Genomic DNA, 45,749 nt, shown 5'->3' with positions numbered 1-45,749 from the left:
GTGGTGAGGACCTCTTTCTCATCCGCGTTGGTGCTCAGGTTGCCTGGCACCGAAGATTCCGTGGCGTACTCGGGAACCACACCCCGCGAAGGGGTGGGCTCGAAGGGGACCCATCCCAGGCCCTCGAAGTACAACTCAGGCCACGCGTGGGCGTCCCGGGCGTCAACCTCATACTCGGGGAAGGATCCCTGGCCCACCAACGCCACCGACTCGCCTGTGAGACGGCCCGGCGCGTAGCCCACCGCAATCCTGCTGGGGATGCCTTCAGCCCGTGCCATGACGGCCATGGCGGAGGAAAAGTGGACACAATACCCGCTCTTTACTGCCAGGAAGTCAGCCAGCACCGACAGGCCGTTGCCGTCATAGCCATTCTGAACAGGAGCCTGGAGAGAGTAAGTGAAGTCGCCCGACCGCAGGTACTTCTGGATGGCCAGCGCCTTGGCATAGTTGCTCCCTGCCGATGCCGTGACAGTATCGGCGGTCTGCCGCACAATGTCCGGTAGGTTGCCCGGAATACGCAGGAAGTCCTCCGAAATTCCCCGCGGAACGGCACTGGCCCGGGAAAGGGACTGTGACGTGATTTTGGGAGCCGCGGAGAAAACCACATACCGCTGCGCGCGGGTGGTGGTCTCCGTGCTCATGATGCTCAAAGTGTTCGGATCCCACGTCCATTGTCCGTTGAGGCCGTTCACGGATGCCGGCGCAAACGGAGCAGGGAGGTAGGGGCTGGTAAACAGGCCGGCGTTGACGGACGTCACGGCGTTGACCACCTCGCCCTGCACTGCGTAGCCGGTCTCGATCCTGTCCGCACCGGACCTGCGCGCGGCTGCACGATCATCAGGGGCCCAGGTTTCGCCGTCGAAGTTGTCAACGGTGACAGACCTCAAATACAGGGGACCGCTGGCGCTGGTGGCATAGGTGATGCGCCCTGACCCGGTGGGACTGCGGAGGCTGTTGCCCAAGGTGATCATGGGGTTGAGCCCATTGGAGGTTCCCCAAGGGCTCAGGCGTGAGCCCTGCGGAAACGTGCCTGTCTCAAAACCGGGAATCACCAAAGGGACGGTCATGGTCAACGCCAGCGCCAGGCCTCCGGTAACCACCGAGCGCCTGAACTGGCCCGCGCCACGTCCCGAACCGGACTGCAGCCTCGCATCCGGGGCGAACCAGTGGCTGCACCCGAGGATCAGCAGGTACCCCACCGCCGCCCCGATGAATCCGGCGACTCCCACGCTTTGGGGTTTGATGGTTGCCGGCACCACCATCACGGCCAGGAGACCGATGCCGCTGGCGGCCGGCATGGACAGTGGAACGGCAAGGGCATCAATCAAGATCACCAGGAGGCCCAAGCAGGCGCACATGACGAAGACGATCCCCGCGTTAGGCGCAACAGGCGCGCTTTCGGACACCACCGTCTCCGCGGCCCTCTTGATATGCCGCCCGACGGCGGTGAAGGTTCCGGTGGTGGGGATGAACCCTGCCAGGCTTTCCTGACGGCAGAAGGTGAAGCTGAGGACGCCGGCCAGCGAGGCAAACGAGGCCAACGTGACCAGCAGCGGCTGGGCACGGAGAGCCCGGAGCGCGGCAAGCGTCAGCGCAACCACCACCACCGTGGTGATCAGCGGCATGAACCACGCCCAACCCCTGAGTACACCGTTCAGGGACAACGCAGCGCCAAGAACGGCCACCGAAACCGACCCCGCCATGGCCCAGGGATAGGGACCCGCCCCCGGGACCTGCGGCCGTGGCGGCCTACCGCTTGCAGGCGTGCCGGCGGCCCCGTTCGGTTGGGCCGACGCGTTGGGGGATCCGCGATGGGATGTGGCTGTCATCGGGGCACCGCCGCTCCACGTCGGACATCCATGGCTGCGTCGGCGGCGGCCACAATCCCGCCGTCATCGAAGGCTGACCAAGCTGCGGTCAACCGGGTTCTTGACGTGACGGCGAATGCCCTCCAACCTGCCAGGCGCAGAATTTCCAGAACTTCCTCGGTGTTCCGTGAAGCATCGGTCATCACCAAGGCGAAGGCGTTGGCGCCGTAGCCCGCTGCAGGGGCAAGCGCGCGTGCTTCTGCGAGTGTGAGGTTACCCACCAGGGCAAGGAGGGGACCTCGCAACCTGTGCGCTGAGAGTTTGTCCATCAGGCGATCGTTGAAAGGAACATCAGTGGTGTCTGCGCCTGCCGGGCCGGGGGCAGCTTTGTGTTCTGAACCCGATTCCGGGTCTGCGTGCTCGGTCCGGTGGTGCTCGGTCCGGTGGTGCTCGGTCCGGTGGTGCTCGGCCCTGGTGTGCCTGGGCCCGCTCAATTCGACAGCTGCCAAGGCTTCGGCGATGGTTTGAAGGCCGCCCGCGCCCGAGAACTCCTCCGCGTCCGGGTCCGCGGCCGAGCGCGAACGGTGGAACGCCGGGCCGCCGAACGAGTCAAGGAGCCGCAACGAATAATTGCGTTCCGCCAAGTGCGCGGAGATGGACATCGCTGCCGTAACAATCCATTCAAAGTTGGTACTGGTCACCAGATCCGAATCTTCGTCGTGGCCTCCGAACACGGACCCGTTCCCCGAGGCAAGGGCCGTAAACCTCTGGTCCAGGATCATGGTGGCTTCCGGCGTGGTCACCGACTCCTCCTGACGAACCATCAGCTGGCCATGGCGGGCGGTAGCGGCCCAATGTACGCGCCGCATGGGATCACCGTGCCTGTACTCACGGGTCATGATGTCATCGTCGCTGGGGTTGGCCCGGATGCGGGTTGCCGTCACGCCGTCATTGCCACGCGCCCCGGCGAGGCCCGTTACGGGAAGCTCGACGGCGGCAGGGGTCACGGTGAGGATGTCGCCGTCGTCAATTGCATGCCTTCGCAGCGATAAGCCGAAGGGGTCGCTGAACTCGGCCGTGACCGGCCCAATCCGGAACTGTCCCCGTTTGCCCGAGCGAAGGTGGTACTCGTAGCGGCTGGTGCCCCCGGTCGCTGATCGGGCCGGGAACCGGAAAGCGGGAGGCTCGCCGAAACGGGGAGGCAGCTGCTCCTCCATAATGACCTGGCCCGTGGCATAGGAAGAACGGGCCACGGCCAGCCGAACGGTTGTGGTGCTTGAGGTTTCCACCGTGGAGGGGTTGAACTCCCGGTACACCTGGAACTTGGGTTTGAGCACCCGGACCCCGGCAAGCGCCACCAAGGGCAGGAGAATCAACAAAACGGCCAGAGACAGGAGATCGCGCCTGCCCATGACATAGGCGCACCCCAGGGAAAGGGCCCCGGCTGCCAGGAGACCCCAGCCACGGTTGGTGAATAAGTGCTTGGGAAGCCGATCCATAAGCGCCATCGGGGTGTGTCTCCTAAACGCTGTGCCTGTCCCTGCGCCACGCGCCGGGCGGTTCCTGGGCCACGGGAAGGGAAGCGAAGATGCCGCGGAGAATGCTCTGCGGGGTATCGCCTGAACTCGCGGCCTTACGATCCAGGATGATGCGGTGGGCAAGCACCGACTCTGCCACGTCCACCACATCATCAGGGAGGACAAAATCGCGGCCATCCAGTGCGGCCGTGGCCTTGGCTGCACGCAACAATTGCAGCAGGGACCGGGGGCTCGCACCAAGGCGGAGGCGGGCGCTGTCCCGGGTGGCACGGCCAATTGCCACCGTGTACTCCTTGATGGCTGTGGAGACGTAGACCTGTTGGACGGTGGCGATCATGGCGGCAACATCGGCGGCCGTAACCACCGGAGTCACCTTTACCAGGGGCGAAGAGGCCTGATGAGTCTCCAGCATCTCAATCTCGGCATCCTTGTCCGGGTACCCCATGGAGATACGCGCCATGAAACGGTCACGCTGGGCCTCAGGCAGTGGGTAGGTGCCTTCCATTTCGATCGGATTCTGCGTGGCCACCACCATGAAAGGCAAACCCAACTGGTACGAGTGGCCATCAACAGTCACCTGGTGCTCCTCCATGCATTCAAGGAGCGCGGACTGGGTCTTGGCCGAAGCACGGTTGATTTCATCACCAATGACGATGTTCGCGAACACGGCACCGGGGCGGAACTCGAACTGCCGGGAAGACTGGTTGTAAATGGACACTCCGGTGACATCGGACGGCAGCAAGTCCGGAGTGAACTGGATTCGGGACACCGTGCAGTCCACACTGCGCGCCAACGTTTTGGCCAGCAAGGTCTTGCCCACACCCGGGACGTCCTCCAAGAGAAGGTGCCCCTGGGCGAGAAGGACCGTCAGGGCGAGCTTTGCGGCGTCCGCTTTCCCATCGATGACCTTATTGATGGAACCCAGGATGCGCTCGCTGGCATCATGGAACCGCTCCGCGTCCATCACATGCGGCCTATGCCCGTTGTGTCCTGCCCCGTCCCGCGGCAGAGGACTGTAGGCCTCGCCCTGGACAGGCGAAGGTTCAACGGTGACTTGTCGCTTGGACTCCATGAATCGCCCTTCAGCCGTGGCCCCGGCAACAGCAATCTTCGCTTAACGCTGTTGGTGTTGGCCGCTTGTCCGTTCCAGACTACCCAGTCATTGGCCGCCTCTGACATAGTGCTTCCGAATTTATGTGGCAAAGGGAATTTATCCGGCAGAGCTTCTTCATGGCCCAAGGGGGACCGCAGTCCGATTAAGGTGGAACCATGTGCAATTCCCTCGCCCCCGCACGCTATAGGGCACCGTCCCCCTCCACAGAAGAAAAAGATTCGCGCCGCGAATACCCGCCGGCGCCGGAGCCGCTCCCCGTGGCGGTCATGGACAACCACACCCACTTGGACTTCAGGCACGGCCTGATTGAAGTCTCAGTGAGGGATGCCATGGACTCGGCGGAAGCTGTGGGTGTGCAGGGGGCCGTGCAGGTTGGATGCGACCTCGAATCGTCGCGATTTACCGTCCAGGCCGTGGAAGCCGATTCCCGGCTGCTGGGGGCCGTAGCCATCCACCCCAACGACGCCCCCGAGTACGCGGCCCGTGGGGAGCTGGAATCGGCCCTTGCAGAGATCGAGGAGCTGGCCGGCCACCCGCGGATCCGGGCCATCGGTGAGACAGGACTGGACTTCTTCCGGACCCACGGTGAAGGTCTGGCACACCAGCGCTACTCGTTCCGCCGCCACATTGACATTGCCAAACGGCTGGGACTGACGCTGCAGATTCACGACCGCGACGCCCACGACGACGTTGTTCAGGTTCTACGGGAGGAGGGCGCCCCGGAACGCGTTGTTTTCCACTGCTTCTCCGGAGATGAAGATTTGGCCCGCATCTGTAACCGGAACGGATGGTACATGTCGTTCGCCGGGACCATGACGTTCAAGAACGCAGGCAATCTCCGCGCCGCCTTGTCCATCGCCGAGCCAAGCAGGATTCTGGTGGAAACCGATTCGCCGTTCCTCACGCCGCATCCCCACCGCGGGCGGCCGAATGCCAGCTACATGGTTCCCTACACGGTCAGGTCCATGGCGGACGTGACAGGAGATGACTTGTCCGAACTTTGTTCGCGGTTGGCCGAAAACACCCTGAAAGCCTATGGATCCTGGGCCTAAAGCGGCTCTTTTCACTCCTGCACGAGCCGTGACACTGGATACCCGGTATGCACGTTTCTTGGACCGTTTATAACGGATCGGTTACTGTGTTAAACAAGTAGCCGGGGTCGGGGAAGGCCTTCGGACAACTGCGCCGGTTCATTCCGGGGCAATAAGTTCAGTGTTTTTGGCGGCGCAGATGCCGGCAGCAAGAGTAGGACCAGGCGTAATGCCTGGCCCTTGCGTTTTTGCGGTCGGCCTTATTTTTGCGCTTTTCCCCGTGCCCGGATGGTCTGAGAGTAATGGGCGATCGTGATCAAGTTCTTCACAACGGATGGCAAGTTCAGTTTCCTCAAAGTAGGTACCCAGTTGCTGGTAGTCGCAGCCCTGGTGGTTGGTGTTGTGGCCTTTGTGGGCAACAACAAGACCGTCACCCTCAACGTGGACGGCAAAGTGAGCTCCATCCAGACCTTTGGCGGCACTGTGGACCAAGTGGTCAAAGCAGCCAAGGTGGAGTTGAAGGACGCAGACCGCGTTTCCCCGGCCCTTGACGCCAAGGTCGACAACGGCTCGGTAGTTAACGTCAACCTGGCCAAAGCCGTGTCCATTGAGTTGGACGGTGCCCGGAAGACTGTGAACACCACATCCCCTGACGTTGCAGGCCTGGTGAGCGAGCTCGGCGTAGCCAGCTCCTCGGAAATCTCCCAGCCCAAGGAAGCGTCCTTGGAAGTAACCGGTTCGTTCGTGTCCATTTCCACTCCCAAGACCATCAGCGTGGTAGCTGACGGCAAGGACACCAGCACCACCACGACGGCGGCCGACGTCGCCACTGTGCTTAAGGACACCGGAATTGTTGTGGGCGCCAATGACCGCATCTCCCAGCCGGGCAATGCTCCGATCGTCCAGGACATGGTGATCAAGGTCTCCCGCGTGGACACCAGCAAGACCGCTGAAGCCACCGAAGAGGTTCCCTTCGAAAGCATCAAGAGCGACAGTGAAGAGCTGTTCAAAGGCGAAGAAAAAGTGACCCAGGAAGGCGTGGCCGGATCCTTGGTCAAGACCTTCAAACTGGTTCTCGTGGACGGCCGTGAAGCCTCCCGCACCCTTGTCTCCAGCAACGTAGCCACCCAGCCGGTGGCAGAGAAGATCAGCATCGGCACCAAGGCACGCCCGGTGGCCACTCCCGCTCCGCAGGCAGCAGCAGCAGCCGCAGCACCGGCAGCCAGCGGGCCCACCGGCGCCCCGAACGAAGCCATGTGGGACAGGATCGCTCAGTGTGAATCGGGCGGAAACTGGTCCATCAACACCGGTAACGGGTACTACGGCGGCCTGCAGTTCTCCAGCCCCACATGGTTGGCAAATGGTGGCGGAGCTTACGCACCCAACGCCAGCCTGGCCACCAAGGCACAGCAAATTGAGATCGCCAACCGCCTCTACGCAAAGAACGGCCTCAGCGACTGGGGCTGCGCCCACGCGGCCTGACCCCGCACAGGCGATACGATACCTAGGTGACTGAACCGAATTCCGAACCCGCCGCCGTCGCGCCTTTGATGGGTGCCACAGATATCCGACGGCTCGCCGAGGAAATCGGTGTACGCCCCACGAAAACCCTGGGGCAGAACTTTGTGATCGACGGCAACACCATCCGCAGGATTGTGTCCGCCGCCAACATCGCCGATGGCGAGACCGTACTGGAAGTAGGCCCAGGGCTTGGCTCGCTCACGCTCGGCTTGCTGGACGCGGCCAAGGCGGTGGTCGCCGTCGAAATCGACCCCGTGCTGGCGGAAAAGCTGCCGGAGACCGTGCGTGCATGGCGGCCCGGAGCCGAAGCGAACTTCCATCTGGTGCTCTCCGACGCCATGAAGGTCACCGAACTTCCTCTGCCGCCCACCGCGTTGGTGGCCAACTTGCCTTACAACGTGGCCGTGCCCGTGGTGCTTCACCTGCTTCAGCATTTCCCCAGCCTTCAGCACGGCCTCGTCATGGTCCAGGACGAGGTTGCGGATCGCCTTGCCGCCACCCCGGGATCCAAGATCTACGGTGTCCCGTCGGTCAAGGCAGCCTGGTACGGGCACATGCGCAAAGCCGGCGTGATCGGAATGAACGTCTTCTGGCCCGCACCGAAAATCCACTCCGGCCTGGTCGCCTTCACCCGGCACGACCCCCCGGTAACGCACGCCACCCGTGAGCAGGTATTCGCCGTCATTGATGCTGCCTTCGCGCAGCGGCGGAAGACACTGCGCGCTGCCCTCGCCGGTTGGGCGGGAAGCGCATCCGAAGCCGAGCGGTGCCTCGTAGCCGCCGGCGTTGACCCCACAGCGCGCGGCGAGGTCCTGGACATCAATGCCTACGTCAAGATCGCCGAAGCCCGCCACCCCGTGGACGCATGACCCCGGGTAACCGCAAACCCAGCAGCCTCCCGTATGTGGGGGAACGCTTTCATGCCCGCACAGTCCGGGTCAAAGCCCCGGGCAAGGTCAACGTTTCCTTGAGCGTGGGCCCGTTGCGCCCCGACGGCTACCATTCGGTTGCCAGCGTGTACCTGGCGGTCTCCCTCTACGAGGAAGTGGCTGCCACCAGCACCGAAGCTGAAGGGATCACCGTCAGCATCAGCCCGGACAGCACGCTGGACCTGGACGGCGTGAACATCCCCTTGGACGAGCGGAACCTCGCATACAAGGCCGCGGCCATCATGGCGGAAATGTCCGAAAAACCTACGGGTGTCCACTTGGAGATCACCAAACGTGTCCCCGTGGCCGGTGGAATGGGTGGCGGTTCAGCAGATGCCGCAGCAACCCTGTTGGCCTGCGACGCTCTTTGGAACAGCGGCCTCTCACGCGAAGAACTCGCGCATCTGGCGGCCGAGCTGGGCGCAGACGTTCCGTTTTCGCTCCTGGGAGGCACCGCCGTCGGGCTTGGCGTGGGAGATAAACTCTCACCCGCGCTGGCCAAGGCGCAAATGGACTGGGTGCTGGTTTTTGCCGACTACGGGCTGTCCACCCCTGATGTCTTCCGCACGCTGGATGGACTTCGGGACTCGGAAGGCGTTGAGATTCCTGAGCCCGTTGACGTGGATCCCACCATCCTCCAGGCCCTGCGCAACGGAGACCCGGAGACCCTTAGCAGGGTGCTGATCAATGACCTCCAGCGGGCTTCCATCACGCTGGCGCCGCAACTCCGCGACACCATCGGACTTGGCGAAGCCCGAGGTGCCCTGGCCGGCATGGTCTCAGGCTCCGGGCCTACCATCGCACTGCTCGCCCGGGACTCGGTCTCCGCCACGGTTCTTGCTGAAGAGCTGGGTCACCGTGGACACAATGCCCTGGCCGTGCACGGCCCGGTTCCCGGCGCCCGGATCATCTCCGATACCCTCCTGTAGTACCCTCCAGCTCCTGTACCCCCGCATTCCGGCAGTAGAAAGTAGTACCCATTGGCCCACCTGCTTGGCGGCGAAAACCTCACCGTTTCGTTCGCGACCCGCACTGTCCTTGACGGCGTAACCCTCGGCTTGGAGGACGGCGACCGCATAGGCATGGTGGGGCGCAACGGTGACGGAAAATCGACGCTCATGCGCCTGCTTGCCCTCCGCTCGACGCCCGATTCCGGTCGCGTCACCAAACGCGGTGACGTCAACGTTGGCTACCTGGACCAGGGTGACGTGCTCGACGGCGACCTCACAGTGGGCGCCGCGATCGTCGGCGACCGCGCGGACCACGAATGGGCCGCCAACGCCAAAATCCGTGAAGTCATGGGCGGACTGGTGGGCGACGTCGACTGGCACGCCAACGTCCACGCCCTCTCCGGTGGCCAGAAACGCCGTGTTGCGCTGGCCAAGCTCCTCATCGAAGACCACGACGTCATCATGCTGGATGAACCCACCAACCACCTCGACGTCGAAGGCGTCGCCTGGCTGGCCCGGCACCTAAAAACCCGCTGGCGCGCCAACCAGGGCGCCTTCCTGGTGGTCACCCACGACCGCTGGTTCCTGGACGAAGTCTGCAACTACACCTGGGAAGTCCACGACGCCATGGTGGACATGTTCGACGGCGGTTACGCCGCCTACGTTCTGGCCCGCGCCGAGCGGGACCGCACGGCCGCCGTCGTCGAAAACAAACGCCAGCAGCTGGTCAAAAAGGAACTGGCATGGCTCAGGCGCGGCGCTCCTGCCCGGACCGCCAAGCCCAAATTTCGCATCGAAGCCGCCAACGACCTCATTGCCGACGTGCCGGATCCCCGCGACTCCGTGGCGCTGAGCAAAATGGCCACCGCGCGCTTGGGCAAGGACGTTCTGGACCTGGAGAACGTGACGCTGGACTTCCTGGATGGAGACGAAGGGCAGAAGCTCTTTGACAACATCACGTTGCGGTTGGCCCCGGGCGAACGGCTGGGGCTGGTGGGCGTTAACGGTGCCGGGAAGTCCACGCTTTTGAAACTGTTGAACGGCGAAATCCAGCCGAGCTCGGGCAAGGTAAAACGCGGCAAGACCGTAGTCACGGCCGTGCTCACCCAAGATGTCAAAGAGCTCGACGAAGTGTCGGACCTGCGCGTCATTGAGGTGATCGAACGCGAAAAGCGCTCCTTCAGCGTGGGCGGCAAGGAATTCACTGCCGGCCAGTTGGTGGAGCAACTCGGGTTCACCAAAGAGAAGCAGTGGACCCCCGTTTCGGACCTATCCGGTGGTGAGCGCAGGCGGCTCCAGCTCCTGCGCCTGCTGGTGGGGGAGCCCAACGTGCTGATGCTCGACGAACCCACCAACGACCTCGATACCGACACCCTTGCCGCCGTCGAAGATGTTCTCGATGGTTGGCCCGGAACTCTGGTGGTAGTCAGCCACGACCGCTACCTGCTGGAACGCGTCACCGACAACCAGATGGCGTTGCTGGGCGACGGCAAACTCCGTGGCCTGCCCGGCGGCGTGGACCAGTACCTCGAGCTGCGTGAAGCCGCCCTTGCCTCCGGCGCGGTTGGCGGTGGCTCAGGGGCTCCAACTTCTGCCAGCGGCGGTTCTTCAGGCCCGGCCGCTCCGACCGGTGCCAGCGAGGCAGAGAAGCGCGAAGCCCGTAAGGACCTCAACAGGATTGACCGCCAACTCGGCAAGATCTCGCAGCAGGAAGAAAAGCTCCACGCCCAAATGGCAGCGAAGTCCGAATCCGGCGACTTCGACGCCCTGGGGGAGCTCAACGCCAAACTGCGCGAGTTGCTCGATGAAAAAGAGGGCCTGGAACTGGAGTGGTTGGAGGCCGCCGAAATCCTCGGCGAGTAACGCGGCTCGGGCCTTTCGTCGTCGCGGCGGCGGAGCGCCACGCATCCTGAGCGTGCTGCTCCTTCGCCGGCGTGGCGGCGGAGCGCCACCCATCCTCCGCGTGCTGCTCCTTCGTCGGCGTGGCGGCGGAGCGCCACCCATCCTCCGCGTGCTGCTCCTTCGTCGCTTTGACGCACGCTTCCGGATGCCTGCCGCTCCGCCACAGTGTTCCCAACGCTCACTCACTTCCCTCGGGTTTGAGGCCGACGCTCACTCACTTCCCTCGGGTTTGAGGCCGACGCTCACTCACTTCCCTCGGGTTACTGCGCTGGTTCGTAGCCTATGAGCCAGTGCAAGCCGTGGCGGTCGATGACTTGGCCGTCCGATGCGCCCCACGGTTTCGGCGCCAGTGCGTCCAGGATCCGACCTCCGTCGGCGAGTTTGTCGAACCATTCGTGAAGGACCTCGGGGTCGGCAGTTCCCAAAAGGGAGAGCATGGCACCCTCCATGGCCACCGACTTCTCGCCATCCGCAGCGTCGGATCCTCCCAATGAGACCCTTCCGCTGAGGACACCGTGCGCGATAGCGTTCGCGGGGCCGTCCGTACGACTGAACTCAGCGTACGTGTACAAAGAAAGCTCTCCACCGAAAATCTGCGCGTAAAATTCAAGCGCTTCGCGCGCTGTCCCGGGGAAATTGACATAGAGCTGCGGTGCTGTCATGAGCTCATCCTACAAACCAGAATCGAACGGCATTCCAGTGACACGTTCCAAACTCGCTTGTCCACTGGGGTTAAGGGCTTGGGATGTGCGCGGGCGTTGGGGTTAAGGGCTTGGGATGTGCGCGGGCGTTGGGGTTAAGGGCTTGGGATGTGCGCGAGGGTTAGCCGTCGCTGCGTAGCCCGGGCTCTTTTTGCAGCCCGGTCAGGCCGTTCCAGGCCAGGTTCACCAAGTGGGCGGCGACGGCCCGCTTGTCCGGCGTGCGGCTGTCGAGCCACCACTGGCCGGTCATCGCCACCATTCCCACCAGCATCTGCGCGTACATGGCGCCATCTGCTGCGCTGAATCCCCGGCGGGCAAATTCGTCGGAGAGCAGGTGCTCCACCCTGGCGGTGACATGGGTGAGCAGCGTGGAGAAGGCGCCCTCAGGCTGCGAGGGCGGAGCATCACGCATCAGGATCCGGAAACCGTCGGTGCGATCTTCGATGTAGCCGAGCAGTGCCAGCGCGGCCCGTTCCACCAGCACGCGGGGCTTGGCTTCGGTGCTGAGGGCCTCGGTGATGGAGTCCAGCAGGATCCGAAATTCGGTGTCCACCACTTGCCTGTACAGGCCTTCCTTGGATCCGAAGTGCTCGTAGATCACGGGCTTGGAAACACCGGCGGAGGCGGCTATTTCTTCAATGGTGGTGCCGTCCAGGCCACGGGTTGCAAAGAGTGCGCGCCCGATGCCGATCAGCTGTGATTTGCGCTGCTGCCCGGTCATCCGTACGCGCACTGCAGGAGCGTTGGTGACGCGCTCTGCGGGCTCGGAAGCGGCCGACGGCCGGGGGAGTTCAGTGCGGTTGCTCACGTGACCATCATGCCCTAAGTAGCCTCTGGAAGGGCTGAGGAGCGGTTCCGCGGTGGGTGGAAGAGCGGCACAAGCAGCGCACGCGGACCGGTCAAGTCGCGAACCACGCGGTGGTCATGGCAAACTAGATTCTTGTGTGTGCATCCCGGTGATTCGGGAAACCCTCCGGGCCGCAAGATTCGGGGGGCGAAAGCATGCGCGGTCCGCTCTGGTGTAATGGCAGCACCCCGGCCTTTGGAGCCGTGGAGTATAGGTTCGAATCCTATGGGCGGAACGGTCGGAAAATGCGCTCCTTCTCTGTACCTGTAGCGGCTCTCATGGTGCCTGGGTCCATTGTTGGATGGCAGCATTCCGAAGCCGGGTTACCCGGGACATACCGAGCAAGGAGAGCCAGTACGTGAGCCCCGAAACCATCGGTCCCGCAGCGGTGATCGTTTTGGCCGCAGGTGCCGGAACGCGCATGAAGTCGCGGACTCCCAAGATTCTCCACGAAATCGGCGGCCGCTCCATGGTTGGCCACGCTCTTCTTGCCGCCCGGGCCATCAATCCGCTGAAGCTGGCTTTGGTTGTCCGCCACGAGCGTGACCGTGTGGCCGAGCACGTCACGGGCCTTGATCCTGAAGCTCTGATTGTTGACCAGGACGATGTTCCCGGCACGGGCCGCGCAGTGGAAGTTGCGCTCAACGCTTTGGACGCCGAGACTGAGCTTTCCGGCACCGTGGTGGTCACGTACGGCGATGTCCCGCTGCTGACGGGCCAGCTTCTTGGTGAACTGGTGGCCACGCATGAGGCTGAAGGCAACGCCGTCACCGTGCTGACCGCATTGCTGGATGACGCAACCGGCTACGGCCGGATCCTCCGCGCCGAAGACGGCACCGTCACCGGTATTCGTGAGCACAAGGATGCCAGCGAAACCGAACGTTCCATCCGTGAGGTGAACTCCGGTATCTACGCTTTCGACGCCGCCGTGTTGCGTACTGCACTGGCGAAGGTCACCACTGATAACGCACAGGGCGAGATGTACCTGACGGACGTCCTCGGCTTGGCCCGCGAGGCAGGCGGCCGGGTGGCCGCCGTCGTGACTGAAGACCGCTGGCAGGTTGAGGGCGCCAACGATCGCATCCAGCTGTCCGCCCTGGGTGCCGAGCACAACCGCCGCATTATCGAGTCCTGGATGCGCGCCGGCGTGACCGTGGTGGACCCTGCCACCACCTGGATTGACTCCACCGTCACCCTTGACGAAGACGTCCGCTTGCTGCCCAATACCCAACTGCACGGTTCCACCACTGTGGCGCGCGACGCCGTCGTGGGTCCGGACACCACCCTCACTGATGTTCAGGTTGGTGAAGGCGCCAAGGTGATCCGCACGCACGGATCAGGCTCCACGATCGGGGCCAAGGCAAGCGTCGGACCGTTCACCTACCTCCGCCCAGGTACGGTCCTTGGCGAGACCGGCAAGATCGGCGCGTTCTACGAAACCAAAAACGTCACCATCGGCCGTGGCTCCAAGCTGTCCCACCTGGGTTATGCCGGTGATGCTGAGATCGGCGAAGACACCAACATCGGTTGCGGCAACATCACCGCCAATTACGACGGCGAGAAGAAGCACCGCACAGTAATCGGCTCGGGCGTCCGAACGGGTTCGAACACGGTCTTCGTGGCTCCTGTGACGGTTGGCGACGGTGCTTACAGCGGCGCCGGGGCCGTCATCCGCAAGGACGTTCCCGCGGGAGCCCTGGCCTTGAGCCTGGCCGCGCAGCGGAACGCCGAAGGTTGGGTCATAGCCAACCGTCCGGGCACCGACTCTGCAAAGCTGGCCGAGGCCGCCCACGAGCTGACGCCCGCCTCCACATCCTCACAATCCCCGGCAACCATAGAAGAGGGCAAATAGGCATGAGCGAAATTACCGCACACGGCGAGAAGAAACTGATTCTCGCCGCCGGAAGGGCGCATCCGGAGCTGGCGCAGGAAATCGCGAAGGAGCTGGAGACCGAACTCCTGCCGATCGACGCCTACGACTTCGCAAACGGGGAAATCTACGTCCGTTCAGCCGAGAGCGTGCGAGGCACTGATGCCTTCGTCATCCAGGCCCACCCGGCTCCGTTGAACAACTGGCTCATGGAGCAGTTGATCATGATCGACTCCCTCAAGCGCGCTTCTGCCAAGAGGATCACGGTTGTTTCTCCGTTCTACCCGTACTCCCGCCAGGACAAGAAGGGCCGCGGCCGCGAGCCCATCTCCGCCCGACTGGTTGCCGACCTTTACAAGACCGCCGGCGCGGACCGCATCATGTCCGTTGACCTGCACACCTCGCAGATCCAGGGCTTCTTCGACGGCCCCGTTGACCACCTGATGGCCATCCCGCTGTTGGCTGACTACATCCGCACCAAGGTTGAGGCCGACAACATCACCGTTGTTTCCCCTGACACCGGCCGTGTCCGTGTTGCCGAGCAGTGGGCAGAGCGCCTGGGCGGTGCTCCGTTGGCGTTTGTGCACAAGAGCCGCGACCTCACCGTCCCCAACCAAGCTGTTTCCAAGACCGTTGTTGGCCAGGTTGAGGGCCGCACCTGTGTCCTGATTGACGACATGATCGACACCGGTGGAACCATCTCCGGCGCCGTCCAGGTCCTGAAGAACGCCGGTGCCAAGGACGTCATCATCGCCTGCACGCACGCTGTTTTCTCCGATCCCGCCGCGCAGCGCCTCGCGGATTCCGGTGCCCGTGAAGTTGTGGTCACCAACACCCTGCCCATTCCGGCAGAGAAGCGTTTCCCGTCGTTGACCGTATTGTCGATCGCACCCTTGATCGCACGCGCCATTCGTGAAGTGTTCGACGACGGTTCGGTCACCAGCCTGTTCGACGGCAAAGCCTGACGCCGGGCTGCTGAACTTCAGCGGGCCATCCGCCGCCTTAGGGCGTGCGGGTGGCCCGTTGTCTTTGCCCGTTTTCAGAAAGAGCACCATGCGCTGGTAAACTTCTGGGGATACCTTGGCGAGGGAGAGCACATCCGGTCCGCATTTTGTGGATCAGGGTTGCGGGTCTCCGTTATCGACTGGGTCTGCATCTCCTTCAACACAGGCGGAACGGCTGCTCAGCGGCCGATCTCAGCCGGGCGTAGAAGGTCTCCAGACCTCCGCCCTTGCTGATAGACCAGCCCGGATTTTCCGGGTTCCACAGTAATCAAGGAGTACACATGTCTGAGCAGAAGCTCACCGCAGAACTGCGCACCGAATTCGGCAAGGGTTTCGCCCGCCGTGCACGCATGGCCGGCCAGATCCCGGCTGTCATCTACGGTCACGGCGCAGAGCCCATCCACATCAACCTGCCGGGCCGCGCCACCACGCTGGCTGTGCGCGTTTCCAACGCCCTCCTCGCAGTGGACGTCGACGGCGAGCAGCACCTCACGCTCGTCAAGGACATCCAGCGTGATCCCGTAAAGCAGATCATCGAGCACGTTGACCTCCAGACCGTGAAGGCCGGCGAGAAGGTTACCGTCGACATCCAGATCCACGTTTCCGGTGAAGTTGCTCCGGGTGCTGTTGCCAGCCTCGAAGCCACCACGGTTTCCCTCGAAGCTGAAGCAACCCACGTTCCCACCGCCGTCGAGGTTAACATCGATGGCCTCAAGGCCGGCGAGAGCATCCACGCTTCGGACCTCGTCCTGCCGAAGGGTTCCACCCTCCTCACCGAAGGTGACACCTTGGTAGTTCGTATCGCCGAAGCCGCTGGCTCGGAAGAAGAAGAGACCACGGACGCTGCTGCCGAGTAGTCTTCTGACTGCCAAGGCTAAAGCCGACGAGTGGCCGGGCACCCTTAGGGGTCCCGGCCACTTTCTTCTTTGCCGCGCTGTAGTGACGAATCCTGTTCCCGATGAATCTACGCACGCTCCCTAGGATGAGACCATGACTGACACCTGGCTGATTGTTGGCCTCGGCAACCCCGGCAGTGAGTACAGCAACAACCGGCACAATGTTGGCCAAATGGTGCTGGATGAGCTGGCTTCCCGCATGGGTGGGAAGTTCAAGGTGCATAAGGCCCGCGCCCAGGTGGTTGAGGGGCGGCTGGGCATCGGCGGTCCTCGCGTAGTCCTGGCCAAGCCCATGACGTACATGAATGTCTCCGGGGGGCCGGTGGCGGGGTTGTGCAACTTCTTCGACATCGCGCCGGACCACGTCATTGCCGTTCACGATGAGATCGACATCCCTTTTAACACAGTCAAGCTAAAACTTGGCGGCGGTGAGGGTGGCCATAATGGCCTGCGGGACATTTCCAAAGCACTCGCCACCAAGGATTACCTGCGGGTCAGGGTAGGGGTGGGCCGGCCGCCAGGACGGATGGAAACAGCCGATTACGTCCTCAGGGATTTCGCCACCACGGAGAAGAAGGAGCTGCCGTTTCTTCTGGACGAGGCGGCTGACGCAGTGGAACTGCTCATGGACCAGGGCCTGCTCGCTGCTCAGCAAAAACATCACCCCGCCAAATCTTGAGCAAATCTTGAGGAAAGCCTGATGAAAGCCTGACGGTCCCGAGGACCTTTAGGCCTACAAACTGCGGGCGCCCGAAGGTAGTGTGCATGGTACGCAGGTAAGCGGTGGGGGTCTGCCGCGAATGTGTAGCTAAGGATGCGAATGTCGGCGGAGTTGCTAAACAGGAGCGGTGGAGGCGCAGCGAGGGCTGCGGCTCCCGATCTTATGGGCGGCCCAACGGACCGTCAAACATGGTCCCTGTTGGCCCGGAGCCACGATTTGTCCAAGGCGGGCAAGTACCTGGAGTCACCTGATTCCTACGGAGTGGTCCTCACCGGGGAGCGGGGAATCGGCAAGTCAGGCCTGGCGAGGGCCGTAGTGTCCTCCTTGGGTCCCAAAGTCCATAGCCTCCAGCTGCGAAACACTGTAGCCAGCGGCCAAACCCCCTACGGATGCCTCGGGTTTCTGCTGGCCCGCCTGCCATCGGGTGCAGTGGGCTCACCCACGGGAATTCTGCACGCGGTCACCAACCTGATCAGGACAGAAGCTGCGGGCCGGGAGACCGTGTTCATTGTGGACAACGCCGGCGGGATGGATCCGATGAGCACCGGGGTGCTCCTGAACCTCATGGCTACGGGTACCGCCAAGGTCATAGCCACCGTTCAACGCGCCAGCGACCTCCCGGCCGATTTCCACCGGCTGGTCCTCGAAGGAGGCCTGGGCGAGGTTCATCTGAACACCCTCAGCGAGGAACAGACCAAGCAAGTCCTGGGCTCGGTCCTTGGACACTATGTTTCCTCAACGCTGGTTGGTTCGCTGCACTCCGCCGTGGGCGGCAACCCCATGCTCCTGCATGCGCTCCTCGAGGAGCAGCGGCATACCGGCAACCTTGTCCTCAACGACTCCGTCTGGACACTGCGCGACCGGATTAGTCTTGAGGGCGCCACGGTAGTGGAGGACTTTGTCCGTTCCAGATTGGCGCGCGAACCGCAGGCCAGTAAGACGGTGGTGGAAATCCTGGCTTGCGCGCAGCGCGCACCATTGTTGGACCTCGCAGCGATCTTCGGCACCGACGTCCTGGTGGACATGGAAGAGTCGGCATTGCTGACTATTGAAAGGACCGGCGAACATTGGGTTTCGCTCCGGGACCCGTATGTGGGAGAGGTGGTCCGGGGCTGGTTGAGCACCCGTCGCCTGCGTGAGCTGCGCTTGATGCTGCACGGTCCAACGGAGCCTAAGTTGGATGCCTTGGCACCGCAGGACCTTTTGAGCTACGCGGCATGGATGCATGCTTCCGAGGATGAGCCCGCACCGTCGCCCGCGCACGCTCTTGCGGCCGGCCGGGCGGCGTTGGACGACTACGACCCCAACTTTGCCATCCAATGCACCCTGTCCTTGGATCCGAAGGACAGCGAATGGGTGCCCGGGCAGCGGCTGAAGGCCGCGGCCTATCTCATGCTGGACCTGCCGTTGCATGCGGCCCAGGCGTTGGATGAGGTGTCCGAGTCCCGCTTGGCGGACTTGGAGCCTTTGGAATTCGCTGAAGTGACGGCAGCAAAATGCCAGGCAATGACCTGGATCGACGGCCGGTCAGGGATGGTGCCCGGTGTAATCGCCGCAGGACTGGAGACGCTCGAAGCCAAGGCGGGGGACTATCCCGCAGGGGCCATGGCCAAGGCGCGCAACCGCCTGCAGCTCTGCAATTACGAGTACAAAACCTTCATGGGTGAGTACGCGGCCATGATTGAGGACTTGGAAGCTGAACAGGCGAAGGATCCGGCAGAGGACTTCGATCACTGGCTCAAGTGCTCCTTCTTTCTTATTGAGGCCCGCTGCATGCTGGGCAGGGAGTTGGAGGCCCAACAACTTGCTCGAACCGTTTCACGTCATCTGGGTGACGCGGACCGGCCGGCACAATTGGAGGAATCCTTCGCCAGGCATGCGTTCCTGGTCCTCCTGTTGTCCGGGCAATGGCGTAAATGCATAGAGCTCATGCGCCGCACGCCCTCGGGATCCTCACGCCTCCAATACAGGGGTGCACTTACTGAACTGGGCGTCGGGCTTGCATTTGCCTACGCAGGTAAGCCCGCCAGCGCCATTGAACCCCTGCGATCAGCCGTTGCCCAGCTTGAGCTCAGGCCCAGCATGAACATGAACAAGGTTGCCTATGCCGCCACCGCTTTTGCATATGCTCAATTGGGCAATTCCGTGGAGGCCGGCCGGTACCTTGATCTCTACAGGACATGCAGGGGAGTGGGGACGTTCTTCTCCGAATCAGTAGCGGAGTTCTGTGCAGAGATGGCCGGGCGATGGATGGGGGACCCTGACGTGAAGCAAAGGCTGTTGGCCCGGGTACACAACGATATTGACCAGCAGCGGTTCGCCACAGCAGGCATCAACCTGTTCGGGGCCACTGTGGAAGGTACGGATGAGGAATACCGGCTCTTGGAAGAGATTGCCGGGCGTCGGCAAGGACCACTGGCCAAGATCTCCGGCGACCTCGCGCGAGGTGCCCTGACCAAGAGTTCCCGCTCGCTGCTGGCCGCTGCCGATGCCGCAGCCGCCCTGGACCTGCTGGTGGTTGAAGCCCGATGTGTGGCCATGGCACTGGACTATGCCAGGGACGCCGGCGAGACTACAGCGGCCCGAACTGCCCAGTTGCGGCTCGAACGCTTGGAACATTCCGTCCCTGCCTTGCCGATTCAGCCGCGCAGCGACGCGCCGGTACTGACCGAACGGGAACGCCAAATTGCTAAACTCGCGGGAAAGGGTGTCAGCAACCGCGAAATCGCGATGGATATTGGGGTGTCTGTGCGAACTGTAGAGGGTCATCTGTACCAGGTGTTCACCAAGCTCGGCGTATCGTCTCGGGGCGAGCTCAATGGACTGCTGTGAACCGAGGCGCGAAACTTCCGTAGCCCTGACGCGGGTTGCCCATGCAGGCTGAGCACCTTGTAGGCCGGGACGCCGAACTGGAGCTGGCCACGGAGATACTGCGGCAGGAAGGCACCGGGGCTGTACTTCTGGTTGCCGATCCGGGGATTGGCAAGACCGCCCTGGCCGCTGAAATTGCAGCACGCCTGGCCGGCGAAATGGTGGTGATGCGGGTTCATGGAAGCCCTGCCCTGTCCGCCGTTCCCTACGGGGTACTGGCCCCTTATCTTCTGGATCTTCCCGTGGAGCAAGCAACCTCTCCCGTGGCGATCCTCCGCGAGTTCTGGTCCCAGTTCGAGAAACGGCGTGGCGGCGAAGGTGCCCGCCTGCTGCTGATCGTGGACGATGCCCATGACCTGGATGAAGGCAGCACCCAGATTTTGGCCGAACTGGTCACCGCAGGATGGGCGCGGCTGGTAGCCACCAGCAGGCCCAGGCCCGGCTTGCCGGCGGCCTTGCTACAGCTCTGGTACGACGGACTGGCCGAGCGGCTGGAACTCCACCCGCTCGAACCTGAAACCGTTACTGAGCTGGCGGAAAAGTCCCTCGGGGGTGCGGTCATGTCTGGTGCGGCGGAGGTATTGCACGCCATGTCCGGAGGCAATCCCTTGCTGCTCCATTGCCTCCTTGAGGACTCGAAAGCTGACGGAAACCTGGTCCGCCGCAACGGAGTGTGGCTGCTGACGCGGGCCATCTCCGGCAGCGGCGAACGCCTTGCCGAGGTAGTCCGCAACAGGGTCCTTCGGACCAGCGAAGCCGAACGGGAGGCGATGTACGTCATTGCGTTGTCCGAACCCGTCCCTGCCGCCGTGCTGGATTCGCAGGTAGGCAGGGACACTGTACGGGCGCTGATGGATAACAGGCTGGTGGTCTCCGTCAACGGACCCGGCGGGCCGCTGAAAATGTGGCACCCCATGTACAGCGAGGCGCTCCGACGCATCGTTTCGCCTGCCCGGAGCCTCCAGATCCGCCAACGCATGGTGCAGGAACTGCCAGCGGAACCGTCCACCGACGAGGCACTGCTGCGAATGGTGAGCTGGGCCCTTGACTGTGGTGCCGACGTCGACGATGAACGGCTGGTGCAGGCAGCCTTCCTTGCCGCAAAGACGCTCCAACATCCGCTGGCGCTGGCGGCTGCCGCCAAAGTCCGCTCGGAGGCGCTCCAACCGCGCGCACGCGCCGTGAGGGCGCTGGTCAACTACCACGACGGCGACTACCGCGGCGCCGTCCGGCTTCTGGAGGAAGACGCCGGGTTCCTGGAAGCTGACGTATCAGGGCCCTTGGGCGCCGGCTTGTTGTGGGCTGCCGCGCGCAACGCTGCGGGGGACTCATCGGCTGAGATTGTGGCAGATGCCCGGACCGCTGCCAAAGCCCTGATGCGTGAGCGGGAGTCCTCTGATCCTGTGCTCCAGCAAGTAGAAGGGCACGTGCGCGCTGTGGAGTTGGCGGCACTTGCCAATGACGGCCACTACGAGGAACTCCGCGAAGGCCTGGATCGCTTTGCCGAAGAGTTCGCAACGGATGGCCCCGATCTTGCCATGAATCGGATATTCCTGCGCGCCATGCAGTGTGAGCTGCTGACGGTGGAGGGCCAAGCCGTGGAGGCTTTGGAGGCCGGCCGCGAAGCCCTGCTGCTGTTGGATGAGCATCCCCGCGAGCTTTTGTACTTCAGCTGCTTCGTCCTGCTGCGTTACACACTTGCGGCCTTGGAATCCGGAGAATGGGAGGCGGCCGGGGCTGCGCTTGAACGCTACGCCGCCGGTTCCGCCGGGGGTCTCATCTACTTCGGCGGCGACATTGAAGCGCTCAAAGGCCTGTCACTGCTGCGCCAGGGACGCTTGGAGAAGGCAACGGAGTTGCTGACGCCCGCGGTCGAAGCCCTGCAGCTCAGGGACCCGCTTCAGTTGCGAGGCTTGGGAACCGCCCTGGCGTTCTACGCGGCGGCCAGGTCCGGCGATGCCACGCTTGCCCGGCGACTGGAGGGTGAGCAGCCAGCCGCTGCCAGCGGTGGTGCTTATGTGGAGGCCCTCGCCGAGCTGTTCAGGCATGCCGGCCGGGAATTTCTCACCAAAGGCACCGGCCTGCAGAAGATGGAGAGCCTGGCGGAATCCGGCCATTTACACCGGCTACCAGGAATTCTGCTGCAAAATCTGGTGCTCAGGGCGGAGCTCGGGGACGTGCATGCCATGGAGTCCATCCAGGAAACGGCGAAGTCCATGGCAGGAAGCTGGGCAACGGGCTGGCAATCGTTGGCGGCGGCACAATTGCGCGGCGAGGGCCACGGCCTGGTAAACGCAGGCAACCTCTTGGCGGCATCGGGAATGCCCGGACCGGCCGCGGTGGCGTTCGACCAAGCGGCTGTGACTTTCGACGCCGAAGGCAAACGCCCCGAGGCCAGGCAGGCAGCAGTACTGCGGGATGTCAGTGAGGCGAGCCTCGGCGACGCCCTGGTCCACGACCCTCAAACCGAGGCGGACCGGTCAGTGCCGCTGACGCGGCGCGAACAGGACATTGTGGCCTTGGCCGTCTCAGGACTGACTGACCGTCAGATCGCCGAGAAACTCATGGTGTCCGTCCGGACCGTGGAAGGTCACTTGTACCGGAGCTACGCAAAACTGGGTATCCGTCGTCGCGAAGATCTGGGCGCTGCCGTCCGTCACTGACGCCCCCCTGAGTACCGCACAAAACAGCCTCCGGAATCACGAGCCCCGGAATCCCGCGGTATTTAACCAATCAATGGAGTAATGCACGGGTATTTCGTGTCGCAACCAAGTAGTGCCTTGTCCGGGGACTGAGTACAACAGAGTACCGGGGAAGCAAAAGGGGGCTGTTTTTCGAGTACCAACTACTGATGTACGCCGTGGTGCGCCCCGGCAGTATTGATCTTGGAAGAACGGTTCAGCCCCAAGCATCACCGGGATTCCGGAAATCGCATCACCCGCATCGGAAGGTCTCTTTGGCCGATGCTCCGGCCGCCGAAAGGTGGACCGGCCCTGTACGAAGCCGGCGGCGACAGAGTCTTCTGAGACCGAGACTCTCCCCCCAGCCGCCGCCGGCTTCTAGGCCAGGGACCGCGCATCGCGGAACCCCAAACCCCTCCCGGATCATGGGACTGCTGCTATTGGAGTGTGCATGTTGCCGGACCCTTGGCTGGACGAAGACACCGTCACAGCCGGTCTGAGGCCATCACCATTTCCGGACAGGGCGCAACTTCTAAACCTCATCCTTTCAGCGGTGCCGTCCGCGTCCACCAGCGGAATAGTGGTAGTAGGAGAGCGGGGCTCCGGTAAGAGCCATCTTTTGCTCTCCATCAAAGAGGGACTGCCCAAAAGCGTCGATGTCCGTACATTCGCGGGGAAACCGGAACGGCGAGCGCTTCATTTCGGGGCCTTGGATGCCGTTTCGGCGGCTGAAGCGGAGGAAACCGTAGCCCCCGGCCTCCACGTTCTGCGGGCCCTGAGCAGTACTCTGGGGCCGGCCGACTACTTGTATACGCCACCACGCGGACGACGCCGGGGCAAACGACACGTCCAGCCGTCACGGCCGCAGCTGGTTCTGTTGGTGGATGACATCCACTACATTGATCCGGCTTCACTGGCGGTTTTGCTGCAACTTATTCCCGGCTTCGGCGCAACCCTGGTTGCCACGGCGGAAAGCCGACACCCCCTTCCGCCGGATCTGTACCAGCTCTGGGAGGACGGCTTCCTGGAGCAGTACTTCCTGCCGCCCTTGACGTTCAGCGAGGCACACGCTCTGTGCGAGTCCATTCTTGGCGGACATGTCCAGCGGCGTGCCAGCAGCCTCCTTGCCGCCATGAGCGGCTTCAACGTGGGATTGCTGGGCCTGGCCGTCGGAGACGCCCGCCGCTCCGGTTTCCTGGTGCGGATGGATGGTTACTGGACCATTGATGTCCGGGCACACTGTGACTGGCCCGGTGTTGTTGAGCATGTCCGGGCGGAGAACATTTCGCGTCCGCCGGAGGAACGCCAGGCTCTTGAACTGATCGCGCTCTCCGAGCCTGTGGCCCTTGAGGTAGTGGAGCGCCACTTCGGCCAAAAGGCCATGGAACATCTCCTCTCGAACCGCGACGTCAGGCTGCTGCCCGGACGGCCCCCGCTGCTGCGCACGAGTTCCTGGCTGCGAGGGGAAGGCACCCGGCTGTCCGTACCCCGGTCACGGAGCATGGCGCTCCGGCTGGGCGTTGAGGAGCCCGGACTGACAACGGAGACGGCGGCCACCATGCTGCGATGGATAACGTGGACCCTCGATTGCGGGCTGACGCTCTCAGACGAACTTCTCCTCGCTGCCGCACCGGCCGCTGACAGGCCATCTACGGCCGAACTTGCCCTGAGGGCAGCCTCGGCAGTGACGGGGGCGGACCACTTGGACGAGGCCAGGCTGGTCAGGGCGCGGGCATTGATCGCCGAGGGCCACATTCGGGAAGCAGGTCCGGAACTTCGGCAGCTGGCAACTGCGGGTGGGCCCCTTGAAGTGAAGATTGACGCCGCGCACCGCCTGCTGGCTCTGGGGTTGCTGGGTGCCGCGCCTCCGGAAGCGGAAGCGGCTGGGGCGGATCTTGCCGGCCGGCGTTCGGGGGAGCCGGGCGACCCTGCCCTCTTGATCGTGGAGAACCTGCGCGAAGCCGAGCGTCTGCTGCTGTCCGGGGCGGCACCGGAGGCGTTGATGAAGTCAACGGCGGCCATGGAAGCCATCAAAGCTGACTCTGCCTTGGACTTGTTCCTCCCGGGCGCGCTGCTGCGTCACGTCATTGTCCTGCGGTACACCCTGGATTGGGAACAGGTGGACGCGCTCCTTACCTCTCCTGCCGACTACACCATGCCCATGCACCTCTCGGCGTGCCTGGACGTTGCCCGCGGTTACGTCCAGCTCAGCCAAGGACTCCCGCGCGCAGCCCGGGCTACTTTGGAGCCGGTTCCGGCAGAACTGCACGACGCCGGCCTGCCGCCCGTCCTCGCCCTGGCTGCGGCCCTGCTGGCCTACTCCGAGGCGCTGTGCGGGAACCCCCGGCAGGCCACGGCAAGGGTACGGCAAAGCGAAGCAGCAGCCCGGCAAGGCCCGGCCATACAACCCCGTCTCCTCATGCAACCCGATCTCCTCACTCAGCTGAGCTCTCTGTTTGTCGCCGCCGCACAGGACCAGGTTTCCGGTAAGTCACGTCATCTGGAGGCGCTTGCAGAAACGTTGCACTCTCATGGCAGCCCTTTGTTGGAAGCTGAAGTTTTCTCTCTCCTCACGTTGAACGCGGCCAGTGCCGCCGTCGAGGATTCCGGAAACCTGCGCCGCCTTGGCGTGCTTGCCGCCACTGTCCACGGTCCCGGAGGCACAGCGTGGGGAACGTTTGCTGCAGCCTTGGCGGGCCACGATCCCAAGACTCTTGAAGCCGCGGGCCGGAGCCTGTCCGCGGACCGGCAGTTTGCCTATGCCGCCCTGTGCTACTCGCGGGCCGCTGAAGGCTATGAGGCCAGGACGAGGTCTGCTGCCAGTCGCCGCGCCTCTGTGCTGCTGGAAAGGCTCCGGAACACCTTCGACAGCGGGATCGTTCCACCCCTGGGCTGGGTGCCGGGGAGGGCAGGCGGCTGACGTGCTGTACGGCACACCGCCGGGCAGGGGCCACCGTGGGATAATGAGGAGTCCCTGAAGGATTTCCAAGGAGCGCCCCTTGACTGCCGTATCAACTCCCGCCTCACTGCAGCGATCCATGCATGCCATGGACAACGCGGAGGTGTTGCGGATCCGGAATGATTTCCCGGTGCTGGACCAGCTGGTCCACGGCAAACCCTTGATCTATCTCGATTCCGGCGCCACGTCCCAGAATCCGCTCAGCGTGATCGAAGCCGAGCAGGAGTATTACGAGCAACGCAACGCAGCCGTTCACCGGGGCGCCCACCACCTTGCCGTGGAGGCTACGGAGGTCTTTGAGGACGCGCGGCAGACCGTGGCGGACTTCATCGGAGCTCAGTATGAGGAAACCGTGTGGACTTCGAACGCCACGGAGGGCCTGAACCTCGTCAGCTACGCGCTGTCCAACGCAGCCCTGTGGGCTGCCCAGGGCCGTGGCGTTTCGGCGCTGAAGGACCTCGCAATCGGTCCTGGGGACGAGATCGTGGTCACCGAAATGGAACATCACGCCAACCTCATTCCTTGGCAGGAGCTGGCCTTCCGCACGGGTGCCACACTGAAGTACATCCCCATCACGGACCACGGCACTCTGAGGCTGGATGCAGCGGCCGAAATCGTGGGGGAGCGGACCAAAGTCCTTGCCTTCAGCCACGCGTCCAACGTCCTTGGCACCATCAACCCTGTAACTGAGCTGGTGGCCATGGCCCGCCGCGTGGGTGCGTTGGTTGTCCTGGACGCTTGCCAGTCCGTTCCGCATATGGCTGTGAATGTCAAAGAACTGGACGTCGATTTCGCTGTTTTCTCCGGCCACAAGATGCTGGCCCCCACCGGCGTCGGCGTTCTGTACGGGAAGCAGGAGTTGCTGGATGTCCTGCCGCCTTTCCTGACGGGCGGGTCCATGATCACCACTGTCACCATGGAACGGGCCGAGTACTTGCCGGCGCCGCAGCGATTCGAGGCCGGAACCCAGCGCATTTCCCAGGCTGTTGCGCTCGCAACGGCAGTGAACTACCTCACTGAGACGGGCATCGACCGTATCCACGCGTGGGAAACCACCTTGGGTGAGCGGCTCGTAAAAGGGCTCGAAGCCATAGACGGCATTCGCGTGGTGGGTCCTGCCTCGGGTTCCGAACGGATAGGGCTGGCCGCCTTCGACGTCGCGGGCGTTCACGCGCATGACGTCGGACAGTTCCTTGATGACCGCGGCATCGCCGTTCGCGTTGGCCACCACTGTGCCCAGCCGCTGCACCGACGCCTGGGCCTGACGGCAACCACCCGGGCCAGCACCTACCTTTACAACACCACGGACGACGTCGACGCTTTCCTCGATGCCGTTTCGGGTGTAAGGGCCTACTTCCAGGCCTGACACACGGCAACGAGGTCCCAGGCCGCCCAGCCGTTAACCACGATTTCCCCAGAAGAGGCACCAAGCATCATGAGTCTTGACCAGCTGTACCAGCAGATCATCCTGGACCACTCCAAGCAGCGGCACGGCAGCGGCCTGGCCCAAACCGACGCCCCGGACGGTACATCCACCGGGCAGTCGCACCAGCTGAACCCTGTGTGCGGGGATGAGGTGACGCTGCGGCTTGCGGTATCCGATGGAACTGTCCAGCAGATCAGCTGGGACGGGGCGGGCTGCTCCATCTCCATGGCCTCGGCCTCGGTGCTTAGCGAACTTGGCGAGGGCATGTCCGTGGAGGAACTGCACTCGGTGATAGATAACTTCCGCGAAGTTCTCCGTTCGCGCGGAAAGGTACAGGCAGACCCGGAGATCCTGGGTGATGCCGCGGCGTTCGAAGGAGTTGCCCGCTACGCGGCCCGCGTGAAATGCGCCATGATCTCCTGGGTTGCTGCCGAGGACGCCCTCAACCAAGCCTCCGCGTAGCAGCTGCCTGAGCAGCCCCTCCTCAGCTGCGGGCGAAGACGTCAGGGACGCCGTCGCCGTCGTCGTCCCGTTCTTCCTCTGCCTGCACATGGCGGTAGCGCCGGTTACGTGCCTTAAGCACGACGGCGGCCAGCAGCGCCGAGATCAGGGAACCAGCCAGGATGGCCACCTTGGCGTGGTCGTTATGGGCTGAGCCGGCGCCGAAGCTCAACTCGCCGATCAGCAACGAGACGGTGAATCCTATGCCGGCCAGCAGCGCCAGGCCGAAGAGGTCGATCCAGGCGATGCTGGAGTCCAGGCTCGCACGGGTGGTTTTGGTCACCAGGAACGTGGTGCCGAAGACACCCACAGCCTTGCCCACCACCAGCGCTGCCACAATACCCACAGCCACGGGGTCCCTGAGCGCGGCTCCCATCCCATCCAAGCCGCCCAAGGCCACGCCGGCGGAGAAGAACGCGAAGACCGGCACGGCAAAGCCTGCCGAGAACGGGCGAAGTTTGTGTTCGAGGTGCTCAGCCAGGCCTTCGGCGGGTTCTCCCTTTTTTCCGCTGGCCAGGACCGGAACGGCGAAGCCCAACAGCACCCCGGCCACGGTGGCGTGAATGCCGGAGGCGTGGACGAAGCCCCACGTTGCCAAGGCGAGCGGTACCAGAAGATACCAGCTGCGGATCCGTTTCTGGACCAGGAACGTGAAGAGCGCCAGGGGCACCAAGGCGGCCAAAAGCATGAGGGGCTGGAGCCCGGTGGAGTAGAAGAAAGCGATGATGCCGATTGCGATGAGGTCATCAACCACGGCGAGCGTCAGCAGGAACGTCCGGAGCGCGGCGGGCAGGTGGGTGTTGATGACGGCCAGCACGGCCAAGGCGAAGGCAATGTCCGTGGCTGTGGGGATGGCCCAGCCTTTGAGCGTCTCGCCGGCGGTCCCCAGGTTGAAGAGAACGTAGATCAGGGCCGGAACCACCACGCCACCCACGGCAGCGGCCACGGGGACAACAGCTTTGGCGGGTTTACGGAGTTCCCCGGCGACGAATTCGCGTTTGAGTTCCAGTCCGGCGAGGAAGAAAAACACCGCCAGGAGTCCGTCCGAAGCCCAATGGCCCAGGCTCAGCTCAAGATGCCAGGGTTCATAGCCGATCTTGACATCGCGGAGTGCGAAATAGCCGTCTGCTGCGGGGGAGTTGGCCCAAATGAGCGCCACCACGGTAGCGGCAAGGAGAAGGGCGCCGCCAACAGTTTCCGTACGCAGGATCGCGAGGATCCTGCGGTACTCGGGGTAGCTGGAGCGGGAGAAGATTTTGCCGGTGCCGTCCTGACGGGAGGGCTCGGGTGCTGCGGGCTGGTTCGATGGATGGGGCACAAGGGCTCCTCAAAAGTGGGCGGGCATTTGCGGGTACTGCAAAAGAACCGCCGACCAGACTTCCCGGCACACCACTGTCCATCATACCCAACTAGGGGACAGCACTTGTTCCACTGACCGCTCAGTAGAGCATGTGCTGTCCCCTAGTTGGGTACATCAGTTGGGTAAGCTAGGCGATCAGGCCCGCGATCCCAATGCCCGCCGTCGCGAGTCCGAGCACCATGGAAATGGTGACCAGCACAACGTGGACCGTGAGGAACTTGGTGGCCTTCCCGGCGGCGTCGCGGGCGCGGGGGTCCTTCATGACGCGCTTGAGGAACTGCGGCCACACCACCAAAGACCAGACGCCGGCAACGATCAGGACGATTGCCAGGATTGCGGGGATCTCCACGTTAGTGGCTTTCGAGCCAGGCCTGCGCCTGCTGGGACTGGATACCCAGAGCCTTGCCCACCATGGGCTCGGCGGCGTCGGCGATCTTGCCACCCAGGAACGGAACCGAGGAGGTCACGTTGCCTTCGAGCTCGATCCTGGTGCTGGCGCCTTCTGCCACCAAGCGCTGGACCGCGGTGACATCCAGCGGAGCGCCGGAGATCTTCAATGCAATGGTGCTGGACCGTGAACCGTCGGCAGCCGGGGCTTCCCACTTCTCGGTCTGGGTTACCTTGAGGGTTTCGCCAACAAACTTGCGGGCGATGTCCGGCAGGCGTGTGGTGGGCAGCGTGCGCACCGTGGTGGTGGTGAAAGCGCCGGCGGTGTCGCCGTCAATGGTGAACGATTCCAAGGAGCCGCCCACGTATTCACTGGTGTGACGCAGGAAATCTTCGTTCACGAAGACTGCGGCTACGCGGTCAACGCTGTGGGGCAGGGTGGTGGATGCACTCAGGGCCATGGGTCCTCCGTGGATGGTTGTGGTGAAGCTTTTTAGCTCCCAACATCCTACGGGGTCCGGGTGGACGCCCCTGAACCGGCGTCTTGGAGCGTAGTGGCTGCGGCCGAAATATTGCGGGCCATGGAGGGGAAAATGAACCCATGGAAGGGGTACACACCCAGCCAATACAGCCTTCCCGCCAGGCCGCGGGGGAAGAAGATGGCCCGCTGCTTGTAAAGGCTGCCATCGCCGTCGGGTTCTACCGCCAATTCAAGCCAGGCGCCGCCGGGGGCCCGCATCTCGGCGCGTAAACGGAGCAGATGTCCGCGCTCGATCGCTTCCACCCGCCACCAGTCCACTACCTCACCCGTGTTCAGGGTCTTGGGGTGCCTGCGTCCCCGCAAGAGCCCTGCGCCGCCCTGCAACTTGTCCAGCCACCCCCGGACCCGCCACGCCAAGGGAAGCGAGTACCAGCCGTTCTTGCCTCCGATGCCCTCAATGATGGTCCACACATGTTCCGGTTTGGCTTCGCTGTGGAAGGTCCGTTCATCAAGGAACACTTTGTACCCGGCCCAGTCGGGGTCGCTCGGCAGGGGATCGGCGTCAATGCCGGCGTTGGCCCAGGTGGTCTCAACCTGTCCGTCCCGTTCTTTGCCCAGCGCAAGGGCGACGGCGCGCCGGTAAGGCGTCAGTCCGCCGTCGGGCTGTGGAATGTATTTGTCGACGTCGTGCTCCCGCGAGACAGCATCGTGCTGCAGCGACTGCACCAAAGGCAGGGACATGGACAACGGAATGGGAGTCACCAAGGCAACCCACAAGCCAGCGAGCTTGGGAGCAGGCACCGGAAGAGCTATCACCAGTCGCCGCGGGAGCCCGCGCTCCACGGCGTATTCATTCATCATGTCCTTGTACTTCAGGACATCCCTGGAACCAACATCAAAGGAACGGTTCAGCCTGTCCGGGATCGAGGCCGCCGCCACGAGGTAATGAAGTACATCGCGGACCGCGATTGCCTCAACCCGGTTATTGACCCAGCTGGGCGCCGGCATGACGGGCAGGGTCTCGGCAAGGTGCCGGATCATCTCGAACGACGCCGAGCCCGAACCGATGACCACGCCGGCCTGGAAAACTATTGAGTCAACCGCAGACTCCAGGAATACCCGCCCCACGGTCTCCCGGGACCGCATATGGATGGACAGTTCCTCATTTTCAGGGTGCAGGCCGCCCAGGTAGACGATCCTGTCCACGCCCGCTTCCCCGGCAGCCGCGGCCACCAGCTTGGCCATGGATTCTTCCTTGGCTTCAAATCCGCTCCCGGAGGCCATGGAGTGGACCAGGTAGTAGAGGACATCCACGCCCTTCAGCGCGTCGGCCAGGCTCTGGGCATCGGACAGGCTGTCCTGGACGATCTCAACCTGATCGTGCCAGGGAACATCGGCAATTTTCTGCGGCGTGCGGACAAGGACTTTGACCTTGTGGCCGGCTTCAAGGAGTCGGGGGACCAAACGCCCGCCGATGTAACCGGTGGCACCGGTGACCAGCACTGTCTTGGTCTCTTGCGGGGTGTTGGAATGTGTAGCTTCCGAAGGCTGCAAAGGAACTCCTGTGGCTGGGGGTAGAGGTAGGCTGGAATGACCCGGCATTCATCTGAATTTCCGGGCATTTGTGTTGCCTGCCCTTGGACCCACCCTAGGAGTTTCTGCCATGAGCCTCAACGGTCTGCGCCGCGCACTGGCGGAGGACAAGACTTTTGCGCGCGTTCGTACGGAGGCGCAGCGGTCCTTCAGCGACCGGAACGCCGACTACCAGATCAGCGCCCCCCAAGGGATGCGTGCGGTGTTGCTCGCCGAAATGGCCGATGCCCTGGCTTCCGCCGGCGCCGATGGCGCCGCCGCTCCCGTGGTCCTCGCAGTCACCGCCACCGGCCGTGAAGCCGAGGACCTCACCGCGGCGCTCGCCTCTTACCTCCCAGCAGAATCCGTGGCCACCTTCCCCAGCTGGGAGACCCTCCCGCACGAGCGGCTTTCGCCACGCTCGGACACCGTTGGCCGCCGGCTCTCGGTCCTGCGCCGCCTGACGCACCCGGAAAGCTCGACGGCGGCCCCCCTGCGTGTGGTGGTAGCCCCGGTTCGCGCGGTGGTCCAGCCGATTGTGGCCGGCCTCGGTGACTTGGTCCCCGTCACTTTGCAGGTGGGGCAGGAGCGATCCTTCACCGAAGTTGTGCGAGCCCTGTCCGACGCCGCATATGCCCGCGTTGACATGGTGACGCACCGTGGCGAATTCGCAGTCCGCGGAGGCATCCTTGACGTCTTCCCACCCACCGAAGACCACCCCATCCGCGTGGAATTCTTCGGTGACGAAGTGGACCAGATGCGCTGGTTCGCCGTGGCCGATCAGCGCTCGCTGTCAGCGCCTGGAATCCACCACCCCACTGAACTGCACGCCCCGCCCTGCCGGGAAATCCTCATCACGGCTTCGGTGATGTCCCGTGCGGCCAAGCTCAAGGCAGATATGCCCGCCGCAGCTGACATGCTGGAGAAGATCGCCGGCGGCATCGCCGTTGAAGGCATGGAATCGCTCGCGCCCGTGCTGGTGGACGCCATGGTCCCGTTCGTGGACCAGCTCCCCGCAGGCTCGCTTTCGGTGGTCATCGAGCCCGAGAAGGTGCGCACGCGTGCGCACGATCTCGCTGCCACCAATGAGGAATTCCTGGAAGCTGCTTGGTCAACAGCATCCGACGGCGGTGCGGCGCCCCTTGACCTGTCTTCCCAGGCCTCCACGGACCTGCATGCCGCAAGTTTCCGTTCTCTCACCGACATCCGCTCGGCCGCCCTGGAACATGGGGTCTCCTGGTGGTCCATCACCTCGCTTGCCTCCGATGAGGACCTGGTCCTGGACATCGACGTGCTCAACATGCGTGCCCGCGAACCTCGTGGCTACCAGGGCGATGTGGCCGAGATGCTGGAGTTCATCGGCTCCCGTGTTCGTGAGCAGTGGCGTGTAGTGGTGGTGACTGATGGTCCCGGGCCTGCCCAGCGTCTGGCGGAGCTGTTCCATGACGCTGAGATTCCTTGTTCCCGTGTGGAGTCCCTGGATGAGGAGCCCCAGCCGGGCATCATCGAGGTGACCACCGCCGCCGTCGGACGCGGTTTTGTCCTGGACGGCCTCAAATTGGGCCTGCTCACCGAAGCTGATTTGTTGGGCCGCGCTACGGCCAGTTCCACCAAGGACATGCGCCGGATGCCGTCCAAGCGGCGCAACGCCGTGGACCCGTTGCAGCTTCATGCAGGCGACTTCGTGGTGCACGAGCAGCACGGAATCGGCCGGTTTGTGGAGCTCATCCAGCGCAAGGTGGCCGGGACGTCGTCCTCCGATGCCGGGCTGCGGGAGTATTTGGTACTCGAGTACGCGCCATCCAAGCGTGGTGCACCGGGGGACCGGCTCTTCGTACCCACGGATCAGTTGGACCAGGTGACCCGTTACGTGGGCGGTGACGCGCCGGCGCTGAGCAAGATGGGCGGCGCGGACTGGGCCAGTACCAAGTCCAAGGCACGCAAAGCTGTCAAGGAAATCGCCGGGGAGCTGATCCGGTTGTACTCCGCCCGCATGGCTTCCCGGGGGCACGCGTTCGCGCCGGACACTCCCTGGCAGCGCGAGCTTGAAGAAGCGTTCCCGTATGTGGAAACGCCGGACCAGCTGACCACCATCAACGAGGTCAAAGCGGACATGGAGCGGGAGATCCCCATGGACCGGCTGGTCTCCGGCGACGTTGGCTACGGCAAGACCGAAATCGCCGTCCGGGCAGCCTTCAAAGCCGTGCAGGACGGCAAACAGGTGGCGGTCCTGGTGCCCACTACCCTGTTGGCGCAGCAGCACTACGAAACGTTCACCGAGCGCTTTTCCGGCTTCCCCCTGCGGGTAAAACCGCTGTCCCGCTTCCAAAGCAGCAAGGAAGCCAAGGAAACTGCCGAGGGCGTCAAGAGCGGCGCTGTGGACGTGGTGATCGGCACGCACCGGCTCCTGTCCAAGGACTTCCAGTTCAAGGACCTGGGCTTGGTGATTGTTGACGAGGAGCAGCGCTTCGGTGTGGAGCACAAGGAAGCGCTCAAGAAGATGCGCACCAACGTGGATGTGCTGGCCATGAGTGCAACACCGATTCCACGAACACTGGAAATGTCGCTGACCGGCATCCGCGAAACCTCCACCCTGGCCACGCCTCCGGAGGAACGCCACCCCGTGCTGACCTACGTGGGCCCGTACACCAACAAGCAAACCTCCGCCGCGATCCGCCGTGAACTGATGCGCGAAGGCCAGGTGTTCTTCGTCCACAACCGCGTCTCTTCCATTGAGCGGATCGCCGCGCAGATCCGCGAGCTGGTCCCTGAAGCCCGCGTGGAAGTAGCGCACGGCCAGATGTCCGAGAGCCGCCTGGAGAAGATCATTGTGGACTTCTGGGAGAAGCGTTTTGATGTCCTCGTCTGCACCACCATCATTGAAACCGGCTTGGATATCTCCAACGCCAACACCTTGATTGTGGATGGGGCGGACAAGTACGGTCTTTCGCAGCTCCACCAGCTCCGTGGCCGTGTTGGCCGTGGCCGGGAACGCGCCTACGCCTACTTCCTGTACCCCTCCGAGAAACCCCTGGGCGAAGTGGCGTTGGAGCGACTGAAGGCTGTTGCCGCGCACAATGAGCTCGGCGCCGGTATGCAGCTGGCCATGAAGGACCTGGAAATCCGTGGCGCCGGTAACCTGCTGGGCGGGGAACAGTCCGGCCATATCCAGGGTGTCGGGTTCGACCTCTACATCCGTTTGGTGGGCGAGGCTGTTGCCGAATACCGCGGTGAGGCCGAAGAGAAGGCAGCCGAGATGAAGATCGAGCTGCCCGTCAACGCCCACCTGCCGCACGACTACGTGCCGGGCGAAAGGTTGCGCCTGGAAGCGTACCGGAAGCTGGCGTCCGCCATCACGTACGAGGCCATCGACGAGGTCCTGGCCGAACTCGTGGACCGCTACGGCGAACCCCCGCTGCCTGCCCAAAACCTCATTGCCGTGGCCCGCTTCCGGGTGGGAGCCCGCGAAGCCGGCCTGTCCGACGTCGCACTCCAAGGCAACTTCATCCGCTTCTCGCCGGCGCAACTGCCCGAGTCCAAAACCATGCGCCTGAACCGCATGTACCCGGGCTCGCAGGTAAAGCCTGCCCTTGATGCCGTGCTGATTCCCAAGCCCAAGACGGCAAGGATCGGCGGACGGGATCTTCAGGACGCGGAGATCCTTCAATGGGCCAACAACGTCATTGAAGCGATTTTCGCTGATGTACCCGTAAAGGCCGGCTAGCTTCCATGATGGGAGGACATCACGCCGCGTCGGGAGCCGCGGCGTGGATTGCCATTGCCTCGACCGGTCCGTATGCCTTGGGCTGGTACCCGTTGGACTCCACCGGGATCCTGATCGGTGCCATGGCGACGGCGGGAACTGCCTTGGTGGTGGACTGGGACCACCGCCACAGCACCATTGCGAATTCACTGCCGCCGTTGTCCAACGTCATTGCGGTGGGGATCGAAAAAGCCAGCGGAGGACACCGGCAAGGGACACACTCGTTGCTGGGGGCCTCCGCGTTTGTGGTGCTCGCCGCTATGGCGGCCCAGTTCCAGATGGTCACCCCCGTGGGCAAGCTTTCCATCGGCGCCGGGCTGCTGTGCATGTTCATGATCAATCTGGCGGCCAAGGCGCTGAACCTGTTCCCCAAGTCGGGGTGGATTACCAACTGGCTCTTCGCGATCGTGATGGCCGGCCTGGTGACGTGGTTTGCGCCGGATCAGTGGGGTTGGTTGCCGCTGTCCATGCTCACAGGCGTGGTGGTGCACATAGTGGGGGACATGATCACCGTGGGCGGGGTGCCACTGTTATGGCCGATCGTCATCAAACCACCCAAATTCCTGCGTAAATCCCTGATCCGGGGAATTTGGCGTCCCAACGGTGCCTTCTCCATCCCGTTGCTTGGACGGGCAGGTTCGCGACGCGAGTGGCTGGTCCTCATACCCGTAAGCGGCTACGCCATGGTGGGCATGGGAGCCGCCGCATGGGCGTTGGCACAACAGCACTGGCCCGGCGTTCTGGCGGCTCTGGCACTCTAAACAAGCAAACTTAAACAAGCAACGCGGGGTCAGATACGGCCCGACATCCCGTGTGGGATGGGCGGTAAGTGACCCCGCGTTTTTGAGTTTAGGGTTTAGCTTTCGCCTGCAGAATCAGACCGGCCAAGAATGGTCTGCGGGATCCAGAAAGCCAGGGCGAACAGGCCGAGGCAGACGGCCATGGGCCACGGGTTTTCCAGGCTAAGGAATGACAACGAGTAGATGGCGCCCAGGAAGAGCACGATCATGACAAGGAACAGCACAATGCTGGACGCCAGGCTGTTTTCTTTTTCAATGGGGGCGCTTGTGGCGTTCTTGGACATTCATTCCTCCTCGCCCCGCAGGGCTCAAAAATCTCTGACGGTAGCGGAAGCCTCAGTAGGCAGATGAACCCTGTTCACCCTTGACAATGGCAATTCCGGAACTCGCTCCGATACGTGTTGCACCAGCAGCAATCATAGCCTGTGCATCGGCCAGGGACCGCACTCCACCGGAGGCCTTGACCCCCAGGTCCGGTCCCACGGTCTTGCGCATGAGGGCAACGTCTTCAACGGTTGCGCCGCCGCCGTTGAATCCGGTGGAGGTCTTGACGAAGTCGGCACCCGCTTCCACAGCCGCCTGGCAGGCTATGACCTTCTGCTCGTCGGTCAGCATGGACGTCTCAATGATGACCTTCAACATGGCTTCACCGGCGTGCACCACCTCGGCGACGGCCTTGATGTCGTCCACCAGCGCACCTTGGTCGTTGGCGCGGGCGGAGGCCATGTTGATCACCATGTCGATTTCATCGGCGCCGTCCAGCACGGCGCCGCGGGCCTCAAAGGCCTTGACGTCGCTGGGCGTTGCGCCCAGGGGGAAGCCGATCACCGAGCAGGTGAGCACACCGGAACCCTTGAGTGCTTTGGTGACGGTCTTGACCCACACCGGGTTCACGCAGACTGACTTGAATTTGTACTCGGCTGCTTCCGCGCACACCTTGAGGATGTCAGCCTCGCTGGCCTCCGGCTTCAACAGTGTGTGGTCAATATAGGAGGCGATGTTTGCAGGGGCGACGGCTTCGTTGCTCATGGGATCCTTCCGTGCAGGGCGTGGCCGGCCCGGTGGCCGCAGGGTTGTCACTGCCCGTCAAAGGACCATCTTGCCACATGCACCGGGGGCCGCTCCGGCCCCCGGTGCACAGCAGGTCAGGCGGCCATCAGCGGCTGCTGATCCTCTTTGCCTGCGCTGAGGAGCAGCCCCGAGGCGCACAGCATCGCAGAGGATTCGGCGGAAAGCAGCAGGCCCAGGCGGAGCCCGTCGCAGGACGCGGCATCGCCAATCGCCCAAATGCCCGGGACGGATGTGGTGAGGTCGCGCCCTACTGAAATACCGCCGTCGGGAGCTGTTGTGAGCCCGGCGCTTCCGGCGAGGTCATTGCGGGCGGTGCGTTCCTCAGCCAGGACCACCAGATCGCCCTTCATGCTGCTGCCATCTTCGAAAAGGATGCCGGTGGCCGGCAGCGTGGAACCTTGGGTGCCGGCCTCAGAGCCGGTCCCGGTTTCGGATCCGGAGAAGGGCACGACGGCGGCGGGGCGGAGGGTTGTGCGTACGGGGCGGACCCCGCGAGCACGCAACACAGCCTCAGCCTGGCCGGCCGCGGGTCCGTTCCCCACGAGGATTCCCAGCGGGCGGCGGCCCACCAAACGGGTAACGTCCTTGACCGCTTCGCCGATGTAGGCGGCGTCGTCGATGGTGGAGTAGCTCAGGCTCGATTCTGCCCCTGGTACTGGCGGAAGAGCCGGGGCGGAGCCGGTAGCGATCACCAGCTGGTCATAGGAGAACTCCATGCCGTCCACGGTGGTCACAACCTTCGCGTCAGCGTCAATGAAACTGGCCGCCTGGCCGAAGCGGACCGAGACCTGCGGGAGTTCCGCGAGTTCCAGCAGGGCGTCCGGGCATTCATCGCGGTTGCTGAGGACTGTTATGGTTCCGTGGAAAGGGCGCTGCCGGGCGTCGGACCCTCCGGCGAGTCGCCGCACCAGAGCCTGGGCCGCTGGACCTGCGCCTGCAATGACGATGTGGAGGGAGGATGCGGACGGGATGGCGGACATGTTTGGCCCTTTCGCTCATGTGACCTGCTGTTGATCTTCAGCGTAGGGGGCCGGTTTTTCGCGGGTGTTTCGCCGCTGTTGCCATCTATGGCCGATCCGTAGCGTGCTGTTTACCAGCCGGTAATAACGTGGATCACATGTGCGCTGTTCAGAGCGGAGGTTCACGGGCCGGGGTGGTTATCGCTGCTGGTCTCCCTGACCGCCGATGCGCGTGTACACCATGTCGAAGTCGTGCTCCAGCGGTCCGCCAGGGTAGCTTCCCCGTTCCAGACGGGCGGTGATGGTGTTTCCGTCCTCGCTGAAATGGCCCACAAATCGCTGGGGCCAGTCAGGGCCATCCCGGAACATCGTCCAAACGCTGTCTTTAACAGTCACGTCGTATATTCGGGCGACGCCGCGCGAATCGAAGTAATGCTGTTGCAGAGCCCCGTCTGAACCTGTGGCACCGATGATGCTTATGGAGTCCGGGTACTCCGGTTTTTGAACCGTAGATCGCTGGATCAGGAAGCCGCCGCTCTCCAGCCACTCGAAAGTGGTCCGGCCCCGCACACCCCTTTCCGGGACCATGGTTTCCCACTCGCCGATCAGGATATTCAGTTGCAGCAGGAGCGATGTTCCCGTCATGTGTTCCTCCCGAAGGTATAGCCACAGTGTCCGCCCCGCCTCGGCCTTTTGCCAGAGTTTTCTGCTTCCTACCGGGGCCGCGGTGGCATGATAGGCGCATGAGCCACGTCACGTGCGATCTGACTGTTTCCTTGGACGGATTTGTTGCCGGCCCCCATCAGCGGTTGGAGGAGCCGTTGGGCGACGGCGGAGAGTTCCTGCACAGATGGATGTTCGAAGAACCGGAGGCGAACGCCCCTGAGATTGAAGGGATCCTGGCGGCGGGTGCCTTCATCATGGGACGCAACATGTTCGCAGGGCCCGGGCCGGCCGTGTGGGACAAGGAATGGCGGGGTTGGTGGGGCGAGGAGCCGCCGTATCACGCACCCGTATTCGTGCTGACCCACCACCGCCGCGAGCCGTTGGAGATGGAAGGGGGCACAACGTTTAATTTCGTAACCGACGGCATTGAATCGGCGTTGGCGCAGGCCCGGGAAGCCGCCGGGGACAAGGATGTGGCTATTGCCGGGGGAGCGAAGACTGCCCGCCAGTATCTTTCAGCCGGGCTCATGGATGAGCTGAGGCTCCACATTTCACCCATGGTTCTTGGTGGCGGTGAGCGATTACTCGACGGCGTGGGGAACCTGACGCTCGAGCAGGCCGAGGTGCGCGGGACCGGGTTGGTCACGCACGTGCGGTATCGGGTGCTGCATTAGTCGTGGGTGGGCCCTTGTAAGGTTCGTGCCAGGAAGTTGTTCCCTTGATCGTCCCTCAAAGTACTCGTCATTCGTCTCAGCGCGGGAATCATAGCCCCTGAGGCGCCGGGCCAAGCGGAATGGACACAATGTCAGCCGCCCGCTGTACACTGAACTATCGAACATATATTCGAATAAAGGTGTGTTGTGGGCGTGATAGTCGGCCCCCGCGTGATAGACGCGGGCTTTTCCCTTATGTCAGTTCTGTTGGCACCTCTTCCGGTGGCGGCGGGGTATCCCTCGCCTGCGCAGGATTATTTTGACGGCCGGATCGATCTCAACGAGCACCTCATCAAGGACGTCACCAGCACTTTCGTGGTGAGGGTGACGGGCCAGTCCATGGAAGGAGCCGGCATCAGCGACGGCGACGAGTTGATCGTCAACCGGGCGCTGGAGCCCAAGGATGGATCCGTCGTCGTGGCTGTTCTTGACGGGGAGCTGACCATCAAAAGGTTGCGGGTCACGCCGTCGGGCGTAGTCCTGCAGGCTGATAACCCCAAGTATCCGGATATCCGTGTTCCGGCGATGTCGGAACTGACCATCTGGGGCGTCGCCACCACGTGTCTGCACCACATTTAGGAGACTCCGCGGGTCAGTGGGCCTGAGCCTGCTCGTCGCCCGCGGCTCACTGTATTGATCAAGAGGGTAATCAGCACTATTCTTTGAGTGCACATACGTGCACATATGCACTGAATGGATGGCGTGGTTTTGATGTTGTCGGTGTTGCGGAACCGAACCTACCGGAGGCTGTTTTCCGCTCAGGTCGTGGCCTTGATCGGGACGGGCCTGTTGACGGTGGCGTTGGGTTTGTTGGCGTTTGATCTGGCCGGCAGCAACGCCGGTGCGGTGATGGGAACCGCGCTGACGATCAAGATGCTGGCCTATGTGGGCTTCGCTCCGGTCATTAACGCTTTGGTGGCGCGGTTGCCGAAGAAGCCTGTGCTGATCGCAGCGGACCTGGTCAGGGCTGCCATGGCTTTGTGCCTGCCGTTCATCACGGAAGCCTGGCAGATCTATGTGGTGATCTTCTTGCTGCAGTCGGCTTCGGCGACGTTCACCCCGGCCTTCCAGTCCCTCATTCCCACGGTGCTGAAGAAGGAACGGGACTACACCCACGCCCTGTCTTTGTCCCGGCTGGCCTATGACATGGAAGCTCTGGTCAGCCCCGCGGCCGCGGCGTTGTTGTTGACCCTGGTTAGTTACAACAATCTGTTCCTGGGCACTGTGTTGGGGTTCCTGTTCTCTGCCGGGATGGTCGCCGCCACCGCACTGCCCAGGATCTCCGCGGACACGGGGGCTGCGGGATCGCTCTGGCACCGCACCACCCTGGGAGCCCGGATCTTCTGGAAGAACCGCCGCCTCCGATCCCTGCTCGCCTTGAACCTGGTGGTCGCCGCCCCAACGGCGCTGGTGCTGGTCAACTCGGTGGTCTACGTCCGCGACGTCCTCCACCGGGCAGAGGCCGATCTTGCCCTGGCCCTGGCATGTTTCGGAGTCGGGTCCATGATCGTGGCCATCACGGCTCCCCGGGTGTTGGAGCGATTCGGGGACCGGGCCGTCATGCTCACCGGCGCTGCCCTCATTCCGGTGGCCCTGGCAGTGGCAACGGCAGTGACCTTCCTGGCTTCACCGGAGGTCGGCTGGTGGTTGCTGCTGGGACTGTGGTTCCTGCTCGGCGCCAGCAACTCCACCATCCTCACCCCGTCCTCGCGGCTGTTGCGGGACGCCTCCACCGAGGCGACCAGGCCGTACGTCTTCACTGCCCAGTTCTCCCTCTCGCACGCCTGCTACATCCTCGCCTACCCCTTGGCCGGGTGGCTCGGAGCCGCGGCTGGTTTGGGTTGGGCTGCGGCAGCGCTGACAGTTCTTGCGATACTAGGAAGTACAGGAGCATTCCTGTCCTGGCCCCGGCATACCGTCACAGACGCCGGGGACCCCGTCACGAAAGATCACGAAGGAGCCAAGCGTTGAGCAGCCAACCGAGCAGCCCGTTCCCCGACGCTCCTGAAGCGCCTTCGCTGTTCCACCCGGTCACTCCCGGGCCGGATCTGCTTGAGAGCGCCGCCGGGACGCTGCGGATGCTGGCCGAGCCGACCCGATTGCACCTGCTCTGGCAACTCGCTCAAGGCCCGAAGTCCGTCACCGAACTCGTCGATGAAGCACTCGTTCCGCGGACAGTGGTCAGCCAGCACCTTGCCAAACTCCGGCTCAGCGGGTTGGTCGATACCCGCAAGGACGGCCGGCACGTCATCTATTCCCTGCACGATGGCCACCTCGTCCGGCTCATCCAGGAGACCATCAACCATGCCGACCACCAGGTCACCGGCGAACCCACCCACCACTAACCTTCACGCCCCGCAACGGCCCGGACCCGGGCGGGGTTTCGGCTCAAGCCGGCGGGGCTGTGGACGCTCGCATCACCAGTTCCGTGGTGAGGCACCTGTCCGCAACGGGTGCCTCGGGATTCCGGAGGCGGTCCAGGGCAATGGTTCCGGCGATAAGCCCCAGCTCGGCCGCGTGCAGGTCAACGGAGGTGAGATCGATGCCGTGGAGGGCCGCGACCCTGGAGTTGTCATACCCCACCAGTGAAAGCTCGCCGGGTACCGAAAGGTCCTGGGCGTAGGCGGCTTCGCGGGCGCCGAGAGCCAGTTGGTCGTTGTGGGCGAAGATTGCCGTGGGCCTATCCGCCATTCCGAGCAGTTCTGCGGTTGCGCGCTGTCCGGCGTCTTGAGTGAAATCCTCAGCCGCGAGCACAAGTGGCTTCAGCCCGGCGTCGCGCATTGTTTTCGCGTAACTCTGCCTGCGAACCGTGTGGCCGTCATAGACGGGGCCGGCCAAGTGGGCGATCCTCGTGTGACCAAGGTTGATGAGGTGTTCAGTGGCTGCGCGGGCGCCGGCGGCGTCGTCTGAATACACGCTGTCCACTCCCTCTACGGGGCGGGTCACGCTGATCAGGGGAACACTCCTGGCCAACTCCCTGACCTGCTCGTCCGAGTCCAGCAGGGTGGCGGCGATGACTATTCCAACGTGAGCCTCCATCAGGGATTTCAAGGCACCCTGGTCCTCGCCGTCAGTGGACCGCGAGACACTCAGGATAAGCCTGTTTGATTGCTCGTGCAGTGCCGTGCGGACGCCGCTGAGGATGTCCGCGTATACCTCGTTGCGAATGTCCATGAGATAAAGTCCGACGGCGGACCGATGCTTCCGTGCGAGATCGGCGGCTACTGCGTTGGGCCGGTAGCCCAGACGCTTGGCGGCATCGAAGATGGCCTGCTTGGTTTCGTCGCTGACGCCAGGGGCGCCGCGGAAGGCGAAGGACACCAAAGTCCGGGAAACGCCGACCTCCTTGGCGACGTCGCTTTGGGTGGTGGAGCGGTGGCGGTTGTCCGTAACCATGTCTTCATCCTCCCACGGTGGGGAGTTCTCGAATGAGTGATTTGTTAGTTTGACCTTACATTTAAGCCTTTCGCGCGTTAGTCTTTATTCAGAGCGGGTGAGTATGACCCGCGCCACACCGACAAAGGAGTCCTGATGTCTGCTACGCAAACGCAGCGGGGAGCCGCCGATGGCCTCGCGCTTCCTCCGCTGACCAATGGTCCCCACCGAAAGCGCCTGGGCCTGGTTGCCTTGGTGGCTACCTTCGGGGGTCTGCTCTTCGGCTACGACACGGGCGTCATCAATGGCGCGCTGAGGCCCATGACGGCGGACCTGGGCCTCACGCCGTTGACGGAAGGCATTGTGACCAGCTCCCTGCTCTTCGGCGCAGCGGCCGGAGCAGTGGGCGGCGGCCGGCTTTCTGATTCGTGGGGCCGCCGGAAGACCATCATCCTGCTCGCCGTGCTGTTCCTGGCCGGCACGATCGCTTGCGTGTTCGCGCCCAGCTTTGAAGTCATGGTCTTGGGACGCGTCATTCTCGGCCTGGCCGTTGGCGGAGCCTCCACGGTGGTGCCCGTATTCCTTGCCGAACTGGCGCCTTATGAAATCCGAGGTTCGCTGGCTGGCCGGAACGAACTCATGATCGTCATAGGGCAGCTCGCGGCCTTCGTGGTCAACGCCATCATCGGCAACGTTTGGGGCGAAGTTGAGGGAGTCTGGCGCATCATGCTTGCCGTTGCCGCCCTGCCCGCAATCGCCCTCTTCTTCGGCATGCTACGGATGCCTGAATCGCCGCGTTGGCTCATCTCCAAGGGCCGCTGGGAAGAAGCACTGGTGGTCTTGAAGACCATCCGCTCCGTGGAGCGGGCTGAGGCTGAGATGGCCGACGTCAAGCACCTCGCTGATGAGGAGCGTGCCTCCAAGGCCACGTCCTGGGGGGCCCTCAAGGACAAGTGGATCCTGCGCATCATCCTGGTGGGTATCGGCCTGGGAGTGGCTCAGCAGCTGACAGGCATCAACTCGATCATGTATTACGGCCAGTCCGTGCTGGTTGAAGCCGGCTTCAACTCAAGTGGGGCCCTGATTGCCAACATCGCGCCAGGCGTGATTGCCGTGGTAGGCGGCGTGATCGCCCTGACTCTTATGCAGCGCGTCAACCGCCGCACCACTCTGCTTCTTGGGTTCACCCTGACCACAGTCTGTCACTTCCTCATCGGCATCGCCTCCATCGTCTTGCCGGTAGGAAATGCAGCACGCCCGTTCGTCATCTTGTTCCTGGTGGTGGCTTTCGTCGGCTCCATGCAGACGTTCCTCAACATTGCCGTGTGGGTGATGTTGTCCGAGATCTTCCCACTGCATGTTCGCGGGTTTGCCATTGGCTTGTCGGTGTTTTGCCTCTGGATCGCAAATGCCCTGTTGGGCCTCTTCTTCCCCACGCTGGTGGCCGGAGTCGGGATCACCGGGACGTTCTTCCTCTTCGGGGTTGTGGGAGTCCTGGCCCTGATCTTCATCTACACGCAGGTTCCTGAAACCCGGGGACGTACGCTGGAGGCCCTTGAAGAAGACGTGACCACCGGAGCCATCTACCTGGTGCACAAGAAGGAGCCTGTGGGTTCCTAGATTTCATAGCCGTCGGTTCCGCTGGCCAAAGCTCCACGATGACGTCAAAAGCGTGATTGGATAGCGGCGTGCGGAAACGGTTGCAAGGGGACGACGTAACGGCGAGCGGGTTGGGCGCTTCCCGAGTGGGGTCAGAGGTTTCCGGGGAAACGGACTCGGCGCGATCCGCCGCGCGGCCTCGTCTCACGTGGGGCATCGTGTCGGCCCTCGTCTCGGTGCTGCTGGGAGCGGCAGCCCAAGCCTCCGCAGCGTGGGTCAGTGATTCATTGCCTGAGGTTCTGGTCTACTTCGTCATGCCGGGGTGGGCGCTCATTCTCTGTTGTCACCTTCTAAGCGGGGTCGCTGCCTTGGCAGCACTGGTTCTGCTGGTTCCGGTGCTGGTCAGGCGGATTTCCCGCGGCTGGATCCGGCGGCTGACTGCTGTTCTTGCAGTCCTGGCCAGTGTCACGTCGGCTCTGCCGTGGTCTATGTATTCTGCTGGCGTGGGGCTAGCCGCCGTGGCGGCAACATACGCCCAAGTGACGGCCAGCAGCGGGGAAAGTGTCCTCGTCGAACAATCAGGTTTCGACCCACAAACCTATTCCGTTTATTCACAAAAATCGTGGGGGCTCTGGCAGCGAAGTGTCCCGTGGCTGTCCGCCACAGAGGTCTTCGAACCCAAGGACTGCACGCTGACGGGCGGAAGTAGCAACCTTGTGCTCCACTGCGGAGCCGATGACATCGTGGTGCCACGCGTAGGTGATTAGCCGCGCCAATTCCTTGCGTGAAATTTGCTTGGTTTCTGATGCCACGTTTTCCGGTCTACCGGACATGAGTAGGTGACAGACATTATTGAAGGTTGTGGGGGAAGCATGAACGACGACCAACTTGATCGGGCACTCCGGGGTGCCGATCCAGCCAACCAATGGGCCATGACACCGGAAACCACGGCGGGTATCTCTGGCCACTTGCGGGCATTAGAGTCCTCACGGCAGCCGTCTTCGAAAAGCAAACACCGCAGGTGGATCGCGTTTCTGCTTGCTGGCGCGACGTGCCTGGGCGGGGTCAGCGTCGCTGCGCCCGCTGTCGCGAACTTCATGGGCTTCCTTACCGAAGAAGTCGAGAACCCACTGCCGGTTCCAACGGCTGCCAGCGAAGGGCCGGTTCGGAACGAGGCGATCCCCAACTCGGAATGGATCAACCCGCTCGCTTCTGACTACGCTGAGTTCGCGAAGACAAAGTATGCGTCCCTTCCGTTGCCAGCGAGGTATGACGAAGCACGGCTGAAGAACGCTTCCGCTTTCAAAGAGGCGGATATGTACCGGGCTAACGATCAGGGCGACGGCATCATCACCCAAGACATTGCCCCAACTGTCCGGTATGAAAACATCGTCCGGTGCATCTGGCAGAAGGAGTGGCTGGACCAGCACCAGCAAGGGAATTCCCAGGGCCAAGCTGCAGCTGTGTCGGTCCTTCGGCAGTCGTTGGCGTGGCCTGCCACCGTCGCCACTGATGGCGGAGGAGTCGTGGAACGCATGACCGTAACAGTTTCTGCAGCCGAGTCCGGCAAGGCTGACCAGATGGCAGAGGATCAGCGGCGCCTCGGCTGTCAGGGCCTGATCAAGGGATTGGAGCAGTGACGCGGACGGACCTTGAAACCATGGCGTCGTCACTCAATACCGAGGCAGCTTTCGAGGACTGTGCCCGAGTCCTGACTCCCGCTTTGATGGCCT

38 protein-coding genes and 1 tRNA gene (1 of these 39 running past the window's edge) are annotated in these 45,749 nt (G+C 63.2%); 25 read left to right on the top strand and 14 right to left on the bottom strand.

The features are described 5' to 3' along the window. The 3 genes from BACI9J_RS15120 to BACI9J_RS15110 form a co-directional block, all read right to left on the bottom strand. On the bottom strand, positions 1 to 1,829 hold a 1,829-nt coding region (locus BACI9J_RS15120), incomplete at its 3' end, for a transglutaminase family protein (protein WP_236558704.1). Next, positions 1,826 to 3,316 carry a DUF58 domain-containing protein gene (locus BACI9J_RS15115; protein ID WP_159735100.1) on the bottom strand — a complete coding sequence of 497 codons (1,491 nt, stop codon included), beginning with the start codon at positions 3,314 to 3,316 and terminating at the stop codon, positions 1,826 to 1,828. The genes BACI9J_RS15120 and BACI9J_RS15115, both read right to left, overlap by 4 nt. A gap of 13 nt (positions 3,317 to 3,329) precedes the next feature. Beyond that, positions 3,330 to 4,418 (bottom strand): AAA family ATPase, encoded by a 1,089-nt coding sequence (locus BACI9J_RS15110; protein ID WP_159735099.1) that lies wholly within the window; start codon positions 4,416 to 4,418, stop codon positions 3,330 to 3,332. Positions 4,419 to 4,615: 197 nt separating this feature from the next. Here BACI9J_RS15110 and BACI9J_RS15105 point away from each other — a divergent pair, with 197 nt between their 5' ends. From BACI9J_RS15105 to BACI9J_RS15085, 5 genes are all read left to right on the top strand, one after another. Next, positions 4,616 to 5,512 (top strand): TatD family hydrolase, encoded by an 897-nt coding sequence (locus BACI9J_RS15105; protein ID WP_159735098.1) that lies wholly within the window; start codon positions 4,616 to 4,618, stop codon positions 5,510 to 5,512. A gap of 291 nt (positions 5,513 to 5,803) precedes the next feature. Beyond that, the gene (locus BACI9J_RS24700) at positions 5,804 to 6,973 is read left to right on the top strand and encodes a resuscitation-promoting factor (RefSeq protein ID WP_159735097.1); all 1,170 of its coding nucleotides are present in this window, start codon (positions 5,804 to 5,806) and stop codon (positions 6,971 to 6,973) included. A gap of 26 nt (positions 6,974 to 6,999) precedes the next feature. Beyond that, complete coding sequence (rsmA, locus tag BACI9J_RS15095) at positions 7,000 to 7,881, top strand: 16S rRNA (adenine(1518)-N(6)/adenine(1519)-N(6))-dimethyltransferase RsmA (RefSeq protein ID WP_159735096.1); 882 nt, start codon at positions 7,000 to 7,002, stop codon at positions 7,879 to 7,881. Continuing rightward, complete coding sequence (locus BACI9J_RS15090) at positions 7,878 to 8,870, top strand: 4-(cytidine 5'-diphospho)-2-C-methyl-D-erythritol kinase (RefSeq protein ID WP_159735095.1); 993 nt, start codon at positions 7,878 to 7,880, stop codon at positions 8,868 to 8,870. The genes rsmA and BACI9J_RS15090 overlap by 4 nt, the downstream gene beginning before the upstream one ends. Before the next feature lie 51 nt (positions 8,871 to 8,921). Beyond that, the gene (locus BACI9J_RS15085) at positions 8,922 to 10,754 is read left to right on the top strand and encodes an ABC-F family ATP-binding cassette domain-containing protein (RefSeq protein ID WP_159735094.1); all 1,833 of its coding nucleotides are present in this window, start codon (positions 8,922 to 8,924) and stop codon (positions 10,752 to 10,754) included. A gap of 299 nt (positions 10,755 to 11,053) precedes the next feature. Here the strand turns inward: BACI9J_RS15085 and BACI9J_RS15080 are convergent, their stop codons facing one another. Beyond that, a complete protein-coding gene (locus BACI9J_RS15080; RefSeq protein WP_159735093.1) occupies positions 11,054 to 11,455 on the bottom strand; it encodes a VOC family protein in 402 nt (133 codons plus the stop codon). 160 nt (positions 11,456 to 11,615) lie between these two features. Further along, positions 11,616 to 12,215, bottom strand: a complete 600-nt coding sequence (locus tag BACI9J_RS15075) for a TetR/AcrR family transcriptional regulator (protein WP_159736490.1) — start codon at positions 12,213 to 12,215, stop codon at positions 11,616 to 11,618. 289 nt (positions 12,216 to 12,504) lie between these two features. On the opposite strand from BACI9J_RS15075, the gene BACI9J_RS15070 reads away from it, so the two are divergent. From BACI9J_RS15070 to sufU, 10 genes are all read left to right on the top strand, one after another. Continuing rightward, positions 12,505 to 12,576 (top strand) — tRNA-Gln (locus BACI9J_RS15070). Positions 12,577 to 12,699: 123 nt separating this feature from the next. Beyond that, positions 12,700 to 14,193, top strand: a complete 1,494-nt coding sequence (gene glmU / locus BACI9J_RS15065) for a bifunctional UDP-N-acetylglucosamine diphosphorylase/glucosamine-1-phosphate N-acetyltransferase GlmU (RefSeq protein ID WP_159735092.1) — start codon at positions 12,700 to 12,702, stop codon at positions 14,191 to 14,193. Between the two features lie 2 nt (positions 14,194 to 14,195). After that, on the top strand, positions 14,196 to 15,176 hold the full coding sequence (locus tag BACI9J_RS15060; protein WP_011774071.1) for a ribose-phosphate diphosphokinase: 981 nt from the start codon (positions 14,196 to 14,198) through the stop codon (positions 15,174 to 15,176). A gap of 320 nt (positions 15,177 to 15,496) precedes the next feature. Then, positions 15,497 to 16,072, top strand: coding sequence for a 50S ribosomal protein L25/general stress protein Ctc (locus BACI9J_RS15055; protein WP_159735091.1), 576 nt, complete (start codon positions 15,497 to 15,499; stop codon positions 16,070 to 16,072). 133 nt (positions 16,073 to 16,205) lie between these two features. Continuing rightward, on the top strand, positions 16,206 to 16,790 hold the full coding sequence (gene pth / locus BACI9J_RS15050) for an aminoacyl-tRNA hydrolase (RefSeq protein ID WP_159735090.1): 585 nt from the start codon (positions 16,206 to 16,208) through the stop codon (positions 16,788 to 16,790). Between the two features lie 141 nt (positions 16,791 to 16,931). Continuing rightward, positions 16,932 to 19,664: a helix-turn-helix transcriptional regulator gene (locus tag BACI9J_RS15045; protein ID WP_236558703.1), complete on the top strand. Its 2,733-nt coding sequence runs from the start codon at positions 16,932 to 16,934 to the stop codon at positions 19,662 to 19,664. Positions 19,665 to 19,705: 41 nt separating this feature from the next. After that, on the top strand, positions 19,706 to 22,366 hold the full coding sequence (locus tag BACI9J_RS15040) for a helix-turn-helix transcriptional regulator (RefSeq protein WP_159735088.1): 2,661 nt from the start codon (positions 19,706 to 19,708) through the stop codon (positions 22,364 to 22,366). 469 nt (positions 22,367 to 22,835) lie between these two features. Next, the gene (locus BACI9J_RS15035) at positions 22,836 to 25,304 is read left to right on the top strand and encodes an ATP-binding protein (protein ID WP_159735087.1); all 2,469 of its coding nucleotides are present in this window, start codon (positions 22,836 to 22,838) and stop codon (positions 25,302 to 25,304) included. A 79-nt stretch (positions 25,305 to 25,383) separates the two neighbouring features. Further along, positions 25,384 to 26,709 carry a cysteine desulfurase gene (locus BACI9J_RS15030; protein WP_159735086.1) on the top strand — a complete coding sequence of 442 codons (1,326 nt, stop codon included), beginning with the start codon at positions 25,384 to 25,386 and terminating at the stop codon, positions 26,707 to 26,709. 69 nt (positions 26,710 to 26,778) lie between these two features. Then, the gene (gene sufU / locus BACI9J_RS15025) at positions 26,779 to 27,231 is read left to right on the top strand and encodes a Fe-S cluster assembly sulfur transfer protein SufU (RefSeq protein ID WP_159735085.1); all 453 of its coding nucleotides are present in this window, start codon (positions 26,779 to 26,781) and stop codon (positions 27,229 to 27,231) included. Positions 27,232 to 27,253: 22 nt separating this feature from the next. Here the strand turns inward: sufU and nhaA are convergent, their stop codons facing one another. The 4 genes from nhaA to BACI9J_RS15005 form a co-directional block, all read right to left on the bottom strand. Then, positions 27,254 to 28,588: a Na+/H+ antiporter NhaA gene (nhaA, locus tag BACI9J_RS15020; RefSeq protein WP_159735084.1), complete on the bottom strand. Its 1,335-nt coding sequence runs from the start codon at positions 28,586 to 28,588 to the stop codon at positions 27,254 to 27,256. Positions 28,589 to 28,757: 169 nt separating this feature from the next. Then, positions 28,758 to 28,979, bottom strand: coding sequence for an SCO4848 family membrane protein (locus BACI9J_RS15015; RefSeq protein WP_142939824.1), 222 nt, complete (start codon positions 28,977 to 28,979; stop codon positions 28,758 to 28,760). A 1-nt stretch (position 28,980) separates the two neighbouring features. After that, positions 28,981 to 29,478: a DUF2505 domain-containing protein gene (locus BACI9J_RS15010; RefSeq protein WP_141283716.1), complete on the bottom strand. Its 498-nt coding sequence runs from the start codon at positions 29,476 to 29,478 to the stop codon at positions 28,981 to 28,983. Positions 29,479 to 29,525: 47 nt separating this feature from the next. After that, positions 29,526 to 31,052 carry an SDR family oxidoreductase gene (locus tag BACI9J_RS15005; protein WP_159735083.1) on the bottom strand — a complete coding sequence of 509 codons (1,527 nt, stop codon included), beginning with the start codon at positions 31,050 to 31,052 and terminating at the stop codon, positions 29,526 to 29,528. 109 nt (positions 31,053 to 31,161) lie between these two features. On the opposite strand from BACI9J_RS15005, the gene mfd reads away from it, so the two are divergent. Both mfd and BACI9J_RS14995 read left to right on the top strand, forming a co-directional pair. Beyond that, positions 31,162 to 34,794: a transcription-repair coupling factor gene (gene mfd / locus BACI9J_RS15000; protein ID WP_159735082.1), complete on the top strand. Its 3,633-nt coding sequence runs from the start codon at positions 31,162 to 31,164 to the stop codon at positions 34,792 to 34,794. 5 nt (positions 34,795 to 34,799) lie between these two features. Further along, complete coding sequence (locus tag BACI9J_RS14995; RefSeq protein WP_159735081.1) at positions 34,800 to 35,594, top strand: metal-dependent hydrolase; 795 nt, start codon at positions 34,800 to 34,802, stop codon at positions 35,592 to 35,594. A gap of 95 nt (positions 35,595 to 35,689) precedes the next feature. On the opposite strand, the gene BACI9J_RS14990 is transcribed toward BACI9J_RS14995, so the two are convergent. From BACI9J_RS14990 to BACI9J_RS14975, 4 genes are all read right to left on the bottom strand, one after another. After that, complete coding sequence (locus tag BACI9J_RS14990) at positions 35,690 to 35,917, bottom strand: hypothetical protein (RefSeq protein ID WP_159735080.1); 228 nt, start codon at positions 35,915 to 35,917, stop codon at positions 35,690 to 35,692. 52 nt (positions 35,918 to 35,969) lie between these two features. Continuing rightward, positions 35,970 to 36,662: a deoxyribose-phosphate aldolase gene (gene deoC, locus BACI9J_RS14985; RefSeq protein ID WP_159735079.1), complete on the bottom strand. Its 693-nt coding sequence runs from the start codon at positions 36,660 to 36,662 to the stop codon at positions 35,970 to 35,972. Positions 36,663 to 36,778: 116 nt separating this feature from the next. Beyond that, the gene (locus BACI9J_RS14980; protein WP_159735078.1) at positions 36,779 to 37,684 is read right to left on the bottom strand and encodes an FAD-dependent oxidoreductase; all 906 of its coding nucleotides are present in this window, start codon (positions 37,682 to 37,684) and stop codon (positions 36,779 to 36,781) included. A 177-nt stretch (positions 37,685 to 37,861) separates the two neighbouring features. Next, complete coding sequence (locus tag BACI9J_RS14975; RefSeq protein ID WP_159735077.1) at positions 37,862 to 38,308, bottom strand: hypothetical protein; 447 nt, start codon at positions 38,306 to 38,308, stop codon at positions 37,862 to 37,864. A gap of 98 nt (positions 38,309 to 38,406) precedes the next feature. Here BACI9J_RS14975 and BACI9J_RS14970 point away from each other — a divergent pair, with 98 nt between their 5' ends. From BACI9J_RS14970 to BACI9J_RS14955, 4 genes are all read left to right on the top strand, one after another. Beyond that, the gene (locus BACI9J_RS14970) at positions 38,407 to 39,003 is read left to right on the top strand and encodes a dihydrofolate reductase family protein (protein WP_159735076.1); all 597 of its coding nucleotides are present in this window, start codon (positions 38,407 to 38,409) and stop codon (positions 39,001 to 39,003) included. A gap of 186 nt (positions 39,004 to 39,189) precedes the next feature. Then, positions 39,190 to 39,621 carry a LexA family protein gene (locus BACI9J_RS14965; RefSeq protein WP_159735075.1) on the top strand — a complete coding sequence of 144 codons (432 nt, stop codon included), beginning with the start codon at positions 39,190 to 39,192 and terminating at the stop codon, positions 39,619 to 39,621. A 132-nt stretch (positions 39,622 to 39,753) separates the two neighbouring features. Beyond that, entirely contained in the window at positions 39,754 to 41,013 is a 1,260-nt protein-coding gene (locus tag BACI9J_RS14960) for an MFS transporter (RefSeq protein ID WP_159736489.1), read from the top strand. Further along, on the top strand, positions 41,010 to 41,387 hold the full coding sequence (locus tag BACI9J_RS14955) for an ArsR/SmtB family transcription factor (RefSeq protein WP_159735074.1): 378 nt from the start codon (positions 41,010 to 41,012) through the stop codon (positions 41,385 to 41,387). The genes BACI9J_RS14960 and BACI9J_RS14955 overlap by 4 nt, the downstream gene beginning before the upstream one ends. A 43-nt stretch (positions 41,388 to 41,430) precedes the next feature. Here the strand turns inward: BACI9J_RS14955 and BACI9J_RS14950 are convergent, their stop codons facing one another. Continuing rightward, positions 41,431 to 42,438: a LacI family DNA-binding transcriptional regulator gene (locus tag BACI9J_RS14950; RefSeq protein WP_159735073.1), complete on the bottom strand. Its 1,008-nt coding sequence runs from the start codon at positions 42,436 to 42,438 to the stop codon at positions 41,431 to 41,433. A 135-nt stretch (positions 42,439 to 42,573) separates the two neighbouring features. Here BACI9J_RS14950 and BACI9J_RS14945 point away from each other — a divergent pair, with 135 nt between their 5' ends. The 4 genes from BACI9J_RS14945 to BACI9J_RS14930 form a co-directional block, all read left to right on the top strand. Continuing rightward, positions 42,574 to 44,037, top strand: a complete 1,464-nt coding sequence (locus tag BACI9J_RS14945) for a sugar porter family MFS transporter (protein WP_159735072.1) — start codon at positions 42,574 to 42,576, stop codon at positions 44,035 to 44,037. A gap of 197 nt (positions 44,038 to 44,234) precedes the next feature. Next, positions 44,235 to 44,783, top strand: coding sequence for a hypothetical protein (locus BACI9J_RS14940; protein ID WP_159735071.1), 549 nt, complete (start codon positions 44,235 to 44,237; stop codon positions 44,781 to 44,783). Between the two features lie 105 nt (positions 44,784 to 44,888). Beyond that, positions 44,889 to 45,656, top strand: a complete 768-nt coding sequence (locus BACI9J_RS14935) for a hypothetical protein (protein ID WP_159735070.1) — start codon at positions 44,889 to 44,891, stop codon at positions 45,654 to 45,656. Next, positions 45,653 to 45,749, top strand: the start of a protein-coding gene (locus tag BACI9J_RS14930; protein WP_159735069.1) for an RNA polymerase sigma factor. It continues 422 nt past the right edge of the window; 97 of the gene's 519 nt are visible here — the first part of the coding sequence; it begins with the start codon at positions 45,653 to 45,655; the stop codon falls past the right edge of the window. Before BACI9J_RS14935 ends, BACI9J_RS14930 begins: the two co-directional genes overlap by 4 nt.

The sequence above is a fragment of the Arthrobacter sp. 9V genome, assembly GCF_902506065.1.
Lineage (GTDB): Bacteria > Actinomycetota > Actinomycetes > Actinomycetales > Micrococcaceae > Arthrobacter.
Note: the sequence above shows the minus strand (reverse complement) of the source record. Positions and strands in the feature narration are given on the sequence as shown.

Coding starts and splice junctions, on each gene's coding strand:
- BACI9J_RS15115 (WP_159735100.1), bottom strand. CDS start 3,316: ATGGCGCTTATGGATCGGCTTCCCAAGCACTTATTCACCAACCGTGGC.
- BACI9J_RS15110 (WP_159735099.1), bottom strand. CDS start 4,418: ATGGAGTCCAAGCGACAAGTCACCGTTGAACCTTCGCCTGTCCAGGGC.
- BACI9J_RS15105 (WP_159735098.1), top strand. CDS start 4,616: ATGTGCAATTCCCTCGCCCCCGCACGCTATAGGGCACCGTCCCCCTCC.
- BACI9J_RS15090 (WP_159735095.1), top strand. CDS start 7,878: ATGACCCCGGGTAACCGCAAACCCAGCAGCCTCCCGTATGTGGGGGAA.
- BACI9J_RS15080 (WP_159735093.1), bottom strand. CDS start 11,455: ATGACAGCACCGCAGCTCTATGTCAATTTCCCCGGGACAGCGCGCGAA.
- BACI9J_RS15075 (WP_159736490.1), bottom strand. CDS start 12,215: ATGACCGGGCAGCAGCGCAAATCACAGCTGATCGGCATCGGGCGCGCA.
- BACI9J_RS15060 (WP_011774071.1), top strand. CDS start 14,196: ATGAGCGAAATTACCGCACACGGCGAGAAGAAACTGATTCTCGCCGCC.
- BACI9J_RS15055 (WP_159735091.1), top strand. CDS start 15,497: ATGTCTGAGCAGAAGCTCACCGCAGAACTGCGCACCGAATTCGGCAAG.
- pth (WP_159735090.1), top strand. CDS start 16,206: ATGACTGACACCTGGCTGATTGTTGGCCTCGGCAACCCCGGCAGTGAG.
- BACI9J_RS15045 (WP_236558703.1), top strand. CDS start 16,932: ATGTCGGCGGAGTTGCTAAACAGGAGCGGTGGAGGCGCAGCGAGGGCT.
- BACI9J_RS15040 (WP_159735088.1), top strand. CDS start 19,706: ATGCAGGCTGAGCACCTTGTAGGCCGGGACGCCGAACTGGAGCTGGCC.
- BACI9J_RS15035 (WP_159735087.1), top strand. CDS start 22,836: ATGTTGCCGGACCCTTGGCTGGACGAAGACACCGTCACAGCCGGTCTG.
- sufU (WP_159735085.1), top strand. CDS start 26,779: ATGAGTCTTGACCAGCTGTACCAGCAGATCATCCTGGACCACTCCAAG.
- BACI9J_RS15010 (WP_141283716.1), bottom strand. CDS start 29,478: ATGGCCCTGAGTGCATCCACCACCCTGCCCCACAGCGTTGACCGCGTA.
- mfd (WP_159735082.1), top strand. CDS start 31,162: ATGAGCCTCAACGGTCTGCGCCGCGCACTGGCGGAGGACAAGACTTTT.
- BACI9J_RS14995 (WP_159735081.1), top strand. CDS start 34,800: ATGATGGGAGGACATCACGCCGCGTCGGGAGCCGCGGCGTGGATTGCC.
- BACI9J_RS14990 (WP_159735080.1), bottom strand. CDS start 35,917: ATGTCCAAGAACGCCACAAGCGCCCCCATTGAAAAAGAAAACAGCCTG.
- deoC (WP_159735079.1), bottom strand. CDS start 36,662: ATGAGCAACGAAGCCGTCGCCCCTGCAAACATCGCCTCCTATATTGAC.
- BACI9J_RS14980 (WP_159735078.1), bottom strand. CDS start 37,684: ATGTCCGCCATCCCGTCCGCATCCTCCCTCCACATCGTCATTGCAGGC.
- BACI9J_RS14975 (WP_159735077.1), bottom strand. CDS start 38,308: ATGACGGGAACATCGCTCCTGCTGCAACTGAATATCCTGATCGGCGAG.
- BACI9J_RS14970 (WP_159735076.1), top strand. CDS start 38,407: ATGAGCCACGTCACGTGCGATCTGACTGTTTCCTTGGACGGATTTGTT.
- BACI9J_RS14960 (WP_159736489.1), top strand. CDS start 39,754: ATGTTGTCGGTGTTGCGGAACCGAACCTACCGGAGGCTGTTTTCCGCT.
- BACI9J_RS14950 (WP_159735073.1), bottom strand. CDS start 42,438: ATGGTTACGGACAACCGCCACCGCTCCACCACCCAAAGCGACGTCGCC.
- BACI9J_RS14945 (WP_159735072.1), top strand. CDS start 42,574: ATGTCTGCTACGCAAACGCAGCGGGGAGCCGCCGATGGCCTCGCGCTT.
- BACI9J_RS14935 (WP_159735070.1), top strand. CDS start 44,889: ATGAACGACGACCAACTTGATCGGGCACTCCGGGGTGCCGATCCAGCC.